This window comes from Bradyrhizobium sp. RDI18, assembly GCF_043203335.1.
Classification (GTDB): Bacteria; Pseudomonadota; Alphaproteobacteria; order Rhizobiales; family Xanthobacteraceae; genus Bradyrhizobium; species Bradyrhizobium retamae.
Map to the genome: position 1 here is coordinate 5,345,203 of NZ_JBICRN010000008.1, position 56,045 is coordinate 5,401,247.

The 56,045-nt window shown below is 63.7% G+C and carries 55 protein-coding genes and 5 pseudogenes (2 of these 60 only partly in view); 20 read left to right on the plus strand and 40 right to left on the minus strand.

Going from position 1 to position 56,045, the window contains the following annotated elements:
• A protein-coding gene (locus ACFXS9_RS34930; RefSeq protein ID WP_392697216.1) for a hypothetical protein crosses the window boundary here: on the plus strand, positions 1-411 show its 3' portion. It extends 63 nt beyond the left edge of the window; the window shows 411 of its 474 coding nt (coding positions 64-474); its start codon lies beyond the left edge, outside the window; it ends in the stop codon at positions 409-411.
• A 268-nt stretch (positions 412-679) separates the two neighbouring features.
• Here the strand turns inward: ACFXS9_RS34930 and ACFXS9_RS34935 are convergent, their stop codons facing one another.
• The 12 genes and pseudogenes from ACFXS9_RS34935 to ACFXS9_RS34990 all read right to left on the minus strand — a co-directional run bounded on the left by ACFXS9_RS34935 (position 680) and on the right by ACFXS9_RS34990 (position 12,996).
• Positions 680-910: a hypothetical protein gene (locus ACFXS9_RS34935; RefSeq protein WP_082637337.1), complete on the minus strand. Its 231-nt coding sequence runs from the start codon at positions 908-910 to the stop codon at positions 680-682.
• Positions 911-993: 83 nt separating this feature from the next.
• Positions 994-1,380, minus strand: coding sequence for a VOC family protein (locus tag ACFXS9_RS34940; protein WP_392697219.1), 387 nt, complete (start codon positions 1,378-1,380; stop codon positions 994-996).
• A gap of 42 nt (positions 1,381-1,422) precedes the next feature.
• Positions 1,423-2,250, minus strand: coding sequence for an FkbM family methyltransferase (locus ACFXS9_RS34945; protein ID WP_392700174.1), 828 nt, complete (start codon positions 2,248-2,250; stop codon positions 1,423-1,425).
• A 202-nt stretch (positions 2,251-2,452) separates the two neighbouring features.
• Positions 2,453-4,447: an ABC transporter ATP-binding protein/permease gene (locus ACFXS9_RS34950; protein WP_392697222.1), complete on the minus strand. Its 1,995-nt coding sequence runs from the start codon at positions 4,445-4,447 to the stop codon at positions 2,453-2,455.
• Positions 4,448-4,565: 118 nt separating this feature from the next.
• Complete coding sequence (locus ACFXS9_RS34955; RefSeq protein WP_392697224.1) at positions 4,566-6,731, minus strand: ATP-binding protein; 2,166 nt, start codon at positions 6,729-6,731, stop codon at positions 4,566-4,568.
• 152 nt (positions 6,732-6,883) lie between these two features.
• Positions 6,884-7,669, minus strand: coding sequence for a succinate dehydrogenase iron-sulfur subunit (locus tag ACFXS9_RS34960; protein WP_028348437.1), 786 nt, complete (start codon positions 7,667-7,669; stop codon positions 6,884-6,886).
• A 24-nt stretch (positions 7,670-7,693) separates the two neighbouring features.
• Positions 7,694-9,550, minus strand: coding sequence for a succinate dehydrogenase flavoprotein subunit (gene sdhA / locus ACFXS9_RS34965; protein WP_392697227.1), 1,857 nt, complete (start codon positions 9,548-9,550; stop codon positions 7,694-7,696).
• 3 nt (positions 9,551-9,553) lie between these two features.
• Entirely contained in the window at positions 9,554-9,928 is a 375-nt protein-coding gene (sdhD, locus tag ACFXS9_RS34970) for a succinate dehydrogenase, hydrophobic membrane anchor protein (RefSeq protein ID WP_065744792.1), read from the minus strand.
• A gap of 14 nt (positions 9,929-9,942) precedes the next feature.
• Positions 9,943-10,341, minus strand: coding sequence for a succinate dehydrogenase, cytochrome b556 subunit (gene sdhC / locus ACFXS9_RS34975; RefSeq protein ID WP_334379755.1), 399 nt, complete (start codon positions 10,339-10,341; stop codon positions 9,943-9,945).
• 398 nt (positions 10,342-10,739) lie between these two features.
• Entirely contained in the window at positions 10,740-10,895 is a 156-nt protein-coding gene (locus ACFXS9_RS34980) for a hypothetical protein (protein WP_392697230.1), read from the minus strand.
• A 40-nt stretch (positions 10,896-10,935) separates the two neighbouring features.
• Positions 10,936-11,442: a DUF3658 domain-containing protein gene (locus tag ACFXS9_RS34985; RefSeq protein WP_392697233.1), complete on the minus strand. Its 507-nt coding sequence runs from the start codon at positions 11,440-11,442 to the stop codon at positions 10,936-10,938.
• A 24-nt stretch (positions 11,443-11,466) separates the two neighbouring features.
• Positions 11,467-12,996, minus strand: a pseudogene (locus ACFXS9_RS34990) (malonyl-CoA synthase).
• Between the two features lie 89 nt (positions 12,997-13,085).
• Here ACFXS9_RS34990 and ACFXS9_RS34995 point away from each other — a divergent pair.
• The 4 genes and pseudogenes from ACFXS9_RS34995 (at position 13,086) to ACFXS9_RS35010 (ending at position 16,413) form a co-directional block, all read left to right on the plus strand.
• Positions 13,086-13,847, plus strand: a pseudogene (locus ACFXS9_RS34995) (SDR family oxidoreductase).
• 343 nt (positions 13,848-14,190) lie between these two features.
• A complete protein-coding gene (locus tag ACFXS9_RS35000) occupies positions 14,191-14,745 on the plus strand; it encodes a fasciclin domain-containing protein (RefSeq protein WP_392697235.1) in 555 nt (184 codons plus the stop codon).
• 180 nt (positions 14,746-14,925) lie between these two features.
• The gene (locus ACFXS9_RS35005) at positions 14,926-15,555 is read left to right on the plus strand and encodes a cytochrome b/b6 domain-containing protein (protein ID WP_392697238.1); all 630 of its coding nucleotides are present in this window, start codon (positions 14,926-14,928) and stop codon (positions 15,553-15,555) included.
• 72 nt (positions 15,556-15,627) lie between these two features.
• Positions 15,628-16,413: a molybdopterin-dependent oxidoreductase gene (locus ACFXS9_RS35010; protein ID WP_213289848.1), complete on the plus strand. Its 786-nt coding sequence runs from the start codon at positions 15,628-15,630 to the stop codon at positions 16,411-16,413.
• Between the two features lie 159 nt (positions 16,414-16,572).
• Here the strand turns inward: ACFXS9_RS35010 and ACFXS9_RS35015 are convergent, their stop codons facing one another.
• The 3 genes from ACFXS9_RS35015 to ACFXS9_RS35025 form a co-directional block, all read right to left on the minus strand.
• Entirely contained in the window at positions 16,573-18,354 is a 1,782-nt protein-coding gene (locus tag ACFXS9_RS35015; protein ID WP_392697241.1) for a Rieske (2Fe-2S) protein, read from the minus strand.
• A gap of 148 nt (positions 18,355-18,502) precedes the next feature.
• Complete coding sequence (locus ACFXS9_RS35020) at positions 18,503-19,672, minus strand: saccharopine dehydrogenase family protein (RefSeq protein ID WP_392697244.1); 1,170 nt, start codon at positions 19,670-19,672, stop codon at positions 18,503-18,505.
• A 107-nt stretch (positions 19,673-19,779) separates the two neighbouring features.
• The gene (locus ACFXS9_RS35025) at positions 19,780-20,967 is read right to left on the minus strand and encodes a YbfB/YjiJ family MFS transporter (protein WP_392697247.1); all 1,188 of its coding nucleotides are present in this window, start codon (positions 20,965-20,967) and stop codon (positions 19,780-19,782) included.
• Positions 20,968-21,199: 232 nt separating this feature from the next.
• On the opposite strand from ACFXS9_RS35025, the gene leuB reads away from it, so the two are divergent.
• Positions 21,200-22,312: a 3-isopropylmalate dehydrogenase gene (leuB, locus tag ACFXS9_RS35030; protein WP_392697249.1), complete on the plus strand. Its 1,113-nt coding sequence runs from the start codon at positions 21,200-21,202 to the stop codon at positions 22,310-22,312.
• A 120-nt stretch (positions 22,313-22,432) separates the two neighbouring features.
• Here the strand turns inward: leuB and ACFXS9_RS35035 are convergent, their stop codons facing one another.
• A complete protein-coding gene (locus tag ACFXS9_RS35035) occupies positions 22,433-22,813 on the minus strand; it encodes a hypothetical protein (RefSeq protein ID WP_392697252.1) in 381 nt (126 codons plus the stop codon).
• Between the two features lie 219 nt (positions 22,814-23,032).
• Positions 23,033-23,521, minus strand: a complete 489-nt coding sequence (locus tag ACFXS9_RS35040) for a hypothetical protein (protein WP_392697254.1) — start codon at positions 23,519-23,521, stop codon at positions 23,033-23,035.
• 430 nt (positions 23,522-23,951) lie between these two features.
• On the opposite strand from ACFXS9_RS35040, the gene ACFXS9_RS35045 reads away from it, so the two are divergent.
• The gene (locus ACFXS9_RS35045) at positions 23,952-24,986 is read left to right on the plus strand and encodes an aspartate-semialdehyde dehydrogenase (protein ID WP_213289854.1); all 1,035 of its coding nucleotides are present in this window, start codon (positions 23,952-23,954) and stop codon (positions 24,984-24,986) included.
• Positions 24,987-25,120: 134 nt separating this feature from the next.
• Here ACFXS9_RS35045 and ACFXS9_RS35050 read toward each other — a convergent pair whose 3' ends face one another.
• Entirely contained in the window at positions 25,121-25,765 is a 645-nt protein-coding gene (locus ACFXS9_RS35050) for a carbonic anhydrase (protein ID WP_392697258.1), read from the minus strand.
• 102 nt (positions 25,766-25,867) lie between these two features.
• On the opposite strand from ACFXS9_RS35050, the gene ACFXS9_RS35055 reads away from it, so the two are divergent.
• Positions 25,868-26,746: an HpcH/HpaI aldolase/citrate lyase family protein gene (locus ACFXS9_RS35055; protein WP_392697260.1), complete on the plus strand. Its 879-nt coding sequence runs from the start codon at positions 25,868-25,870 to the stop codon at positions 26,744-26,746.
• 219 nt (positions 26,747-26,965) lie between these two features.
• Here the strand turns inward: ACFXS9_RS35055 and ACFXS9_RS35060 are convergent, their stop codons facing one another.
• From ACFXS9_RS35060 to ACFXS9_RS35070, 3 genes are all read right to left on the minus strand, one after another.
• A complete protein-coding gene (locus ACFXS9_RS35060) occupies positions 26,966-27,754 on the minus strand; it encodes a hypothetical protein (RefSeq protein ID WP_392697263.1) in 789 nt (262 codons plus the stop codon).
• Between the two features lie 57 nt (positions 27,755-27,811).
• A complete protein-coding gene (gene leuD / locus ACFXS9_RS35065) occupies positions 27,812-28,417 on the minus strand; it encodes a 3-isopropylmalate dehydratase small subunit (protein WP_065744777.1) in 606 nt (201 codons plus the stop codon).
• 110 nt (positions 28,418-28,527) lie between these two features.
• Positions 28,528-28,926, minus strand: a complete 399-nt coding sequence (locus tag ACFXS9_RS35070) for a metallopeptidase family protein (protein ID WP_392700176.1) — start codon at positions 28,924-28,926, stop codon at positions 28,528-28,530.
• 108 nt (positions 28,927-29,034) lie between these two features.
• Between ACFXS9_RS35070 and ACFXS9_RS35075 the strand changes: the two genes are divergently transcribed.
• The 4 genes from ACFXS9_RS35075 (at position 29,035) to ACFXS9_RS35090 (ending at position 31,213) form a co-directional block, all read left to right on the plus strand.
• Positions 29,035-29,364: a hypothetical protein gene (locus tag ACFXS9_RS35075; RefSeq protein ID WP_392697267.1), complete on the plus strand. Its 330-nt coding sequence runs from the start codon at positions 29,035-29,037 to the stop codon at positions 29,362-29,364.
• 291 nt (positions 29,365-29,655) lie between these two features.
• On the plus strand, positions 29,656-29,925 hold the full coding sequence (locus ACFXS9_RS35080; protein WP_392697270.1) for a hypothetical protein: 270 nt from the start codon (positions 29,656-29,658) through the stop codon (positions 29,923-29,925).
• 132 nt (positions 29,926-30,057) lie between these two features.
• A complete protein-coding gene (locus ACFXS9_RS35085) occupies positions 30,058-30,363 on the plus strand; it encodes a hypothetical protein (RefSeq protein ID WP_392697272.1) in 306 nt (101 codons plus the stop codon).
• A gap of 190 nt (positions 30,364-30,553) precedes the next feature.
• On the plus strand, positions 30,554-31,213 hold the full coding sequence (locus ACFXS9_RS35090; protein WP_392697275.1) for a hypothetical protein: 660 nt from the start codon (positions 30,554-30,556) through the stop codon (positions 31,211-31,213).
• A gap of 77 nt (positions 31,214-31,290) precedes the next feature.
• Here the strand turns inward: ACFXS9_RS35090 and ACFXS9_RS35095 are convergent, their stop codons facing one another.
• The 7 genes from ACFXS9_RS35095 to ffh form a co-directional block, all read right to left on the minus strand.
• Positions 31,291-31,491, minus strand: a complete 201-nt coding sequence (locus ACFXS9_RS35095) for a hypothetical protein (protein ID WP_392697278.1) — start codon at positions 31,489-31,491, stop codon at positions 31,291-31,293.
• 101 nt (positions 31,492-31,592) lie between these two features.
• A complete protein-coding gene (gene leuC, locus ACFXS9_RS35100) occupies positions 31,593-32,999 on the minus strand; it encodes a 3-isopropylmalate dehydratase large subunit (protein WP_392697281.1) in 1,407 nt (468 codons plus the stop codon).
• A 340-nt stretch (positions 33,000-33,339) separates the two neighbouring features.
• A complete protein-coding gene (rplS, locus tag ACFXS9_RS35105) occupies positions 33,340-33,720 on the minus strand; it encodes a 50S ribosomal protein L19 (RefSeq protein WP_028348467.1) in 381 nt (126 codons plus the stop codon).
• Between the two features lie 108 nt (positions 33,721-33,828).
• On the minus strand, positions 33,829-34,548 hold the full coding sequence (trmD, locus tag ACFXS9_RS35110; protein ID WP_392697285.1) for a tRNA (guanosine(37)-N1)-methyltransferase TrmD: 720 nt from the start codon (positions 34,546-34,548) through the stop codon (positions 33,829-33,831).
• A gap of 10 nt (positions 34,549-34,558) precedes the next feature.
• Positions 34,559-35,083, minus strand: coding sequence for a ribosome maturation factor RimM (gene rimM, locus ACFXS9_RS35115; protein WP_392697288.1), 525 nt, complete (start codon positions 35,081-35,083; stop codon positions 34,559-34,561).
• A gap of 19 nt (positions 35,084-35,102) precedes the next feature.
• Positions 35,103-35,435, minus strand: coding sequence for a 30S ribosomal protein S16 (rpsP, locus tag ACFXS9_RS35120; RefSeq protein WP_392697291.1), 333 nt, complete (start codon positions 35,433-35,435; stop codon positions 35,103-35,105).
• 138 nt (positions 35,436-35,573) lie between these two features.
• Positions 35,574-37,124 (minus strand): signal recognition particle protein, encoded by a 1,551-nt coding sequence (gene ffh, locus ACFXS9_RS35125; RefSeq protein WP_392697294.1) that lies wholly within the window; start codon positions 37,122-37,124, stop codon positions 35,574-35,576.
• A gap of 489 nt (positions 37,125-37,613) precedes the next feature.
• Between ffh and ACFXS9_RS35130 the strand changes: the two genes are divergently transcribed.
• Entirely contained in the window at positions 37,614-38,678 is a 1,065-nt protein-coding gene (locus tag ACFXS9_RS35130) for an MBL fold metallo-hydrolase (RefSeq protein WP_392697297.1), read from the plus strand.
• Positions 38,679-38,715: 37 nt separating this feature from the next.
• Here the strand turns inward: ACFXS9_RS35130 and ACFXS9_RS35135 are convergent, their stop codons facing one another.
• Both ACFXS9_RS35135 and ACFXS9_RS35140 read right to left on the minus strand, forming a co-directional pair.
• Entirely contained in the window at positions 38,716-39,414 is a 699-nt protein-coding gene (locus ACFXS9_RS35135) for an SIMPL domain-containing protein (RefSeq protein ID WP_392697300.1), read from the minus strand.
• A 5-nt stretch (positions 39,415-39,419) separates the two neighbouring features.
• Complete coding sequence (locus ACFXS9_RS35140) at positions 39,420-40,130, minus strand: GyrI-like domain-containing protein (RefSeq protein WP_392697303.1); 711 nt, start codon at positions 40,128-40,130, stop codon at positions 39,420-39,422.
• A gap of 182 nt (positions 40,131-40,312) precedes the next feature.
• Between ACFXS9_RS35140 and dapF the strand changes: the two genes are divergently transcribed.
• Positions 40,313-41,185, plus strand: a complete 873-nt coding sequence (dapF, locus tag ACFXS9_RS35145) for a diaminopimelate epimerase (RefSeq protein WP_392697306.1) — start codon at positions 40,313-40,315, stop codon at positions 41,183-41,185.
• Positions 41,186-41,190: 5 nt separating this feature from the next.
• Entirely contained in the window at positions 41,191-42,456 is a 1,266-nt protein-coding gene (mtaB, locus tag ACFXS9_RS35150; protein ID WP_392697309.1) for a tRNA (N(6)-L-threonylcarbamoyladenosine(37)-C(2))-methylthiotransferase MtaB, read from the plus strand.
• 300 nt (positions 42,457-42,756) lie between these two features.
• Here the strand turns inward: mtaB and ACFXS9_RS35155 are convergent, their stop codons facing one another.
• Complete coding sequence (locus ACFXS9_RS35155) at positions 42,757-43,392, minus strand: RluA family pseudouridine synthase (protein WP_392700178.1); 636 nt, start codon at positions 43,390-43,392, stop codon at positions 42,757-42,759.
• A gap of 198 nt (positions 43,393-43,590) precedes the next feature.
• Between ACFXS9_RS35155 and ftsY the strand changes: the two genes are divergently transcribed.
• Positions 43,591-44,535 (plus strand): signal recognition particle-docking protein FtsY, encoded by a 945-nt coding sequence (gene ftsY, locus ACFXS9_RS35160; RefSeq protein WP_392697312.1) that lies wholly within the window; start codon positions 43,591-43,593, stop codon positions 44,533-44,535.
• Positions 44,535-45,137 carry a septation protein A gene (locus ACFXS9_RS35165; RefSeq protein WP_057842570.1) on the plus strand — a complete coding sequence of 201 codons (603 nt, stop codon included), beginning with the start codon at positions 44,535-44,537 and terminating at the stop codon, positions 45,135-45,137. The genes ftsY and ACFXS9_RS35165 overlap by 1 nt, the downstream gene beginning before the upstream one ends.
• A 135-nt stretch (positions 45,138-45,272) precedes the next feature.
• On the opposite strand, the gene ACFXS9_RS35170 is transcribed toward ACFXS9_RS35165, so the two are convergent.
• The 6 genes and pseudogenes from ACFXS9_RS35170 to ccmA form a co-directional block, all read right to left on the minus strand.
• Positions 45,273-45,632: a ComEA family DNA-binding protein gene (locus tag ACFXS9_RS35170; RefSeq protein WP_392697314.1), complete on the minus strand. Its 360-nt coding sequence runs from the start codon at positions 45,630-45,632 to the stop codon at positions 45,273-45,275.
• A gap of 178 nt (positions 45,633-45,810) precedes the next feature.
• Entirely contained in the window at positions 45,811-46,404 is a 594-nt protein-coding gene (locus ACFXS9_RS35175; protein ID WP_392697317.1) for a DsbE family thiol:disulfide interchange protein, read from the minus strand.
• Positions 46,404-46,583 (minus strand): heme exporter protein CcmD, encoded by a 180-nt coding sequence (gene ccmD / locus ACFXS9_RS35180; RefSeq protein WP_392697319.1) that lies wholly within the window; start codon positions 46,581-46,583, stop codon positions 46,404-46,406. Before ccmD ends, ACFXS9_RS35175 begins: the two co-directional genes overlap by 1 nt.
• Before the next feature lies 1 nt (position 46,584).
• On the minus strand, positions 46,585-47,316 hold the full coding sequence (locus tag ACFXS9_RS35185) for a heme ABC transporter permease (RefSeq protein ID WP_392697322.1): 732 nt from the start codon (positions 47,314-47,316) through the stop codon (positions 46,585-46,587).
• Positions 47,317-47,406: 90 nt separating this feature from the next.
• Positions 47,407-48,074 (minus strand): annotated as a pseudogene (gene ccmB, locus ACFXS9_RS35190) (heme exporter protein CcmB).
• Entirely contained in the window at positions 48,071-48,673 is a 603-nt protein-coding gene (gene ccmA / locus ACFXS9_RS35195) for a heme ABC exporter ATP-binding protein CcmA (protein WP_392697324.1), read from the minus strand. Before ccmA ends, ccmB begins: the two are co-directional and overlap by 4 nt.
• A gap of 225 nt (positions 48,674-48,898) precedes the next feature.
• Here ccmA and acnA point away from each other — a divergent pair.
• The 3 genes and pseudogenes from acnA to ACFXS9_RS35210 all read left to right on the plus strand — a co-directional run bounded on the left by acnA (position 48,899) and on the right by ACFXS9_RS35210 (position 53,335).
• Positions 48,899-51,620 (plus strand): annotated as a pseudogene (gene acnA / locus ACFXS9_RS35200) (aconitate hydratase AcnA).
• Positions 51,621-51,778: 158 nt separating this feature from the next.
• Positions 51,779-52,540, plus strand: coding sequence for a DUF1223 domain-containing protein (locus tag ACFXS9_RS35205; protein ID WP_392697327.1), 762 nt, complete (start codon positions 51,779-51,781; stop codon positions 52,538-52,540).
• A gap of 423 nt (positions 52,541-52,963) precedes the next feature.
• The gene (locus tag ACFXS9_RS35210; protein ID WP_334379785.1) at positions 52,964-53,335 is read left to right on the plus strand and encodes a DUF2794 domain-containing protein; all 372 of its coding nucleotides are present in this window, start codon (positions 52,964-52,966) and stop codon (positions 53,333-53,335) included.
• A 106-nt stretch (positions 53,336-53,441) separates the two neighbouring features.
• Here ACFXS9_RS35210 and ACFXS9_RS35215 read toward each other — a convergent pair whose 3' ends face one another.
• From ACFXS9_RS35215 to ACFXS9_RS35225, 3 genes and pseudogenes are all read right to left on the minus strand, one after another.
• Positions 53,442-53,981: a GNAT family N-acetyltransferase gene (locus ACFXS9_RS35215; protein WP_392697330.1), complete on the minus strand. Its 540-nt coding sequence runs from the start codon at positions 53,979-53,981 to the stop codon at positions 53,442-53,444.
• Between the two features lie 84 nt (positions 53,982-54,065).
• Complete coding sequence (locus ACFXS9_RS35220) at positions 54,066-54,857, minus strand: Bax inhibitor-1/YccA family protein (RefSeq protein WP_392697333.1); 792 nt, start codon at positions 54,855-54,857, stop codon at positions 54,066-54,068.
• Between the two features lie 251 nt (positions 54,858-55,108).
• Positions 55,109-56,045 (minus strand): annotated as a pseudogene (locus ACFXS9_RS35225) (ABC transporter permease) (it continues 1,590 nt past the right edge of the window).

The following is a 56,045-nucleotide window of genomic DNA, read 5'->3' on the forward strand; positions in this document are numbered from 1 at the left end:
GCGGTGGGGTCGGACGCGCAGGCGCCGCCGCGGGAGGTGGCGGTGTCGGAGTCGGACGCGCGGGCGCGGCCGCAGGAGGCGGCGGCGGAGGCGGTGTTGGACGCGGCGGCGCGGCTGCCGGAGGGGGTGGCGCCGGCGTTGGACGTGGCGGCGGTGCAGCCGCCGGTGGCGGGGGCGGCGGTGCCTGGCGCGGCGGTGGGGCAGCCGCCGGCGGCGGTGGGGCAGGCGTCGGACGTGGAGGCGGCGCCGCGGCGGGAGGCGGCGGGGGGTAGGCGCCGGTCGAGTGGGAGCGGCCGCCGGTGGCGGCGCACCCTTCGGCGGCGGCTGCTGTCCCTTGCCTTTGCCTTCCTCTTCCTTGGCTTGCGCCAGGACAAGCGGAGCGGTCTGCGCATGCGATGCGAAGCTCGCTAGCTGCGTTACCGACAGGGCAGTTGTGGCAAGCAGCACGATGCGAAGGTTTGTCATGATGTCCTTTGGTCCCCGGAAAAGGCCCGGCAGTAGAAAAGGCCTGGCAGTAACGGAAGTGCCGTATTGAGGTATCAGTTGGTCGATCAGCAGCTAATCATTAGGCCGGATTGTGGCGGCTTACAAATCGCCCGTAGCTTTTTATTTCATGAAAGCAAAGGGTTGCATTGCCCCTCGTTCATTGCGCGTTCAGACGGTGCCTTCAAAGTTTGTTTCATTCGGTCTCCGGATCGGTGGCTGGGTTAGGTGTTCGCGGGCCATTCGGCCCACGCACCGGTAGCTCGTCTGGCATCTCGCCCGGCAATTCCCGCGGCTGCGGTGGCCGGCCCGGTTCATGAACCGGTGGCGGCACCTCCGGACGAGGACGACCCGGCGGCTCCTCGCGCGGCGGCTCCGTCGGCTGTCCCGGTGTCGCCGGCGGTACTTCCGGCGGTTCAATCGGCATCAGATCTCCCGGACTACAAGTTCCGGGAACGACAACGACGACGGCGGCGTCAAGTTCCCGCGTGATCCAATAGTGGAACCGGATTACTCGGGTGCGTGGCAGACGGCCTCGATGTTGTGGCCGTCCGGATCGAGCACGAACGCGCCGTAATAGTTCGGATGATAGATCGCGCGGATCCCGGGCGGACCGTTGTCGCGCCCGCCCGCGGCCATCGCCGCCTTGTAGAAGGCATCAACCGTGGCGCGGTCCTTCGCCACGATCGCGACATGCAGCGGCTTGTCCAATCCGCCCTCGCCGCCGATCCAGAAATCGGGCTTTCCGTTGGCGCCGAAACCTGCGGCGGGTTCGTGGCTGTGCTGCTCCTGCGTGACTTCCATCACGAGGGTGTAGTCGAGCGGCGCCAGGGCTTTCAGATAGAAGGCCTTGGAACGTTCATAATCCGAAACCGGAAATCCGATGTGGTCGATCATCAAGCTCTCCTGCGGTTTGAGAGATGGGTTCGCAACGGAAATTCAGCCTCGTGCCAACAGCGTGTTGCTGCGGGTCTTGCCGGTCTCGGCGTAACCTCGCGAGCGCATGTCGGCGATGCAGTCTTGCTGCCATTCGTCCTTCGACAGATGCTCGATCACGATGGCGCGGGGCCACAAGGCCTGCGGTGCGTCGGCGAAGAAGCCGGTCAGCACGCGATCCTCAAATCCTTCGACGTCGATCTTGAGCGCGTCGACATGCGAGACACCAGCCTCCTGCAGGATGCGCTGCAGCCGCAGCGACGGCACCTCGATCGCCTTGCCGGAGGCCCCGCTTGATACGATGTGGCTGGCGCCGAGATTGTCGCCATCGGTTTCGATCATCAACTCGCCATCGGCGGGACCGGCGGCGGCCGCGACGAGCCGCACCTGCGTGTAGCCGGAGGCGGCGTTGTTGAAGGCAAGCCGCGCATGGGTGACCGGGTGCGGCTCGATTGCGATCACCTTGCCGCCGGCGCCGACATGGCGCGCCAGCGCAAGCGCATAGGTGCCGACATTGGCGCCGACATCGACGAATACGCCGCCCGCGGGCACATGCGCGCGGAGAAAACTCAGTTCTTCGAGATTGTAGTCGGGATTGAACAGCGCGCCGCGCTCGGTGGCGCTGGCCTGATGATAGAAGCGGAACGAAGCGCCCTGGTACTGCACGTCGACAGGCCCTGTCCGCAACAGGTTCACCAGCCGCGACAGCATCGGCCGGAACGCACCGCGTTTCAGCCGCGAGCGGTGGGCCAGCAAGATAATGGCGGCCTGTGCGGCATTCGGGGCGAACGCGCCGAACGGCGCGGGCGACGGATCGTTGTCGGGCGTCAAACCTAAGTCCCTCAATTGAAGCGGCGCATGCATAGCCGGTTTTGCACGCGACTCCAATGACATCCGTCGCTCCTGCGAAAGCAGGGGCCCATACGCCGCGGCTTCGCGATTTGGGGCGGTCGGAGTTGATACTCTCCGCATAATCAAGGCTGGCGGTTATGGGTCCCTGCTTTCGCAGGGACGACGGGGATCTTTTGTCGTCTCACGCCGCATTCTTTGTCCCCTTGCGATGACGCAGGAAGCGACCGAGCAGGCGGCGTTTGTCCTTGCGCGGAATCAGGTCGACGTCACTGACTAACTTGGCGCCGCCCTTGCGTCGCTCCAGCACGATCTTGCGGCTGTGGAACGCCTCCAACTCGGCGCGATGCGCGACGCTGACGATGGTGGCGTTCGGCAATTCCTTGATGACGATCTCCATCATCCTGTCCTGGCTCTTCTCGTCGAGCGCCGACGTCGCCTCGTCCAGCACCACGATGTCGGGGTTGTGCAGCAACAGCCGCGCGAAGGCGAGCCGCTGCTTCTCGCCGCCGGACAGCGTCTGGTCCCATGGTCCCTCTTCCTCGATCTTCTCTTTGAGATGGTCGAGGCCGACCTTGTGCAGGGCGTCGCAGATCTGTTCGGTGAGCCAGTCCTCGGCGGCGCCGGGATAGGTAATCGCGCGGCGCAGCGTGCCGGTGGGTATGTAGGGTTTTTGCGGCAGCATGAATAGCCGGCGGTCAGGATGGAAATTGACGCTGCCGCCGCCCCAGGGCCACAGCCCGGCGAGCGCGCGGACCAGCGTGCTCTTGCCGGTGCCGGACTCGCCGGCCACCAGCAATCGCTCGCCGGGTTCGATCACGACTTCGGTCTCGCCGACGACGGCGGTGCCGTCGTCCAGCGTCACCGAGAGATCGTTGAGGCTCAGCACGGCGCCGCCTTCCGTCTCCCCACGCTGGATGCGGCCGATACCGTCGCCCTGCTCGGCGCGCTCCAGGCCGTCGAGCGACATCATCAGCGAAGCGATGCGGCGCGCGCAGGCGTTCCAGTCGGCCAGCCGGGGATAATTGTCGACCAGCCAGCCGAACGCGGTCTGCACGATGGTGAAGGCGGATGCCGCCTGCATCACCTGGCCCAGCGTCATGCTGCCCTCGAGAAATTTTGGCGCGCACAATAATATCGGAACCACCGGCGCGATGAGACCCGATCCATGCGACACCAGCGTGGTGCGCATATGCTGGCCAGCGAGCCGCGCCCATTGCTGCAGCACTTTTGAAAAGGTCTTGTTGATGCCGTCGCGCTCTTCCTCTTCGCCGCCGAGCAGCGCGATGCTCTCGCCGTTCTCGCGCACGCGGGTCAGGACGTAGCGGTATTCGGCCTCGGCCTGGTTCTTGTTTTCGGATACCTGCACGAAGCTTCGCCCGATCGTCGTGATCGAGCCCGAAGCAATCGCAGCGTAGACGATCGCGGCGATCACGAGGAAGCCGGGGATGGTGATGGTCGATCCCGCGAGCGTGATCGTGAGCGCGCCGCCGATGGTCCAGAGCACCACGATGAAGGTGGCGACTGACAGAAATGCCGATGTGACGCCGGCAACGAAATCCACCGGCGAATCGGTCGCGATCCGTAAATCCTCCGCGATGCGGTATTCGGGATTCTGATGATCGCCGCCGACGAGGTTGAGTTGATAGTAGCGGCCGTTGGCCAGCCAGCGCGAGATCACCGCATTCGTCAGCCAGGCGCGCCAGCGCCGTTGAATGCCCATGCGGGCGAACACCTGGGCCACGCCGAGCAACGTGCTGCCGATGGCCAGCGGAAAGAACACCGCGGTGAGAAAATAGACAGTCGCGGCGTCGCGCCTTTCGATGGCGTCGAAGATTGCGCGATTCCAGACATTGATGCCGTACTGAAATCCGACATTGGTGACGATCAGGAGCAGCAGGCCGATCGATAGCAGCCACGCCAGCCGGTCGCCGCCGCTGCCCCAATAGCCGCGCGCGCTGATCCAGAACCGCGTCAGCAGATAATTTTTGCGGGCCTGCTCGGCCTCTTCCGGAGACATTTCCGGATCGGGCTCGACGACCTCCGGCGGCGGCGGTTCGACACGTTCGCCGCCTTCCGCCGTGACGTCCACGAACTCCGAATCTTCTTGCTTCTCAGGGGATTTCTTGGCTGAGGATTTCCTGACAGATGGCTTGGGCTTCACATCGGATCTGGCCATGCCGCGATAACGTAAGGGAAATCAGATGGTTCCTGCCGGTTGTCTGAGTATCCCTCGGCCGTCATTGCAATGACGTGGAAAACGCCGAAGCCAATCATTGGCACTTGCGGCACCTGGATCACGCCCGCGTTTCCGGGCTCGGCTCTACCTTCCGCCGGCCAACCCGGTGCAACACAAGGGAGAGCTGCTCGATCGAGTAGGGCTTTTGCAGCAGCTCGAAACCGTAGCTGCCGTGTTCCGACAGCACGTGGCTGTAACCGCTGGTCAGCACCACCGGCAGGTCGGGATGGCGGCGGCGGACTTCCTGGGCGAGTTCAATGCCGGTCATGCCGGGCATCACGACGTCGGTGAACACGGCATCGAAATGCTCGGCGCCGGCCGCCAGTTCTTCGAGTGCATGCACGGCGTTGCCGACGAGTCTGGTGGCGTAGCCGAGTTCGGCCAGCGCATCGGTGGCGAAGCGCCCGACCTCGGCATTGTCCTCGACCACGAGCACCGACATTCCACTTCCGTCGATCGCCGCGGCATCTGGTGCCGGCGTCTGTCGCGATTTGCCGCTGCCGGCGGTGCGCGGCAGATACAGCGTGAAAATGCTGCCCTTGCCGACTTCGCTGGACACAGCCACTTCGCCGTCGGATTGCTTGGCGAAGCCGAATACCTGCGACAGGCCGAGCCCGGTGCCATGGCCGGCCTGCTTGGTCGTGAAGAAGGGTTCGAAAATGCGTTCGAACTGGTCCGGCGGAATGCCGCTGCCGGTATCGGCGACGGATACGGCCACATAGCCATATGGATGTTGCGGCTGCGGGGCGGCGTTGGGCAGGCTGGCCGCCATTCCGACCGCAATCGTCAGCCGCCCGCGGCCTTCCATAGCGTCCCGCGCGTTCACGGCCATATTGATGATGGCGGTTTCGAACTGTCCGGCGTCGGCGTTGACGAAGCACGGTTCTTCCGGCCCAAGGATGACAATTTCGATGCGCGAACCGATCAGGGTGCCGATCATTTCACTCAGCATCTGCACGGTCCGCCCGACGTCGAACACCTCCGGCTTCAACGTCTGCCGCCGCGCGAAGGCCAGCAATTGCCCGGTCAGCTTGGCGGCGCGGGTCACCGTATCCGAGATCGCATCGATATAGCGCAGCCGCCGCTGTTCCGGCAGGTCGGGCCGCCGCAACAGGTCCACCGAAGCGCCGATCACCGTCAGCAGATTATTGAAGTCGTGCGCCACGCCGCCGGTCAACTGGCCCAGCGCCTCCAGCCGCTGACCGTGCTTCAGCGCTTCCTCGGCCACCCGGCGCTTCTCGGCCTCGAAATAAAGATGGCGCGTCCGGCGCAAGGCCAGCCCCAGCAGGGCAAACAGCAGCGCGGTGGCCGGCGCGCCGAAAATCAGGTGCTGGCTCATGGTGGACAGCCAGCGCGCCCGGATCACCGACGTCTCGAGACCGGCGCTGACATAGATCGGGTATTCGGCCAGCCGCTGATATCCGAGGCGCCGTTCGATGCCGTCGGTCGATGAGGTCACGGTGATGAGGCCGGCCTTGGGATCGGACTTGGGATCAGCCTTGGGATCGGCCGCGATCAGTTTTCCGAGCGCGCCGTTGCGGTCGAGGCGGATGTCTCGGCTTGCGGTGGGAAAACGAGCGAGCACGGTGCCGTCCGTGCGACCGACCGCGAAGAAACTGCCCGGCTCGCGGCCGATCCGGGCGTAGTAATTTTCGAAATATTCCGGCAGCACGGAGGTCTGGATCACGCCTGCGAAGCTGCCGTCCTCGCTCGGGCGCCGTCTGCCGACGCCGAAGAATGCGGCGCCCTGGTAGGGCGGCCGCGGCGTGAGCGCCTCGCCAATATAGGTTCCGATATCGCCGGCGACGTGAGCCTTGAAATAGTCCCGGTCGGAAAAATCGATCTCGGGTGCCGGGACGACGAGGCTGTTGACGAGTGCGTGGCCCTTGGCGTCGAAAATCCAGGCCGACTTCACCTGCGGCAGGGAGGCGACCAACTGCTTCAGCCGTAAATGCAGCGCTTGTTCGCGGGCAACGATGTCAGCGTCGGGAAGGTCGCGGATGATCTCGGCGATCTCCGACAGGCTGCGGTCGATGGTCTCGAATACTTTGAGCGCATGCTCGTGCGCGACATCCAGCGTGCGCTCGATTTCACGGTCGGCCGTTTCGCGGATCGAGACCCAGGAGACCGCCGATGCAAATACAAACAGCGCCAACGGAAGCGCCAATGAGGCGACCATCATCCATTGCAGCAGTCTCAGCGAATTAGGTTGCGCGGTCTGCACGCTCGCTCCGGCTTCGTGGCGAGCTTAACGCAAAGTCGTGCGAGGAATAAAGCGGAGCGGCGAAGGGAACTTGCGCTTCCGGCGGTCCAGCCGGATTGATCATAATAGATTCAAATCCGACCGTTCGCGGTATCCGGGCCGCGGCATCACGCCTAGATCTGGCGCTCGACCATCTTCAGCTTGAGCTCGGCGATGGCTTCCGAGGGGTTCAGGCCCTTCGGGCAGGCCTTGGCGCAGTTCATGATGGTGTGGCAGCGGTACAGCCGGAACGGGTCCTCGAGGTTGTCGAGCCGTTCGCCGGTGGCTTCGTCGCGGGAATCCTTCACCCAGCGCGTCGCCTGCAGCAGCGCGGCGGGCCCGAGGAAGCGCTCGCTGTTCCACCAGTAGCTCGGGCAGGAAGTCGAGCAGCAGGCGCACAGGATGCACTCGTAAAGGCCGTCGAGCTTTTCACGGTCCTCGTGGCTTTGCTTCCATTCCTTCTGCGGCGTCGGCGTCGTGGTCTTCAGCCACGGCTCGATCGAGGCATATTGCGCGTAGAAGTTCGTGAGGTCGGGCACCAGGTCCTTCACGACCGGCTGATGCGGCAGCGGATTGACCTTCACCGCGCCACCTGCGGCCACGTCGTGCATCGACTTGGTGCACGCCAGCGTGTTCTGGCCGTCGATGTTCATGGCACAGGAGCCGCAGACGCCTTCGCGGCACGAGCGGCGGAAGGTCAGCGTCGGGTCGATGTTGTTCTTGATCCAGATCAGGCCGTCCAGCACCATCGGCCCGCAATCGTTGATGTCGACATGATAGGTGTCGACGCTCGGGTTCTTGCCGTCGTCCGGATTCCAGCGATAGACCCGGAACTCGCGCGTCTCGGTCGCGCCTGCCGGCTTCGGCCAGGCCTTGCCGCCGGTGATCTTCGAATTTTTCGGAAGCGTGAATTCAGCCATGCTTGCAAGCCTTCGCTGTCGTCATCAATACACCCGCGCCTTCGGCGGGATGTACTGGACGTCGTTCGTCATCGTGTAGTCGTGCACCGGGCGGTAATCGATCACGGTCTTGCCGTTCGGATCGATCCAGGCCAGCGTGTGCTTCATCCAGTTCTTGTCGTCGCGCTCGGCAAAGTCCTCGCGCGCGTGGGCGCCGCGGCTTTCGGTGCGGTTCGCCGCCGAATCCATGGTAACCACCGCCTGCACGATCAGATTATCGAATTCGAGCGTCTCGATCAGGTCGGAATTCCACACCAGGGAGCGGTCGGTGGTCGCGATGTCGCCGATGCCGCCATGCACCTTGTGAATCAGGTTCTGGCCTTCGTGAAGGATTTCGCCGGTGCGGAACACCGCGCAATTGTTCTGCATCACGTGCTGCATGCTGTCCCGCAGCTTCGCGGTCGGCGTGCCGCCGGAAGCATGGCGGTAATGGTCGAGCCGTCCGAGCGCCATGTCGGCGGAATCCTTCGGCAGTTCGGGCTGCTTGCCGTTCGGCGTCAGCTTTTCGGCGAGCCGCAGCGCTGCCGCGCGGCCGAACACGACGAGGTCGATCAGCGAGTTGGAGCCGAGCCGGTTGGCGCCATGCACGGACACGCAGGCCGCTTCGCCGATCGCCATCAGGCCCGGCACCACGGCATTGTCGTCGCCGTCCTTCTTGGTCAGGACTTCGGCGTGATAATTGGTGGGAATGCCGCCCATGTTGTAGTGCACCGTCGGCACGATCGGAATCGGCTCGCGGGTGACGTCGACATTGGCGAAGATCTTCGCCGATTCGGAAATGCCGGGCAGCCGTTCCTGCAGCACCTTCGGATCGAGATGATCGAGGTGCAGATAAATGTGGTCTTTCTTCTTGCCGACGCCGCGGCCTTCGCGGATCTCGATGGTCATCGAGCGCGAGACCACGTCGCGCGAAGCGAGGTCCTTGGCGGAGGGCGCATAGCGCTCCATGAAGCGCTCGCCCTCGGAATTGACGAGATAGCCGCCTTCGCCGCGCGCGCCCTCGGTGACGAGACAGCCGGCGCCGTAGATCCCGGTCGGGTGGAACTGGACGAACTCCATGTCCTGCAACGGCAGGCCGGCGCGCAGCACCATGCCGCCGCCGTCGCCGGTGCAGGTATGCGCCGAGGTGCAGGAGGCGTAGGCGCGGCCATAGCCGCCGGTGGCGAGAATCGTGGTCTGGGCACGGAAGCGGTGCAGCGTACCGTCGTCGAGCTTGAGCGCGATGACACCGCGGCAGACGCCCTGGTCGTCCATGATCAGGTCGATGGCGAAGAATTCGATATAGAACTCGGCCGAATGGCGCAGCGCCTGGCCGTACATCGTGTGCAGCATGGCGTGACCGGTGCGGTCGGCGGCGGCGCAGGTGCGCTGCGCCTGGCCCTTGCCGTAGTCCATGGTCATGCCGCCGAACGGACGCTGGTAGATCTTGCCGTCCTCGGTGCGCGAGAACGGCACGCCCCAATGCTCCAGCTCGTAGACGGCTTCCGGCGCGTTGCGCACCATGTATTCGATCGCGTCCTGGTCGCCGAGCCAGTCCGACCCCTTGACGGTGTCGTACATGTGCCAGCGCCAGTCGTCCTGATGCATGTTGCCGAGCGAAGCCGAAATGCCGCCTTGGGCCGCGACCGTATGCGAGCGCGTCGGGAACACTTTCGTAATACAGGCGGTACGCAGGCCAGCCTCGCTGCAGCCGACCACGGCGCGCAGGCCAGCGCCGCCGGCGCCGACGACCACGACGTCGTAGGTGTGGTCCTCGATCGGATAGGCTTTTCCGTTGCTGGCCGGTCCACTGGCCTTAGTGGCCTTGCCGTTACCTTCGGCGGCCGTACCTTGAGAGGCCATGGGTTACACTCCCGATGACAATTTGACGATCGCGTAGATCGACGCCAAGGCGACCGCGATACAGAAGAAATTATTGGCCATCACACTGGCGAGCTTCAGCGTCTCGTTGTGCACATAGTCCTCGATTATGATCTGCATGCCGATCTTCATGTGCCAGGCGCTGGCGATGATGAAGAGGACCAGGATGATGGCGATCGGAAGCGAGCCGAGGATTTGCGCTGCGCCGGCCTGATTGCGGCCGATCAGCATCAGCACGATCACGATGACGGGCACGATCAGCAGCGTCATCGCCACCGCCGTAAGGCGCTGGCGCCAGAAATCGGTGGTGCCGGAATGCGAGGAACCGAGATTGCGGACGCGGCCGAGCGGCGTGCGCATCGAGGAGGGGCGGCTCATCGTCCGCCTCCGACCGTATAGGCGATGATCCAGACCAGGACGGTCAGCGAAATGCCGGCGATCAGCGCGCCCCAGGTGAGGGCCTCGCGCTCGTTGGCCTTGAAGCCGTAGCCGAGGTCCCAGAAGAAGTAGCGGATACCGCTGACCAGATGGTGCAGCAGCGCCCAAGTGTAGCCGAACACGATCAGCTTGCCGATGATGCTGCCGGTGAAGGCCTGGACATTGGCGTACGCCCCGGGGCCGGACGCCGCTGCAATCAGCCACCAGGCGAGCAGTAGCGTGCCGAAATAGAGCGCAATCCCGGTGGCGCGGTGGACGACGGAAAGCGCCATCGTCAGGGTGACGCGGTAGGTCTGCAAATGGGGCGATAGCGGTCGTTCGATCCTGGCGGTCATTCGGCGGCTTTTTACGTTGTGTGGGACCGCGGCCGGCCCACCGGGGAACGCGGTAGATGAATTCTATTTACGTAGTCGAAACAGTCCGCGCAACGGCCAAATCGTTTTGTATCGAACAGCGATTCACTGCTACGGGGCTGCGAAACGAGAACGATTCAGCAGGTTGGTATACCAGAATGAGTTTGAACGGCCAAAGAAATGAACTAGAGATCACATGTTTGGTCGACGCGCGCCCGAATGGATTGGTTCGGCGTTAGGTTCAACGAGATAGTCGAAAAGTGTTCTGATCTTTCAGCGGTGTCAGCGGCGACGGCTGATCCGCGACTTGGCCTCCTCTGCTTGCCCTACAAGACGCCGGTGCGTTCTTGGGAGCCGGCGGTCAGCGCATCGAGGGCTATTCAGCCAGAGCCGACCGGATATGCGGATTTTGCGGCCCCTGTCAGCGCGCTGTCGGGATCCTTGGCCGGCGTGTTCGGCATCGGCGCCGAGCCTTGCCGGCGCGGGAAAGCTGGAAGCTCAGTGATGATTTTGCCGAAGGGATTTTTGATCCGCATCTACGGCTTTTTCGTCGGGTTGTTGTCGACCTTGATGGGCCTAGTTGAGACGCGTCGCGGATCCCTCAGCCTTCAGCCGCACCTCGCTATGACGCCATTTGCGGATATCGCCTTGACGTTCGAGGCGACCAGCTTCAACCAAGACCTGAATGCGGGCAGCGAACATTTCGTCGGTAACGCCGAGGCCGCGTTCATGGCCTTGTTTTACGGCATACCAGATGATGGCTGCCATCTTCCGCCAGCGAGGTACGATAATCGAGAGGATGATTTGGTCGACCTGCTCCTCGGATGCGGTGGGCGGAAGCTGAACCTGGTCCCAACGCAACGAGCTGTTGATTTCGGGAAACTCGTCAAACGGAAGCAAATCGGGAAAGCGCTGAAGAATCTCTTGCAGTAGCTCCGAGTTGAGCTTGATGACAAGATCCCTGACGGAGGCGGCGTCCTTGTCGTGGCCGGCGAGAATGTTTGCAGCCGCCCTCGCTTCATCAAGTTCGCGGGCCGCAGTGAGCAAATAATCGAGGATCTCGGCCGCCTGGTCTTCATCCATCTCTGCCCCGGAGCGGCCGCGCGCCTAACTCTTCGTGTAGATACTCTTATACATATCCCGCAAAATATTCTTCTGCACCTTGCCCATGGCGTTGCGCGGCAATTCGTCGACGACGAAGACGCGCTTCGGCATCTTGAATTTGGCAAGTCGTCCGTCGAGCGCTTTCAGCACGCCGGCCTCGGTGACGTCTGCGCCCTTGTTGCAGACCAGCACCGCGGTGACGCCTTCGCCGAAATCGGCATGCGGCACGCCGATGACAGCGGATTCGATCACGCCCGGCATGGCGTCGATCTCGCTTTCGATTTCCTTGGGATAGACGTTGAAGCCGCCTGATATCACCAGATCCTTGCCGCGGCCGAGGATGTGCACATAGCCCTTGGCGTCGATCTTGCCGAGATCGCCGGTGATGAAGAAGCCGTCGTCGCGAAACTCGGCTTTTGTCTTCTCCGGCATGCGCCAGTAGCCCTTGAACACGTTGGGCCCTTTCACCTCGATCATGCCGATCTCGTCGCGCGCGAGCTCCTTGCCGGTCTCGGGATCAGTGACGCGGACGGAAACGCCGGGCAGGGGATGGCCGACGGCACCGGGGACGCGTTCGCCATCATAGGGGTTGGAGGTGTTCATGTTGGTCTCGGTCATGCCGTAGCGTTCCAGCACGGCGTGGCCGGTGCGCGCGGCCCATTCGCGATGGGTGTCGGCGAGCAGCGGCGCCGAGCCCGAGATGAACAGCCGCATGTGGCTGGTCGATTCCTTCGACAGCGCCGGGCTCTGCAACAGCCGCGTGTAGAAGGTCGGCACGCCCATCAGCACGGTGGCGCGCGCCATCAGCTTGATGATCATTTCAGGATCGAATTTCGGCAGGAAGATCATCGAGGCGCGGGCGAACAGCGTAACGTTGCTCGCCACGAACAGGCCGTGGGTGTGATAGATCGGCAGCGCGTGGATCAGCACGTCCTTATCGGTGAAGCGCCAATAGTCGACCAGGCTGTAGGAGTTCGACGCCAGATTGTCGTGCGTCAGCATCGCTCCCTTGGAGCGGCCGGTGGTGCCTGAGGTGTAGAGAATGGCAGCCAGATCGCTCATTGCCGCGGGCGACCGTTGCGAAGGCGGCATCGGCCTTGGCGGCGGCGTCCGTCAGTGATCCCTTGCCGTCGGGCCCGAGCGTTTCGACCTTTGCCTTCACCTTGCCGCGATGGCGCCGATGCCCTCGGCCTTGGACGGATCGCAGACGACCAGCGCGGGCTCGGCGTCGGAGATGAAGTAGTCGAGCTCGTTCAGCGTATAGGCGGTGTTGAGCGGCAAATAGACCGCGCCCGCGCGTACGGTTGCGAGATAGAGCACCAGCGCCGGGACCGATTTCTCGGTCTGGGCTGCGACGCGGTCGCCGGGCTTGACGCCGCGCGAGACCAGCACATTCGCCGTCTGGCCGGCGCGAGCGATCAGCTCGCCATAGCTGATGCACGTGCCATCGAGCATCTCGATCGCGAGCCGGTTCGGATCGTCGAGCGTGTCGAACAGGCGGGAAAACAGGTTGGCGTTGGCGGTCGTGTTCATGCAAAACTTCCCCAAGAGGGCGCTGGCCTGCGAATTTCGCAGGTTGGAATAGCAAGAACGCCCTTCAAAAAGCAACGGAGACAGTTTGCATGACAAATGGCGGGAAACGCGTGGCCTGGGTGACGGGCGGTGGCAGCGGGATTGGCGAGGCCGGCGCCGAGGCGCTGGCAGCCGATGGCTGGACGGTGGTGGTCTAGGGGCGGCGGAAAGATGCCCTCGACAAGGTCGTGGCCAATATCACCCAAAAGGGCGGCAAGGCCGAGGCGATCGCGCTCGATGTCAGCAACAAGGCGGATGTCGACAAGGCGGCGGAGCGGATCCTCAGCCGACACGGCCGGATCGACCTCCTGGTCAACAGTGCCGGCATCAACGTGCCGAAGCGAAGCTGGGCCGACATGGAACTGGAGGGCTGGGACAAGGTCGTCGATATCAACCTCAACGGCGTGCTCTACTGCATGCGCGCGGTGCTGCCGGCGATGCGAAAACAGCAGGAGGGCTGCATCATCAACGTCGCGTCCTGGGCCGGCCGTCACGTGTCAAAGATGCCGGGCCCGGCCTACACCACGACAAAACATGCGGTGCTGGCGCTGACCCATTCCTTCAACATGGACGAGTGCGTCAATGGCCTGCGCGCCTGCTGCCTGTCGCCGGGCGAGGTCGCGACCCCGATCCTGAAATCGCGGCCGGTGGTGCCCTCGGACGAAGAGCAGGCCAAAATGCTGCAGCCGGAAGATTGCGGCCGCACCATCGCCTTCGTCGCCAGCCTGCCGCCGCGGGTCTGCGTCAACGAGATCCTGATCAGCCCGACGCATAATCGCGGCTTCATCCAGACGCCGGCGAACAGGGATTAAGGCGAGTTCTCTCCCACGGTCGTCCCTGCGAACGCAGGGACCCGTAACCACAGGCGATCGTGGTTGCGCACCAGCGGTGGGCCATAGCGCTCGCCATAACTCACACCTGTGGTTATGGGCCCCTGCTTTTCGCAGGGGCGACGGGAGAGTTGGTGGCGTGTCACCGCACGGACGACGCCCCCAAAAGTTTCAAGCATCACGATAATTTATTCGCCGAAACCGGCCCAAAAACCTCCCGTAGCTCGGGCCAACGACGACGAAATCAACCGGTCCATCGACCAGCGTCGTTGTTTTCATCACCGGCGATACCCGCCGGCCACAGCAATCCTCGGGAGAAGATTCCATGTCGAAACGTATTGCACTTCTGTCCGCCGCCGTGTTCAGCGCGCTGGCTTTCACCGCCACCATCACCGCGCCAGTTAACGCAGAAGAAAAGACCGTGATGGTCGGCGGTGCGGCGATGTTCCCGTCCAAGAACATCATCCAGAACGCCGTCAATTCGAAGGACCACACCACGCTGGTCGCCGCCGTGAAGGCTGCCGGCCTGGTCTCGACCCTCGAAGGCAAGGGCCCGTTCACCGTGTTCGCGCCGACCAACACCGCCTTCGGCAAGCTGCCGGCCGGCACCGTCGAGACGCTGGTGAAGCCTGAGAACAAGGCGACCCTGACCAAGATCCTCACCTACCATGTCGTGCCCGGCAAGCTCGCCGCGTCCGACCTGACCGACGGCAAGAAGCTCAAGACCGCCGAAGGCGAGGAGCTGACCGTCAAGAAGTCCGACGGCAAGACCTGGATCGTCGACGCCAAGGGCGGAACCTCGACGGTCACGATCACCAACGTCAATCAGTCGAACGGCGTGATCCATGTGGTCGACACCGTGCTGATGCCGGCGTCCTAAGACTCCCGCGCGCCCCTGAGTGGTCCCAACAGGGGCGTGTGGGTTGGCGGGCCGGGGCAACCCGGCTCGCTTTTTCGTGAAAGTCGATACGCGCCATGCATCGTTCTGATAGAATCATGGCAGTAACGAAACCCGGGTTCCAGGCGTATATTCGATACGAATTGCAAGCGGGGATGAGCCATGTCGGCCGTAACAGTCAGCGACGAGCACGCCGCGTCAACCAAGGCAAAGGTCATTCAGCCGGCCTGGGTGCGGGCGATGCATTGGACCAACGCGTTTGCGATGGTCCTGATGATCATGTCGGGATGGCAGATCTATAACGCCTCGCCGCTATTCGGCTTTACGTTCCCCCGTTCGGTCACGCTGGGCGGTTGGCTCGCCGGAGGGCTGCTCTGGCATTTCGCCGCGATGTGGCTGTTGATGGTCAACGGCCTGATCTACCTGGTGATGGGCTTTGTTACCGGCCGCTTCCGCAAGAAGCTGCTGCCGATCACGCCGGAGGGCGTGATTTCAGATACGAAAGCTGCGCTGACCGGCAAGCTGTCGCATGACGATCTCAGCAGATACAATTATGTGCAGAAGCTGCTTTACGCCGGCATCATCGTCGTCGGCATCTTGATTGTGCTGTCAGGACTGGCGCTCTGGAAGCCGGTGCAACTGCAATACCTGGCAGCGTTGTTCGGCGGCTACGAGGGCGCCCGTTACGTCCATTTCTTCTGCATGGCGGCGATCGTCGCCTTCATGGTGGTTCATGTTGCGCTCGCCCTTCTGGTACCGAAGAGCCTGCGCGCCATGATCATCGGCCGCTAACGCATGATCCGGAAAAGGGGGCACCGGTTTTCCGATAAGATCATGCGCAAGAGATAAACAGGGAGAACGATCATGGGCCGCATGCGCAAGCTTCTGATCCCCGGCGTCGACAAGACGCTTCTCGTCAGAGACGCCGTCAAGTCCATGCCGGATCTCACCCGCCGGCGCTTCATCTCGGGCGGCGCCAGCCTCGGCGCGCTGACGCTGCTGACCGGCTGCGACGTGACGGACAGTTTCTCGGCCGAGGAGATGCTGAAGCAGGTCTCGAAATTCAATGACGGCGTACAGGCATTGATGTTCAATCCCAATGCGATGGCGCCGACATTCCCGGAAAGCGCAATCACAAAGCCGTTCCCGTTCAACGCCTATTACGACCTCGACGAGGCGCCCGAAGTCGACGGCAAGACGTGGAAGCTTGAGGTGCGTGGCTTGGTCGAGAACAAGAAGTCCTGGACGCTGGACGAGCTCTATCAACTGCCGCAAGTCAAGCAGGTGACGCGCCATATCTGCGTCGAAGGCTGGAGCGCGATCGGAAGCTGGACCGGCACGCCGCTGCGCGATTTCCTCAAACTGGTCGGTGCGGATACGCGGGCGAAATATGTCTGGTTCCAGTGCGCCGACAAGGACGGCTACAATTCGCCGCTCGACATGCCGAGCGCGCTGCATGCGCAGACCCAGATGACGTTCAAATTCGGCGACGAAATCCTGCCGCGCGCTTACGGTTTCCCGATGAAGATCAGGGTGCCGACCAAGCTCGGCTTCAAGAACCCGAAATATGTGCTCTCGATGGAAGTCACCAACGACTACAAGGGCGGCTTCTGGGAAGACCAGGGGTATAATTCGTTTAGCGGAAGCTAGTCGCCCGGGCGTCATTGCGAGACACCGGGTCGCGCGAATGCGCGCCCAGCGACGAGCGCAACTGCGCTCGCACAGTGATGGCAGGTTCCGCGAAGCAATCCACTTCTCCGCTTGCTTGGGCACGGACTGCTTGGTCGCTTCGCCCTCAGCGCGTGAACCTCAGGACGATCCAGCCTCTTGATGCAGCTCGCCGCCCCGCATCAAGCGGCGGGCGATGTCGGCTGTTTGCAGTGAGGCGCGTTCTGTCGGTGAATGGGCCGCCAGATAGCGGGCGACCGCGATCAGGATGTGTCGGCCCTCGTCCGTGTCGCCCCACGCGGCGAACTGCCGGACTCCCGCCTCCAGCATCTGATACGCATGGAAGCCTGCATCCTCTCGCAGCACCGCATGCGCGAGCGTAGCGATCAGCGCCTGCGGCGAATGGCCGAGCGTGAGATGCCGTGCCACCAGGCTTGCGGCGAGATCGACCTGTCTCTGCCGGTCGAAGGCATCGAGCAAGGCGGCGCTGATCGTCTCTGGATCCGCGGGCAGATCATCGAGCTGCTCGCCGCCGTCGCCCGGGATGCGCGCCGGCGGCACATTGAGAAAGCGAGCAAGGTAGAGCGCCATCGCCCCATGCAACAGGCCGCGAACGGCTGTGACGTGAGTGTCGATGTTGGCAGTCCCGATCCGCGTCAGCATCTGGTGGACTGCGTTGGCGTAGGTGAAGACGTGATGCGCCGTCTCCCAGTCGGCGTGCTCATTGGCCTTGCCGAAGCGCGCCACCCGGAGCGCTGCCGCGTAGGCGAGGGATTGGCCTAGGTCGGCAGGAGCGGCACCGGCGCGGATCGCCCCCTTGAGCGCGTCAACGATCCTGGCCGGATCGTCACCGAGCAGCTCGTGAGCCAGTGCGGCGTAGCCCGACCAGTTACGCGAGCCGCGTCCGGCAGCCAACAGATCCGCGAGTTCGCTGGTTGATTCTTCACATAACGCAACAAGGTCGACAGGCTGGCGCCAGGCGGTCGATTCCTCGGCGCCACGGGCCGCTACCATCTGACCGACGATAGTCGGCAGCAGTGCCGCCGCGTGTTGCCAGCCGATCAGGTCGAGGCACTCGAACGCCTTGTTGATGAAGTCGAGCGAGTGTCCGGTGTCGGCGAAAGCCCGCTCGGTCTCGGCGGTGAACAGGGCATCAGCGAGTTCAGCCGGGGAGGTGCCGGCCGCAATCGCCGTGAGCAGGGTGCGCTCGGCCGCCTCGCGATGGCGCACGTTTGTCCAGCGCCGCAGCCAACGTTTGAGCGCCGCCGGATTCGGCCGGCTTCCGAGCGGCGCGCGTTCCCGCCGCGGCGCCTCGCCGTCGCAGTCCGCCGCCACGCGGCGCGCGCCGTGGAATAGAGCGAGATAGGCTTCCTCCTCCGGCAGCAAAGGCAGGATATTGGCGAGTGCCGTGAGGATCGTAAGACCGACGCCCCAGCCGTCGCGATTTTGCGCCCCGAACAGCGCCACCTCCCGCACGATTTCGGTCTGCGGTACGCCGGCCGCGAGCTGACCATGTATGGCTTTGGCAATGACGAGGCCAAGATTGTGGGCGAGGCCGTTCGCAAGCCGCTGATGCCAATGCGCGGCGAGATCGGCATGCGTGAACGTGGTCTTTACCCAGACGTCACCATTGCGCACCTCGACCGGGCAGATCGGTACGTCGTCCGCCCACAGGTCGAAGGTGCAGCCGCTTTCGAGATCGAAGCGCGCGTGGTGCCAGTGGCAGGTCAAGATGCCGTCCTCGACGCTGCCGCGCTCGAGCGGGAAGCCCATGTGCGGGCACCGATTGTCGAGGGCGAAGACGCGCCCGCGATCGTAGATGACGAGGATCGGACGATGGTCACCGTGCACAACGAGCCGCCCCTTGAGCTTCAGCTCCTCAAGGCTGCCCGCCAGCGCAAATTCCTTGCTCGGCGCGTCCATGCGCATACCTCCCATTGTCGCTTCGGGGGCGCTGCAGGTACTGCGCAACATAGGCATCCTCTCGCGCAAAGGCGAGAGGATGCGGTGGGTTTGGGGCTGCCCGAAAGGAACTGCGTTGGATCACGCCGCTGCAGCTCTGAGCGTTATCTCAACGCGCACTGAAGGTGAGGCCGGCGCGCTCCGCCAGACGCTTGCGCAACGCCGGACCCATCAGCGCGCCCGGCGTCCAGATGCCGCCCTCGCCCTGCACGTCGCGCACGAGGCAGAGAGCGCTCTCGGCGATCATCTTGCTGGTCGAGCCGTAGCCCGGATCGCGGTCGCCCCTGACGACCGTCTCGACCCGTCCGCCATCCGGCAGCTCGCCCAGGAAGAGGATGTCGTAGAAGCCCTTCTCGCGCTCTTCCCGGGTCGGGCCTGCGCCAGGTTTGAGACCGCCGGTCCTGAACAAGGAAAACACCGTGGCGAACGTCTCCGTCGTCACGCCGGCGATTTCCCCCAATCCCGGCGCGACCATCATCTCGTCGTAGACGAAATCCCTGCCGTAGAGATGACCCAACAGGAAATTCGTGCGGTGCACGTTCTTGGTGTTGACCGGCGCCATGCGGAACGGCACGAGCCATGCGTTCATGTGCGGGTCGTATTCGGGGATGAGCCCCGACGGCTGAGACGGCCCGGTGAACCCCGGCGTCAACGCGAAGGGGTCGGTCAGCAGCCCGATCAGGGCCGGGTCGCGCGCGGCGGCGGCCAATGTCGCCTGGGCGCTCGCCGCGGTGCCGCCAGACATGCCGCCTTTCACCTTGCGCAGGCGCGCTTTGACCCGCCGCGCCGGGCGTCCGAATTTCTCGCGCGCCTTCTCCTGCACCGTGAGCACGCCGAGGTCGAACGGGATGGAATCGAAGCCGCAGGAGAAGACGATGCGCGCGCCGGTCCGTTTCGCCTCTTCGTGATAGGCCTCGATCATGCGCCGCATCCAAACCGGCTCGCCGCAGAGATCAACATAGGCCGTTCCCGTAGCCGCGCAGGCCGCCACCAGCCCGGGACCGTGGAGCTGATAGGGCCCGACAGTCGTGATGATCACGGCCGCACGCTCGCACATCGAACGCAGGCCGGCCGGCTCGTCGGCATCCGCCTTGACCAACGGCAAATCGTCCGGTGCGCCGATGTCGACACGCACCTTCCGGAGCTTGTCGGTCGAGCGTCCCGCGATCGCCCAGGACGGAGCATCGTCGCTGCGATAGGACGTCGCCAGATATTCGGCGATGAGACGGCCGGTGTAACCCGTCGCGCCATAGACGATGAGGTCGAAGTCCCGCTTCACGACGTTGGTCCTCCTCGAGACCCGGGAGAGCTACCGCTCCCATCGCGTTTGATGGAGAATACCACAGTTCCCGCTGCCGAGCGGACACCTTACCATCAGGCGTCCAATCAAAAACTTCGCACCTTCCTCTGAAACGCCGAGAGCACCGCACCCAGCGCCAGCATCGCCGCGGAAACATTCAGCGCAAACGACAGGCTGCCCAGCGCATCCGTGATCGCGCCGACCACGATCGGGCCCAGCGTCTGACCGATGCCGAATGAAATCGTCATCGCCGCGATCGCGGCGGGCCAGGCTTGCGGTGGGTAGTTGAAGCGGACGAAGGCGGTGGTGGATCCGACCACGGCGAAGAAGGCCACGCCGAACACCAGCGCGGATATCGCCAATAGCCACACCGAATGCCCGAAGATCGGCATCGCCGCGCCGATGGCATTGACACCGAGAATGATCGTGGTGGCGAGGCCGCCGCGGTCAAGCGCCAGTACGCGGCGCCATACCCAGGGCGTGATGAAAGCGCTGACACCGATCAGGCTCCAGAACGCGCTCTGCGCCGCGGCACCGCCACCGGCGTCGCGGATATAGGCGATCATGAAGGTCATGTAGGCGATGTAGCCGGCGCCAAACAGAAAGTAGCCGGCGAGATAGATCACGACCGGCGCGACGGCGAATTTGGCCGCCGTCGTTTCGGTTAGGCCTGCACCGGCATGAAACGGTGCGAGCAGGACCGGGATCGTCATGACGACCGCCAGCGCGGTCATCGCCCACCAGATCATCCACCACGAGCCCGGCCCAAAGCCCTGCAGCACGAACGGCGCCACCAGTCCCGACGCCAGGATGCCGATCCCGGGGCCGGCATAGAACAGGCTGAGCAGAAAATTCGCCCGTTCGGGGCGCGACTGCGCAATCGTTGCCGCCAGCGCGCCGCCGCCGACGAATCCGGCCGCGGCGCCGACCCCCGCCAGAAGCCGCGCAAAACTCAGGACGTAGAAATCGCCTGTGGTGGCGCAGAGCGCCAGCGATAGCACGCAGGCCAGCGTGCCCCATTGAACCGAAGCGGCCAGTCCAAAACGCCGGATCATGCGCGAGGCGAGCAGGGCGCCCGCGAGATAGCCGGCGGCGTTGATGGTGTTCATGAAACCGGCCGCGGAATAGCTCCAGGCCAGGGTGTCGCGCATGTCAGGCAGCACCAGCGCATAGGCAAAGCGGCCGATGCCGAGACCGACGGTCGGCGCCAGCGACAGAATGAGGATCAGCCGTGCGGGATGCGCGTAACTCGCGGGACGGTCGGGGGCGTGCAAGGAATTTGCTCCGGCGGAACGGCATTGTGGCAGGCCGGCAGGGGGATGCACAGGCTCTGCGGCCGCAATGGTGTCTTGCCAATCGCGCAATGCCGCTCTAGCACTCCCGCCCGGATTTCTCATTTTCCGTCATGCCCGGCCTTGTGCCGGGCATCCACGTCTTACTGTCAACGCACACAAGACGTGGATGGCCGGGACAAGCCCGGCCATGACGAAACTGGAGGTAAACGACATGGCGACCCACAAACTGCTGCTTCTCCCCGGCGACGGTATCGGCCCCGAAGTGATGGGGGAGGTGCAGCGCCTGATCGACTGGCTGAACGCGGCAGGCATCGCGTCATTCGAGACCGAGCAGGGGTTGGTCGGCGGCTCGGCCTATGACGCGCACAAGGTGTCGATCTCGGAAGGCGACATGGACAAAGCCAAGGCGGCCGATGCCATCATCTTCGGCGCGGTCGGTGGTCCCAAGTGGGACAGCGTGCCCTACGATGCGCGCCCCGAGGCAGGTCTCCTGCGCCTGCGCAAGGATCTCGGCCTGTTCGCCAATCTGCGCCCCGCCGTGTGCTACCCGGCGCTCGCCGACGCTTCCAGCCTGAAGCGCGAGGCGGTCGAAGGCCTCGACATCATGATCGTGCGCGAACTGACCGGCGGCGTCTATTTCGGCGAGCCGAAAACCATCACCGATCTCGGCAACGGCCAGAAGCGCGCCATCGATACCCAGGTCTACGACACCTATGAGATCGAGCGCATCGGCCGCGTCGCCTTCGATTTGGCGCGCAAGCGCCGCAACAAGGTGACGTCGATGGAAAAGCGCAACGTCATGAAGTCGGGCGTGCTCTGGAACGAGGTCATGACGGCCGTCCATGCGCGCGAATACAACGACGTGACGCTGGAGCATCAGCTCGCCGATTCCGGCGGCATGATGTTGGTGAAGGCGCCAAAACAGTTCGACGTCATCGTGACCGACAATCTGTTCGGCGACATGCTGTCCGATATCGCGGCGATGCTCACGGGGTCGCTCGGCATGCTGCCCTCGGCTTCGCTCGGCGAGGTCGACGCCAAGACCAAAAAGCGCCGCTCGCTGTTCGAGCCGGTGCACGGCTCGGCGCCCGACATCGCAGGCAAGGGCCTCGCCAATCCGATCGCGATGATTTCGTCGTTCGGGATGGCGCTGCGCTATTCCTTCGATATGGGCACGCTGGCCGACAAGGTCGACGCGGCGATCGCGGCGGTGCTGGCGAGTGGATTGCGTACGGCGGACATCAAGTCCGAGGGCACGACGGCAGCCTCAACCAGTGAGATGGGCGAAGCGATTTTGAAGGAATTGCAGAAGCTGCACGCGTAAGCGCTGTTCGTCATGCCCGGGCTTGTCCCGGGCATCCACGTCTTTCTATGGTGCGGCCCCAAAAACGTGGATGGCCGGGACAAGCCCGGCCATGACGGCGTCAGTCGTTCGATGCCGCTATCAATACAGCGGGAAGCGCTGCGGATAGCCGCCCATGTCCGACGGCGGGTTGAGCGGCTGGCGGTCGATCGGCCGGTTGAGGTTTTCGCGCCCGAACGACGGATATCCCAGATCCGGCGGGAAGGCGTAGTCCTGGAACTTGCGGTCGCCCGGCAGTACTTCGGTGCCGGCATCGAGCCAGGAGCGCGTGGTGACGTAGACGCGGGTGCGCGGGCCCTGCTGGTAGGAACGGTTGGGGCCGCTCGGGCCGTAATAGGGGCGGCCGTCGCGGTCGTATTGCTGCCTGGACTGGGCGTCGGCCGAGGTCGTGCCAATCGCGACGAGGGCGGCCGCGGCAAGCAGCATCGCGAGCTTGCTCGCAGCAGGGAATTTTCGGGTCATTGCATCCTCGTCATTGTCCGCCCGTGATGGGCCGGCGGATCGTCAAATCTGGTTGCGTGCATTGTAGCCGTGGCAAGACCGTCGTCGCTAGGTCAATTGCGCCACACCGCGCCGGAATAATGCGGTGCGAAGCGAAAAAGTTTCATGAAAACAAGCGTCTTGGCCGCTTGTTGCCACAATCGTGAGGGGCGGCGGAATTTGACGCCACCAATGCGGGTTCTAAAGGGTGCCGCGCAGCCGCGGGTTATCGGCGTCCATCACCCAATCGGCAGACAGCGCCGGGGCGCCTGTCGCCGCGCAATCGCTGCGCCTGACTTCGTGGCGGGCGAACAATTCCGTGAGTTTCGTGTCGTTGCCGGCCGAAAGCAGGATCAGCCGGTTCAGCATGCAGCCGATCGCGGCGCGGCGGGCCGGCACATCCTCGCCCAGGCATGACCAGCCCGAGAGACGGAATTTCGGCTCATCGATGTGTTTGAAAAATCGGAGACATGCGCTGGCGGCCTCCGTGCCGCCGATCCGGCGAAACAGGGTCACGGCGCCGAACTTGCTGTCGATGATCCCGGCGGCCTCCAGTTCGCGCGCGCCTGCCGGGTCCATCCTTGCGGCAAGGTAGCCGGCCGCCGAGCCGACCTGATCGATCTCTTCGCCCGGACGATAGATTTCGAGTTCGGCGGCCGGCGCGCCGCCGAGCCCGCTCCAGCGGAACACGTCCTTGCGGCCCCCTCGGGATGCCGAAAACCTCGTAAGTCTCTATCTTGCCTGGAAAAATGAACTCGCTTACGGCGAACGCCGGAGCCATGCCCCCGGCCTGGCTCCAGCCCTTCGGCGCCGCCTCCATCGCCGTGATATCGGGCAAATGCTGCCATAGCGCGATACCGCCAATGGCCATCAGCGCCAGCGTCATCAGATAGGCGCAGAGCCGTGCCAGCGTGCCGTAGACCTCGTCCACGAAGCTTACCAGCGCCGGGTGAATTGCCGTCCTATAATGGGAATCGGCCGAACCGGCCGGAAACGAATGCATCAAACGCCCAAACGCAACCGCCAAACGTTGTCATATCGGCGTTTCTCGCATAGAAGCGCTGCCTTCTCCCTTTCCGCTTGACGCGGCAGGGCGGCATTTTTCCTCGGAGAGTGAACGATGGGTTACAAAGTCGCTGTCGTCGGTGCGACCGGCAATGTCGGGCGCGAAATGCTCAATATTCTCGACGAGCGCAAATTCCCCGCCGACGAGGTCGTGGTGCTGGCCTCGCGCCGCAGCGTCGGCGTCGAAGTGTCCTATGGCGACCGCACCCTGAAGGTCAAAGCGCTCGAGCACTACGATTTCTCCGACGTCGACATCTGCCTGATGTCGGCAGGCGGTTCGGTGTCGAAGGAATGGTCGCCCAGGATCGGCGCGGCGGGCGCGGTCGTGATCGACAATTCGTCGGCCTGGCGGATGGACCCGGACGTGCCGCTGATTGTGCCGGAAGTGAACGCCGATGCGGCCGCGGGCTTTGCCAAGAAGAACATCATCGCGAACCCGAACTGCTCCACCGCGCAGCTCGTGGTGGCGCTGAAACCGCTGCATGACAAGGCCACCATCAAGCGGGTCGTGGTCGCGACCTATCAATCGGTCTCCGGCGCCGGCAAGGATGCGATGGACGAACTGTTCTCGCAGACCAAGGCCGTCTACACCAATGACGAGCTGATCAACAAGAAATTCCCCAAGCGTATCGCCTTCAACGTCATCCCCGAGATCGACGTGTTCATGGAGGACGGCTACACCAAGGAAGAATGGAAGATGATGGCGGAGACCAAGAAGATTCTTGATCCCAAGATCAAGCTTTCCGCCACCTGCGTGCGGGTGCCGGTGTTCGTCGGCCATTCGGAGGCCGTCAACATCGAATTCGAGAATCCGATCACGGCAGATGAAGCGCGCAACATCCTGCGCAACGCGCCGGGCTGCCTCGTGATCGACAAGCACGAGCCCGGCGGCTACGTCACGCCCTATGAGGCGGCCGGCGAGGACGCCACCTATATCAGCCGCATCCGCGAGGACGCGACGGTGGAGAACGGCCTCGTACTGTGGTGCGTCTCCGACAATCTGCGCAAGGGCGCCGCCCTGAACGCGGTGCAGATCGCCGAATCCCTGATCAACCGCAAGCTGATCACCGCGAAGAAGAAGGCGGCGTAGGATTTGTAGGGTGGGCAAAGCCAACGGGTCGCGCGAATGCGCGCCCGATGACAGGCTCCGCGTGCCCACCATTACAGTCCGACGGATTGGATAGATGGTGGGCACGGCGCGTTGCGCCTTTGCCCACCCTACGACTACGCCGCGTCCGTCACGCTGCGAAACTCCTTCGCCTTCTGATCGAGCACGAACAGCGAACCCTCGGCGACGCCGAAATAGGCGCCGTGCAACTCCATCTCGCCGCGCTCGACGCGGGCGCGCACGAACGGGAACGTCATCAGATTTTCCAGTGAGCGGAAGATCGCAGCTTTCTCGATCCTGATCGTGAACTCCTGCATCGTCTCGCGCTCGCGCTGTTCGACGACCTCGCCCGGCTTGATGAACATCGCCATCCAGCGGCCGATGAAGTCGCCCGGCGACAGCGGGTCGATCTTGTCGATGAAAGCACGAATGCCGCCGCACTGGGCATGGCCGAGCACGACGATGTGTTTGACGCGCAGCACGTTGACCGCATATTCCAGCGCCGCGGAGACGCCATGGGCGCCGCCGTCGGGCTGATAGACCGGCACCAGGTTGGCGACGTTGCGCACCACGAACAGTTCGCCAGGCCCGGCGTCGAAAATCACTTCCGGCGAGACGCGGGAATCGCAGCAGCCGATCACCATCACGGCGGGCGACTGGCCGCGCTCGGAGAGTTCCCGGTAGCGCGTCTGTTCGGTCGGCAGCCGTTGCGAGGTGAAGGACCTATAACCGTCGAGCAGATGTTGTGGGAAAGAGGTCATGGTGCCATGCCTAACCATAAGCCGATGACGGGAACAAGGCTTTCAGGCCGCCGCACGAGATGATATCGCGGAGATCTCAAGGTCATCCAAGGAAACCAGCCCATGATCCGTCCGCGCCGCAGCCTGTTGTTCATGCCGGGATCTAACGCGCGGGCGCTGGAAAAGGCGCGCAACCTGCCGGTCGACGGAATCATCCTCGACCTCGAGGATTCGGTGGCGCCGGACGCCAAGGCAATGGCCCGCGACCAGATCGCCAAAGCGATTGCAGCGGGCGGGTTCGGCAAGCGCGAGGTGCTGATCCGGGTCAACAGCCTCGATACGCCGTGGTGGGTCGAGGACGTCACCATGGCCGGCAAGGCGCGCCCCGACGGCATTCTGGTTCCCAAGATCTCCACCGTCGACGATCTCAACGCGATCGCCAATCGGCTCAGCGACATCAACGCGCCCACCTCGATCCGGGTCTGGGCCATGATCGAAACCGCGCGCGCGGTGCTGGACGCCGACAAGCTCGCCGCGGCATCAAGGGATTCCGAAACCAGGCTTGCGGGATTTGTGTTCGGGCCGAACGACATTTCGCGGGAAACACGGATCCGCATGCAGCCGGGCCGCGCCACGATGATTCCGATGATCACGCACTGCATCCTGGCGACGCGTGCGCACGGGCTGGAAATTCTCGACGGTCCCTACAGCGACATCAGCAATATCGACGGCTTTGCGACCGAATGCGCGCAAGGCCGCGATCTCGGTTTCGACGGCAAGACGCTGATCCATCCCAGCCACATCGAGGCCTGCAACGCGATCTTCACGCCGCCGGCCGAGGAGGTCGAGCAGGCGCGCAAGATCATTGCGGCATTCGAAAAGCCGGAAAACGCCTCGCGCGGGGCAATCCAGCTCGACGGGCGGATGGTGGAACGGCTGCACGCCGACATGGCGCGGCGCACGATCGCGATTGCGGATGCGATCGCGGCGATGGGGCATTGAAATCCTTGCTTGGCGTTTCTTCCTTCTCCCCTTGTGGGAGAAGGTGGCGCGAAGCGCCGGATGAGGGTTCCCTCCGCGGAGACAGACCCCTCATCCGTCTCGCTGCCGCTTCGCGTCCATAGCCGATGCAAAGCATCGGCGTCCTTCCAAGTACGGCGGCCGACGGCCGCCTATGCCACCTTCTCCCACAAGGGGAGAAGGGAAGAGCGCGCCTGGCGCTTATCTGCCGAACTTTTCCGCCGCCCAGGCATAGAGGCTGCCTGCAATGGGCTTTTCACCGCCGCGGCCCTTTGGCGAGATGTGCAGGCCGATGATTTGCGGATCGGCAAGCAGGCCTGAAAAATCCGTCGGCTCGAAGAACAGCTTTGGCTCGGCGTGCACCGCGTAGAACGACTGCTTCGGCAGCGCGTGCTGCAACTCGTCCGTGCGGCGCGCCAGCGCGGTGAGCGCGGCGGGGCCGTAGATCGCGACGCGGATGTCGGAGAGACGGCTCGATCGGCGACGTAGCTGGCGCAGCATGAAGGTGAGGCGATGACGCAGCGCCAGCCAGTCCGGCGTCAGGTCCTCCTGCTCCATCAGTTCCTCGAACGCCCGCACGATCGGATCGTTTGCAGGCAGGTACAACACCGAGTTGCCGAGCTGGCGCCGGCGCTCCCACGCGAAGTAAGGCTTTGCGGGATCGATCTCGATCGGTTTGAGCAGCAGCACGTCTGCGTCGAGCCACAATCCGGCGTTTTCTGCCATCAGCCGCATGCGGAAGAAATCGCTGAACTGCAGGATCGTCCAGTCGCGCCAGCTTCCATCAGCCTCGGGCGGGCGCAGCCGCTCGGAAAAGGAGTGCGGCAGGATCGCTTCCGCTTCGGCGTTACCGACGCCGTCGGGCAGGCCGGGCAGTGGATCGAAACTATAGACGGTGACCTTGTGGCCGGCGGCAACCTGCGATCTGAGGCAGGTCAGTCGCAGCCCGTCGAGGCGGCCGTGCCAGAAGGTGACGACGTCAGGCCGCATCCGCGCCGCCTCCTTAACAAAAGAGCCCCGATTTTCGCCGGGGCTCTCGTAGCACAATCAGGCCCAGGCGCGCTCTTTCTTGAGCTTGGCCTCGTAATCGTCGATCGACGATTTCTTTTCCATGGTCAGGCCGATGTCGTCGAGGCCGTTCATCAGGCAGTGCTTGCGGAACGGATCGATCTCGAACTTCACCTTGCCGCCGTCGGGGCCGCGGATCTCCTGGTTGGCGAGATCGATGGTCAGCGTTGCATTCGCCCCGCGCTCGGCGTCGTCGAACAGTTTGTCGAGGTCTTCCTGCGAGACGCGGATCGGCAAAATGCCATTCTTGAAGCAGTTGTTGTAAAAGATGTCGCCGAATGAGGTCGAGATCACGCAGCGGATGCCGAAGTCGAGCAGCGCCCACGGCGCGTGCTCGCGGCTCGAGCCGCAGCCGAAATTGTCGCCGGCGACCAGCACCTTGGCGTTGCGATAGGCCGGCTGGTTGAGGACGAAGTCCGGGTTCTCGCTGCCGTCGTCCTTGTAGCGCTGTTCCGAGAAAAGGCCCTTGCCGAGGCCGGTGCGCTTGATGGTCTTCAGGTACTGCTTCGGAATGATCATGTCGGTGTCGACATTGATGATCTTCAAGGGCGCCGCGACGCCTTCCAGTGTGGTGAACTTTTCCATCGATCGCACTTCCCGGTTGAAAGGGTGGGACGGACCGGTGATTTATCGCGAATATGGCCCCGGCAAAAGGCCAATTTGCGCATGGGCCGCCTGTTTTGGCGCGAACCGGCCTAGTCTGCGGCGGCCTCGATCGCCTCCATATCGGCGTCCGACAGCCCGAAATGGTGCCCGATTTCGTGGATCAGGACGTGGCGGACGATATGGCCCAGCGTTTCCTCATGCTCGGCCCAGTAGTCGAGGATCGGGCGGCGGTAGAGCCAAATCATGTTGGGAAGGCGGGCGATGTCCTGGTTGCTCTGCTGCGGCAGGCCGACGCCCTGGAACAGGCCGAGCAGGTCGAACTCGCTCTGCGCCTGCATCTCGTCCAGGACCTCGTCGGTCGGAAAATCGTCCACGCGGACGATCACGCCCTCGCACAGGGTACGAAATCCCTTGGGCAGGCGCTCGAACACCTCATGCGCCATGGCTTCCATTTCGGCGAGCGAGGGGGCTTTTGCTTCGGTCCACATCACGTCGTATTTAGCGTGTGTTATGCCCAGGCGCATACTAGTTTTGCGAGTTGATTTTGACGCGCCAATCGGTGACCGTACCGGGGGATCAGTTTTGGGTGGACTTCAATGAAGCGGATTGTGACGGTCGCCATATCGGCTGCCTTGGCCGGGCTTTTGCTCCCTGACGTGGCGGCTGCGCAGGCGCAGACGGCGTCATCAGCGCTGCGGATCGCGCAGGCGCCGCAGCCGATCGTCACGGATGTTTCCGCCCAGCGCCGGCGCCCGCTGCGGCGCGTGCCGATCTATCGCAGCGAGCCGTGGGCTCCCAGTGTCTATCCGCGCTACAACCCAGGGCCGAACGCCGTGCGCGATTGCACCGCACATTACGTGCAGGAGTACCGGCCGAGCGGTACGGTGATCACCCCGCGCATGAACTGCTGGTGGCAGCCGGGCTAGATTGGTCCCCTCCCTATTTTTCTGTCGAGCATTTTCCGACAGGCGCCGAGTAGGGCTCTGTGGACAAACGCTGTTGATGTTGCTGACGGCGGTCTTTCGCAAACTGTGCGCGCGAGATCGCGGCAAGCAGCATCCGTTCATGTTCGTGGCGCATTCTTCATGTTCATGGCGCACTCATTCACACCGCATTCAAGTCGCTTGCTTCAGTCTGCGCACGTGTCGCGGCGATGCCGTTAGTTGATGCAAGCCATTCGGCGCAGACGTGCATCCGACGACCCGAGGAGACTGGATATGCAGGTAGTGAAGGTTTTTGGGCTTGCCGCCGTTGGCGCCTTGCTGGCGTTTGCTGCTCCGGCCGAGCGTGCCAATGCGCTGTCGCTCAGCAATCCCGGCGCCGCCGCGGCGGTTCACGAGGATGCCAGGTTGGCGACGACGGAAGTGCATTGGCGACATCACGGCTACCATCGCGGCTACCATCACCATCATCATCGGTGGCATCGCTGGCACCACCACCATCATCGCCATCACCACCATCATCATCGTCACTGGCACCGCTGGTGATTGCGGCAGCTTGGTGCAGATGCCAACAGGCCCGCTTCATCGCGGGCCTGTTTCGATTTCAGCGGTCGCCTTGAAACTGGCGAGATTATCGCCCGTTATCTTTGACATCAGCTTCAGCTAGAGGAGTCCATCATGAGGAGCTTGATCTCTGCAGCCCTTGTCGTCGGCGCGCTCGCGGTGGCCGGGCCGATGGCGATTGATAGGGCCGCCGCGGCGCCGCAGGCGAAGGCGCAAAGCGCCGGCACATCCGACGCCACCGATTTGAGCGCGCAACGGCGCTACTATCGTCACTACGGCTATTATCGTCCGTACTACCGTCCGTATTATCGCCCTTATTACTACCGGCCCTATTACGCGCGGCCGGTCTACTATCGGCCGTATCCTTACTACGCGCCCGCGCCGTTCACCTTCGGCATCGGGTTTGGGCCGTTCTGGTAGTAAGCGTGCACAACTTCTGTGAGCCGCAGAAATCTCTTCAACGCTCTTTCCCGCGCATTCATCGCTGAGGTCGGCGCATTCATGGCGCGTTCACGTGTCTGTCTCTAACGTCATGTTGGGAGCGATCGCAGAGGACGCGACGCGAGCCAGCCGCAGAGCGGCGCGCGTCGCCGGTTAGGGAGGATAATCCATGACAACATCCGAACCCGGACGCGGCCTTGTCCGCCGTCTGGGCGTTACGGCTGCGGCAGTATTCGCGCTCGCAGCGGCATCACAACAGCGCGCCGAGGCGCTCTCGCTAGCGACCCCCGGCACGGCGCCGTCAGCGAAATATGCAACCGACGGACTGACGACCGAGGTTCAACAGCGCAGCCCGATGATCGGCGGTGGCTTCCGCGGCGGCGGCGGTGGCGGTGGCGGTTTCGCCGGCGGCGGCTTTCGCGGTGGTGGCGGCGGCGGTTTCCATGGCGGTGGCTTCCGCGGCGGCGGAGCGGCCTTCCATGGCGGCGGCTTCCGCGGTGGCGGCGCGGCCTTTCACGGCGGCGGGTTCAGAGGTGGTGGGTTGGCGATCCACCGTGGCGGCTTTCGTCCGGCACCCGTCTTCCATGGCGGCGGACACCGCTTCGTACATCGTCACGCCTTTCATCGCGCACACTTCCACCATCGGCCGCACTTCCACCACCGGCGTCACTTCCACAGCCGCTTCTACCTCGCGCCGGCCTATTACCCGGCCTACTACCCGGCCTACTATTATCCGCGCCGCTGCCGGATCATCTTGACCTACTACGGACCGCGCAAGATCTGCCGTCCGTGGTGGCGGCACCGCTATTATGCATACCGGTATTGGTAAGATCAGGCTGAAACGAAACAGGCGCCCGGTTCGGCGCCTGTTTTTTCGAGCGGGCCTGGATCAGCGCAATGCCAATCCTAGCCTTCCCAAGGCTTTATCTTCCACGGAGTGAGCTTCTCCATCCGCCACTGCTGCCAGTGCTCCGGCGGCCAGTGACTGAGGCGCGAGGCCTCCTTGGTGGCGATAGGCTGCAGGTCGACGATGCGCGGCGTCGTGCGCCGCCGCGCCTGCTGCGTCGCCTCGCTGATCATATCGACAAATTCAGACTTGTCGGTCACGGCAAAAGTCCCTCGCGAAAGCGCTCCGCAAGGGACCAGTGTGCGCTTTTGCCTGTTAACGGGCCGTTTCCGGAACGTCTCGCTATCTAGACAAAGAAGCGTTAACGCCATTCCCGGACGTCAACGAAATGCCCAGCGATCGCCGCAGCCGCAGCCATCGCCGGCGACACCAGGTGGGTGCGGCCCTTGAAGCCCTGGCGGCCCTCGAAATTGCGGTTCGAGGTCGAGGCGCAGCGCTCTTCCGGCCTCAGCTTGTCCGGGTTCATCGCAAGGCACATCGAGCAGCCCGGCTCGCGCCACTCGAAACCGGCCTTGATGAAGATCTTGTCGAGGCCTTCGGCTTCCGCCTGCTCCTTCACGATGCCGGAGCCGGGCACGATCATCGCATTAACGCTGGCGTTGACGGTCTTGCCCTCGGCGATCTTTGCGGCTGCGCGCAGATCCTCGATGCGGCCGTTGGTGCAGGAGCCGATGAAGACGCGATCGAGCTTGATGTCGGTGATCTTCGTTCCCGCCGTCAGCCCCATATACTTCAGCGCACGGTGCTTTGAGAGCCGCTTGGCCTCGTCCTCGATCTTGTCGGGGTCGGGCACGAAGCCCGAGATCGACACGACGTCCTCGGGAGAGGTGCCCCAGGTCACGATCGGCGGCAGCTTTGCTGCATCCAGCCGGATCTCGTGGTCGAAATGCGCGCCGTCATCCGAGCGCAGCTTTTCCCAGTAGCGCATCGCGGCGTCCCAATCGGCGCCCTTCGGCGATTTCGGGCGGCCTTTCAGGAACTCGAACGCCTTTTCATCTGGCGCGACCAGGCCGGCGCGGGCGCCGCCTTCGATCGACATGTTGCAGACCGTCATGCGGCCTTCCATCGTCAGCGCGCGGATCGCATCGCCGGCATACTCCAGCACGTAGCCGGTGCCACCAGCGGTGCCGATCTCGCCGATGATCGCGAGAATGATGTCCTTGCCGGTGACGCCGTCGGGCAACTTGCCGTCGACCACCGCGCGCATGTTCTTCGCCTTCTTCTGGATCAGCGTCTGCGTCGCCAGCACGTGCTCGACTTCGGAAGTGCCGATCCCATGCGCCAGCGCGCCGAACGCGCCGTGGGTGGAGGTGTGGCTGTCACCGCAGACGATGGTGGTGCCGGGCAGGGTGAAGCCCTGCTCGGGGCCGATCACGTGCACGATGCCCTGGCGCTTGTCGAACTCGTTGTAATATTCGATGCCGAATTCCTTCGCGTTCTCCGCCAGCGCCTTGATCTGCTCAGCACTCTCAGGGTCTGGATTGGGCTTTGTGCGATCGGTCGTCGGCACGTTGTGGTCGACAACGGCCAGCGTCTTCTCCGGCGCGCGAACCTTGCGCCCCGTCGCGCGCAGGCCTTCGAACGCCTGCGGCGAAGTCACTTCATGCACCAGATGGCGGTCGATATAGAGCAGACAGGTGCCGTCTTCGGCTTCGTGCACCAGATGGTCGTTCCAGATCTTGTCGTACAGCGTGGTCGGTTTGGACATGAGCGTAAGCTCCAAAGGAAATTCTGTGTGAGCGGTTAAGCGCGAAAGGCGCAAGCAACAGACGTCGCAGCGTCAAGCTGCGCGCGTAAGCTCGGATGTTGCCGACGTCGTGAACCGCCCGAAGAAGCGGCCAGGCAGCCGCGAGCGGTCGTCGATGACGACGAGCTGAGCGGTGCCGAAGGCGGCGCTGGTGCGATCTAGAACCATTCTGAATTTCTAACACAGGGCCCGCGGCCGCCACAATCGATCGATTGGCAGGGCTGATGCTTAGATAGGTACTGGGCAACAAAAAAGCGCGGGGCAAAACCCCGCGCTTTTGTCCCATCCCTTGCGGGAAAAGTTACTCGCCGACGGCGGCGGCGCGGTCCTGCTTCTCGACGATGCGGGCCGACTTGCCGCGCAGGCTGCGCAGGTAATACAGCTTGGCGCGGCGCACCTTGCCGCGGCGCACCACCTTGATCGAGTCGATCATCGGCGACATCACCGGGAACACGCGCTCCACGCCTTCGCCGTAGGAAATCTTGCGGACGGTGAAGCTCTCGTTGAGCCCGCCGCCGGAACGGCCGATGCAGACGCCTTCATAGGCCTGCACGCGGGTACGCTCGCCTTCGACCACCTTGACGTTGACGATCACGGTATCGCCGGGGCCGAATTCGGGGATCGACTTGGTCGCCGACAGTTTTTCGAATTGCTCTTTTTCGAGCTGTTGAATGAGGTTCATTGAAATCTCCATCGGCGGCGCGCCCAGCCTTTCGGGGGCTGCGCAAACGTCCATCTATCCTGCGCGTGTGCGGATTTGGCGCCCGTATAAGGCATCGGGCCGCGCTTGTCACCCTTTTGTCGTGCGTTTTGTGCCTTTTTGGCTGCCCCTCGCGGCCCATAAATCCGGCCGCCGCGCCCGGGTCAGGGCCTCGGCTTCGGCTTTTCGCCACGCCGCCACTTTGGCGTGGTCGCCGGAGATCAGGATTTCGGGGATGCCGCGGCCCTCGAACTCCTGCGGGCGGGTAAATTGAGGGTATTCCAGTAATCCCTCGGAGAAGCTTTCGTCTACGCCCGAGGTCTGCTTGCCCATCACCCCCGGCAACAGCCGTACGCAGGCGTCGATCAGGGCCATCGCGGCGATTTCGCCTCCCGACAGCACGTAGTCACCGACCGAGACCTCTTCGAGGTTCCGTGCCTCGATGACCCGCTGATCGACCCCCTCGAACCGGCCGCAGACGATCAGGGGCCCGGGTCCTGCGGCAAATTCGGCAACCATGGACTGGGTCAATGGCCGACCCCGCGGGCTCATCAGGAGGCGCGGTCGGTCGGGAGAGATATCCGCGGCGTCGATCGCCGCGGCCAGCACGTCGGCCCGCAGCACCATGCCGGGGCCGCCGCCGGCCGGCGTGTCATCGACGCTGCGGTGACGGTCCGTGGCGGAATCCCTGATGTCGCGCGCCTCCAACTCCCACAGCCCGGAGGCCAGCGCCTTGCCCGCCAGGCTGACGCCGAGCGGCCCGGGAAACATCTCGGGGAAGAGGGTGAGAACCGTAGCGCGCCAGGTCATACAAAACCCATCACGTAAGCGTCGGGGCGTCGTCGCCTTCGATTTCCTGCGGCAGTTCGATCACCACGCGGCCACTGGCCAGATCGACCGTCGGCACGACTGCATTGGTGAACGGCAGCAGCATAGTGGCGCCTTGCGGAGGCGCGATCTCGATAATGTCGCCGGCCCCGAAATTGTGAATCGCGATGACGCGGCCGAGCGGCTCGCCCGCGGCGTTGACGGCGGCAAGTCCGATCAGGTCGGTATGGTAATACTCGCCCTCGTCGGTCTCAGGCAATTTGTCGCGGGCGACATAGAGCTCGAGGCCGTTAAGGCGCTCGGCGTCCTCGCGGGTGGCGATGCCCTTCAGCGTCGCCACCAGATGGTCTTTGGCCTCGCGGACATGCGTCACCTCGAACTGGCGCGCGCCGTCTTTGGTCATCAGCGGGCCGTATTGTTTTACGGCCAGCGGATCCTCGGTGAACGTCCACAGTTTCACCGCGCCGCGCACGCCATGCGCGGCGCCGATACGGGCGACGCAAATCGGTGTTTTCACCGTCGCGCGCCGCTAAACCTTACGCCTTCGCGGCGGCTTCGGCGCGAGCCTTGCGCTCCTTGCGCGGCACGGCCTTTTCCGGGTTGCTGCGGGCGGCACGCTTGACGACACCGGCCGCATCCAGGAAGCGCGTCACGCGATCCGACGGCTGCGCGCCCTTGGCGAGCCAGGACTTCACCTTGTCCATGTCGAGCTTCAGCCGCGATTCATTGTCCTTCGGCAGCAGCGGATTGAAGTGGCCGAGACGCTCGATGAAGCGGCCGTCGCGGGGAAAGCGCGAGTCGGCGACGACGACGTGATAGACCGGACGCTTCTTGGTGCCTGCGCGGGCGAGGCGGATAACGACTGACATTTAGTTCTCCTGAGTGTGGGTTAATTGAAAGTCTGTTGGTTGTTTAGTTCGTCATTGCGAGGAGTGATGGATTGCTTCGCGGAGCCTGTCATCGGGCCGGCCAGATGCCGGACCCGTTGGCTCGCAATGACGGCGTCCTCATTTCTTCTTCCCCGGAAAGCCGCCGAGGCCCGGCAAGTTCGGCTTGCCGCTGAGGCCGGTGAGACCCGGCAGATTCGGCAATCCCTGGCGCAGGCCGGTGGGAAGATCCTTCGGCAAATTCGGCAGGCCGCCTGGACCGGCGCCGCCCTGCATCTTGTCCGCCAGCGCCTTCATCTCTTCCGGCGAGGGCGGTTTCATGCCGCCGCCAAAACCCATCGCTTGCGCGATGCCGGCGAGCGGGCCGCGCTTGCCTGAACCCATCGCCTTCATCATGTCGGCCATGTTCCGGTGCATCTTCAGGAGCTTGTTGACCTGCTCGACATTCTGGCCGGCGCCGGCGGCGATGCGCTTCTTGCGGCTGGCTTTCAAAATGTCCGGGTTCTTGCGCTCAGCCCGCGTCATCGAATCGATGATCGCGACCTGCCGCTTCAAAATCTTGTCGTCGATGCCGGCTGCCGCAATCTGGTTCTTCATCTTGGCAATGCCCGGCATCATGCCCATCAAGCCGCTGATGCCGCCCATATTCGCCATCTGCAGCAACTGCTCGCGCATGTCGTTGAGGTCGAACTGGCCCTTGCGCATGCGCTCGGCGGTGCGCGCGGCCTTTTCGGCGTCGATATTCGCCGCCGCCCGTTCGACCAGCGACACCACGTCGCCCATGCCGAGGATGCGGCCGGCAATGCGGCTGGGGTGAAAGTCTTCCAGCGCATCGGTCTTTTCGCCGGTGCCGATCAGCTTGATCGGTTTTCCCGTGACTGCACGCATCGACAGCGCGGCGCCGCCGCGGCCGTCGCCGTCAACGCGCGTCAGCACGATACCGGTGAGGCCAACGCGCTGATCGAAGGCGCGTGCGAGGTTGACCGCGTCCTGGCCGGTCAGGGAGTCCGCGACCAGCAGCACTTCGTGCGGACTGGCCGTGGCTTTGATCTCGGCCGCCTCGCTCATCATCTCTTCGTCGAGCGTGGTGCGGCCGGCGGTGTCGAGCAGCACCACGTCGTAGCCGCCGAGCTTGCCGGCTTCGAGCGCGCGTTTTGCAATTTGCGCCGGCTTTTGCCCCGTCACGATCGGTAGCGTCGGAATGTCGAGGTCGCGCCCCAGCACGGCCAGTTGCTCCATCGCCGCCGGGCGGTAGATGTCGAGCGAGGCCATCAGCACCTTGCGCTTGTCGCGCTGCGTCATGCGGCGGGCGAGTTTTGCGGTGGTGGTGGTCTTGCCGGAGCCCTGCAGGCCGACCATCATGATGGCGACCGGGGGCACCGCGTTGAGATCGATGGTCTGGCCGTCCGCGCCGAGGGTGGCGACCAGCTCGTCATGAACGATCTTGACCACCATCTGGCCTGGAGTGACCGACTTGACGACGGTGGCGCCGACCGCCTGCTCGCGGACGCGCTCCGTGAAGCTTCGGACCACCTCAAGCGCAACGTCGGCTTCCAGCAGCGCGCGACGCACCTCGCGCATCGCGGCGTCAACGTCGGCCTCCGACAGCGAGCCGCGGCCCGTCAGCCGATCGAGTATCCCACCAAGCTTTTCCGACAGATTGTCGAACAATGCCGTTGTCCTTTGTCCTGCGGTTGCAGGCGCTGCCTAACCGACCGCCGTCATACTCCGCGAAAGCGGGTATCCAGTACGCCGCAGCCTCTCGGTTTAAACGAGCTGCTCTGGGATACTGGATCACCCGCGTGCGCGGGTGATGACGACGTATGCGCTCTGGCGCAAACGCCAAAACGATATTCCAAACACTTTCGCGCCCGAGGGCGCATCGCGCTGTCGGGCGTTGGCCTCCGGTCTCATGGGCCGGGCGGCGGGTCGAAAAGAACGTCTTTCCGAGAAAGTGGGCGGGTTAAACCCTTGGATGGGGTGAAAGTCAAGGAGAAACTAGGGCATAATGCGCTGCGATTGAGGCGTAAGGCTTTGACATGGTTGTATTTTCTAAGATGAAGGGGGCGACGATCAGGCTTCCTTTCGTCGCATGTTCCAAGTTGAACCCGCACGCGCCATATAAAGCCCCATGTCTCTTGTTCTGTCCCGCCTGTCGTGATGTCCATTACCCGCCGCCGCGTCTTTGCAGTGCTCGCCGGAGCCGCCACGGCCATCGGCGTGCCGTCTGTCTGGATCAGCAATATGAAAACCCATGAGGGTCCTGTCTCCGATCATTTCGACGGCATGCGCTTCTTCGATCCCGATGGCGTGCCGCCCAAATCGTTGGCGGAGGTGTTGCGCTGGCAGTTCGGCACCGACCGCAAGCGCGCGAACTGGCCGGATTGGGTGCCGAACGCGCAGAGCGATACGCCGCCGGCGCGGGTGTCCGGCGACAAGGTGCGGCTGTCCTTTGTCGGCCATGTCTCCTGGCTGATCCAGACGCGGGATCACAATATTCTCGTCGATCCCGTGTGGTCGCCGCGGGCTTCGCCGGTTTCATGGGCCGGGCCGCACCGGCACAACGATCCCGGCATTGCATTCGACGCGCTGCCCAAGATCGACGTGGTGCTGGTCTCACACGGCCATTACGACCATCTCGATATCGCGACGCTGTCAAAACTCGCCGAAAGGTTTTCGCCGCGCGTGATCACGCCGCTCGGCAACGACGTCACCATGCGCGATGCGGACGCCTCGATCAAAGCCGAGGCGTTCGACTGGCAGGATCGCGTCGAGCTCGGCAATGGCATCGCGGTGACGCTGGTGCCGACGCGGCACTGGTCGGCGCGCGGCCTGTTTGACCGCAACAAGGCGCTGTGGGCGAGTTTTGTGCTGGAGACGCCGGCCGGCAAACTCTACATCGTCTGCGATTCCGGTTACGGCGAAGGGACGCATTTCCGCCGCGTGGCCGAGCAGCATGGCCCGCTGCGGCTGGCAATATTACCGATCGGTGCCTATGAACCGCGTTGGTTCATGAAGGATCAGCACATGAATCCGGCTGATGCGGTGAAGGCGCTGGCCGACTGCGGCGCGCAAGAAGCGCTGGCGCATCATCACGGCACGTTCCAGCTCACCGATGAGGCGATCGACGCGCCGGTCAACGCATTGGCCGACGCGCTGAAGGAAGCGAAGATCCCGCCGGAGCGGTTCGCGGCACTGAAGCCGGGTCAGGTTTACGAGATTTAACCCGCCGTCCCTGCGTTCGCAGGCACGACGGGAATTACTATTCTTTTCCCTTGATCGCCCAGGACACGAGCACCGTCACCGAGAGCGTCTCCTCGCCTTGCGCCACCGGTGCGCCGGCGGCGGCCATGGGGGCTGCCATCTTCCCGCGATGTAGCGGCACGGGTGCACCTTCCTCGGTGATGCTGATGGGTTCGCCGAGCGTCACGCCGGCAGCCTTGGCGTAAATCTCGGCCTTGCGGCGGGCGTCCGCGACCGCCTTCTCGCGGGCCTCGTCGAGATATTTGGATGCCTGCGTCACGCTGAAGTGGATGCCGCCGACGTCATTGGCGCCGGCGGCGACCAGCACGTCGATCACGTTCGCAACTTTGGTCACGTCCCGGATCCTTACCGTGACGCGGTTGCTGGCGCGATAGCCGACGATGGGCGAAGGGCCGGCGCGATTTGGCGCAAATTGCGGCTGCAGCGACAGCCGCGAGGTCTGGTAGTCCTTCTCTTCGATGCCGGCGCCCTTCAGCGCCAGCAGTACCTTGCCCATCGCCGCGTTGTTGGCGTCCGACGCCTCGCGCGCGGTCTTGGCGTCCGACGTCACGCCGCCGTCGATCTGGGCCTGGTCGGGCGCCACCGATACGTTCGCCTCGCCGGTCACGGAGATCGCGGGCGGCGGCGCCGTCTGCGCCAATGCCGGCGCGGCGAGCCACGTAGCGGCAACGACGGCAAGGGCAAGCGGGTGTTTCATCCCGATCACCTCAGCGGCACATAGACGTTGATGACCAGCTTGTCCTCCGCCGTCTTCAGGGGATCGGTGATGTATTCCTCGATGAAGGTGTCTTTGGCTTCCAGTTTCTTGTCGTCGAGGTGGTTGGTGATCGCCTCATAGGTGTTGTCCATGTTGTCGTAGGAGCCGCGATGGACGAACTTCAGCGCCTTGCCCTCGGGCGACTTGCCCATGCTGATGTCCTTGGTCAGGTTCTTGACGTCCTGGTCGACCGGAATCTGCGCCAGATACGTAAAACCGGTATCGTCGGTCGAGGTGTAGACGATCATCGAATTGCCCGTGGCCTTGATGCCCTGCTTGTCAAGCAACGCGGTCAGCGCCTTGAACGAATCGATCAGGGTGTCGAACGCCGCATCCCAGTTGGCGGTGCCCTTCATCACCAAGACTTTCTTGGGCTCCAGCGTGAACTCCTCGCCGAAGGGGTCGGCGTTCTGGACGCTTGCGGCGGGCGGCGGGGGTACGGGCGTCGGGGCTTTCTCGGCGGTCGGGACATCCGCCGGGGACTTGGTTTCGGCCGGCGGCGGGACCGGCACCACTGATGGTGCGGGGCTGGGCGTCGCCGCCGGACTTGTGGCCGGAGGGGCCGAGGGCGCCGGCGATTGCGCCAGTGCGGCCCCGCCAAGCGCAACCATGGCGAGCGCGGCGACGGCCGCACGGAAAGTGCTGATACGGTTCATTTCTGGTATTCTCCATCCACCCCACCTGGCGGCGGCATGTCCCGGGTCCGCGCCCGCCAGGATGGGTGCTATTCCTAACACGCAAGGTCCGATTTCGTCCCATGACAGATGCGTCATAGGCCCTTGCACTGGTCAACGCGCCACCATTCGCCATATAAGGCAGGCATAAATTGGGAAATTCCATGAGCGCGCTGGCCAACCACGCATTTGCCAAGATGAACGGTATCGGCAACGAAATCGTCGTGGTGGACCTGCGCGATTCCAAGGCAGCCGTGACGGCCGAAGAGGCGCGTGCGGTCGCTTCGCCCGCGGGCGTGCCCTATGACCAGTTGATGGTATTGCAGCCGCCGCGGCTACCGGGCACCGAGGCATTCATCCGCATCTACAACAGTGACGGCTCGGAGGCCGGCGCCTGCGGCAACGGCATGCGTTGCGTGGTGCGCCGCCTGTTCGAGAAGACCGGCCAAACCGCCGTGACGTTCGAGACCCGTGCCGGGCTTTTGAATTGCTGGCAGGGCCCGGCGCCCGATCTCTACACCGTCGACATGGGGGCGCCGAAGTTCGGCTGGCAGGACATTCCGCTGGCGGAAGAATTTCGCGACACCCGCTATATCGAATTGCAGGTCGGGCCGATCGATGCGCCGGTGCTGCATTCGCCGTCGGTGGTCTCGATGGGCAATCCGCATGCGATCTTCTGGGTCGACGACGTCAACGCCTACGATCTCGCGCGCTTCGGGCCGCTATTGGAAAATCACCCGATCTTTCCGGAGCGCGCCAACATCACTCTCGCCCATATCGTCGATCGCGATCACATCACGATCCGCACCTGGGAGCGTGGCGTCGGCTTGACCAAGGCCTGCGGCTCGGCCGCTTGCGCGACCGCGGTCGCCGCCGCCCGGCTGAAGCGCGCCAATCGCTCAGTCGAGATCACGCTGCCCGGCGGCAAGCTTGCAATCGAATGGCGCGAGCGCGACGACCACGTGCTGATGACGGGGACGGCCGATTTCGAATATGAAGGCCGCTTCGATCCCGCACTGTTCGCCAACGTCGCCTGAGCGCCATGAGCGTCGACGTCCTTACGTTCGGCTGCCGCCTCAACGCCTTCGAATCCGAGGTGATCGCCCGCGAGGCGGAGCGTGCGGGCTTGTCCGATACCGTCGTCATCAATAGCTGCGCGGTCACCAATGAGGCCGTGGCGCAGGCGCGGCAATCGATCCGCCGGCTGAAGCGCGAACGGCCGGATGTGCGCATCGTCGTCACCGGCTGCGCGGCGCAGACGCAAGCAGAAATGTTTGCCGAAATGGCCGAGGTCGATCGCGTGGTCGGCAATGACGACAAGATGCGGGGCGAAGCCTGGCGCGATGCGCGCACGGCGTTCGACTTGGGCTTTGGCGTCGGGACAAGCGAAAAGATCGCGGTCGCCGACATCATGGCGGTCAAGGAGATGGCGCCGCATCTGCTTGACGGGTTCAAGGCCGGCCTGCCGCGCGTGTTCGTGCAGGTACAGAACGGCTGCGACCATCGCTGCACCTTCTGCATCATCCCCTACGGCCGCGGCAATTCGCGCTCGGTGCCAATGGGGGCGGTGGTGGATCAGGTGCGGGCGCTCGCCGAGCGCGGCCATGCCGAGATCGTTCTGACCGGTGTCGATCTGACGAGCTACGGCGCCGATCTGCCGGGTGATCCGAAGCTTGGGCAACTGACAAAACAGATTTTGCGCCACGTGCCGGAGTTGAAGCGCCTGCGGATTTCGTCGATCGACTCCATCGAGGCCGACCGCGATCTGCTCGACGTCATTGCCGAGAATGAGCGGCTGATGCCGCATCTGCACCTGTCGCTGCAATCCGGCGACGATCTCATTTTGAAGCGGATGAAGCGGCGGCATTCGCGACAGGATGCGATCGAATTCTGCGCGCAGGTGCGGCGATTGCGCCCGGACATTACGCTCGGCGCCGATATCATCGCGGGTTTTCCGACCGAGACGGAAGAAATGTTCGCGCGTTCGCAGGACCTGGTGGAGGAATGCGATCTCACCTTCCTGCACGTGTTTCCCTATTCGAAGCGGCCCGGCACGCCGGCCGCACGGATGCCGCAGGTAGCGGGTGAGGTGATCAAGGCGCGGGCGAAGCGGTTGCGCGCGACGGGCGAGGCCGCATTGCAGCGGCGGCTGGCGACAGAGGTCGGCGCCACGCGTCAGGTCTTGATCGAAAGCGACAAACAGGGGCGCACCGAGCATTTTCTGCCGGTTGCGATATCGGGCGAAACGCCGGGCGCGGTGATGCCGTTCGCGATCAAGGGGCATGATGGCGCGCGGTTGACGGTGTGAGCTGCCTCTTCCTTCTCCCCTTGTGGGAGAAGGTGGCCGGCCCAGCTCTTTTGCTTGCCGTCCTTGCCGCCGGCTGGACGTTTTTGCTTACCCTCCCCTGGAGGGGGAGGGTCGGCTCACATAGAGCGGAGCGAAATGTGAGACGGGGTGGGGTGATCTCTCCGCTCGGGCACTGTTGGACGTGGAGAGACCGTCACCCCACCCCGCCGCTCATTTCATGAGCGTCGACCCTCCCCCTCCAGGGAGGGTCGACAGTGTGCCCGCTCCCACAAGAGGAGAAGGCAGGTAGGCACCGTCCCGCTACTCCCCGTTCCACCCACACTTACGCAGCCGCTCGCGCATATGCGCCGGCGCCGGCGCCACCACGCGCACCGGTTCCTTGTTCTTCGAAATCGGAACCACGATCTCACGGGAATGCAGATGCAGGATCGGTTCGCCGAAGCGCGGACCATTGCCGTAAATGTTGTCGCCGACAATCGGCCAGCCCATCGCTGAGGTGTGCACTCGCAATTGATGCGTTCGGCCAGTCACCGGTTCCAGCGCCAGCCAGGCGAGGCCGTCGCCGCGGCCCAGCACTTTCCAGGTGGTGATGGCTTTCTGGCCCTCCGGATCCGGCTTCTGCCACCAGCCGCGCTCGGCGTTCAGCCGTCCGAGCGGCATGTCGATGGTGCCTTCATCTTCGGCAGGTCCGCCTTCGACTACGGCCCAATAGGTCTTTCCGACCTTGCCGTGCTTGAACAAGAGGCCGAGCGAGGCGGTGGCCTTGCGGTGGCGTCCCAATACGAGACAGCCTGAGGTGTCCTTGTCGAGTCGGTGGGCCAGCACCGGCGGGCGCGGCAGGCCGAATCGCAAGGCATCGAACGATGCCTCCAGATTGGCGCCGCCTTTGGGGCCGCGATGCACCGGCAGGCCGACCGGTTTGTCGATGACCAGCATCAGCCCGTCGCGATGGAGCACGCGGGCCAGGATTTCGTCTGCCGTTAATCCCTGGACATCAATTGATGTTCTGGAGACATCAAGGGATGCTCCGGGAACATCAAGGATGGCCCGGGCACATCAAGGGATGGCCCGGGAACAGCAAGGAATTTGTTGTGACTTCCGCTCATGGCGCGAAACCGCTAACACGTCCCCGACATGAGCGATACCACTCCTGGAACCCCCAAACTGAGCTGGTGGCGGCGGCTTTCGAGCGGCCTGAAGCGGACCTCAAGTTCGCTTGGGTCCGCCGTCGCCGACCTCGTCACCAAGCGCAAGCTCGACCGCGCCATGCTCGACGATATCGAGGATGTGCTGCTGCGCGCCGATCTCGGCACCGCGGTCGCGGTGCGGATCGCGGATGCGGTCGGCGCCGGCCGCTATGACAAGGCGATTTCCGCCGACGAAGTGAAGACGGTCGTCGCGACCGAGGTCGAGAAGGTGCTGGCGCCGGTGGCGAAGCCGCTGGAGATCGACGTGGCGCAAAAGCCGTTCGTCATCCTCGTGGTCGGCGTCAACGGCTCCGGCAAGACCACGACGATCGGCAAGCTTGCCGCGAAACTGAGCGCCGAGGGCCGCAAGGTGATGCTGGCGGCGGGCGATACGTTTCGTGCCGCCGCGATCGAACAGCTCAAGGTGTGGGGCGAGCGCACCAAATCGCCGGTCGTTGCGGGCGCGCAGGGCTCTGATTCAGCAAGCCTCGCCTTCAACGCGCTGAGCGCGGCGAAGGAACAGAAGCTCGATGTGCTGCTGGTCGATACGGCGGGGCGGCTGCAGAACAAGGCCGAATTGATGAACGAGCTGGAAAAGGTCGTTCGCGTCCTCAAGAAGGTCGACGCGTCGGCGCCGCATGCGGTGCTGCTCGTGCTTGATGCGACGGTGGGACAAAATGCGCTGTCGCAGGTCGAAGCGTTTCACCGTACCGCTGGCGTCACCGGGCTTGTGATGACGAAACTCGACGGCACGGCGCGCGGCGGCATTCTGGTGGCGCTGGCGGAGAAATTCAAACTGCCGGTGCACTTCATCGGCGTCGGTGAAGGGGTCGATGATCTCGCGCCGTTCACCGCGCGCGACTTTGCGAACGCGATTGCAGGAATCGAGTAATGGACAAGAAAGTACCGCATCCGCTGTTCAAGCTTGCGACCGAACTCGGTCCCTTGCTCATCTTCTTCGTCGCCAATGCCAAGTCCAACCTGTTCGTCGCCACCGGCGTCTTCATGGTGGCGGTGGTGGCTGCGATGATCGCGTCTTACATGGTGACACGGCATGTGCCCATGATGGCGATCGTCACTGCGGTCGTCGTCGTCGTGTTCGGCGCGCTGACGCTGATCCTGCATGACGAGACCTTCATCAAGATGAAGCCGACCATCGTCTACACACTGTTCGCCGCCATTCTCGCGGGCGGCTTGCTGTTCAACCGCTCCTTCATCGCGATCATGTTCGACCAGATGTTCAATCTCACCCCGCACGGCTGGCGCATCCTGACCGCGCGCTGGGCGTTGTGGTTCTTCGCGATGGCGGTGCTGAACGAGATCATCTGGCGCACGCAAAGCACGGACTTCTGGGTTGCCTTCAAGGTCTTCGGCATGGTGCCGCTGACGATGCTGTTTGCCGTAACGCAGATGCCGCTGATCAAGCGCTATCATCTGGAACCGGCTTCGCTGGAGGTCAGCGAGGCGGAAGCCGGGGATGTGAGCAAGGGCTAGGTCGCGTGTCCCGGACGCGGTGCAGCGTTCTTACGATGCACCGCAGAGCCGGGACCCATTATCTTCTCCGCTCGAGCGTGGGCCCCGGCTCTGCAGCGCACCGCTACCGCGCTGCGCCGCGTCCGGGGCACGAGGTCAGCTCTTCTGCTTGGCGATGATCTTGTCCTTGATCTTGTCGTAGGTCGCCTGCGGGACGATGCTCTTCTGCACCAGCTCGTCCTTGCCCTTGTACGGGCGGCCCTTGATGATCTTCTCCGAATAGGCCTTCCCAACGCCCGGCAGCGCATCGAGCTGCTCGGCGGTCGCCGAATTGATGTCCAGCAGCTCGGCCTTCGGCGCCGGCGCCATCTTCGACTCCGAGGCCTTTGGCGCGGGAGCCATCTTGCTGTCGGATTTGGGCGCGGGCTGCGCGGTCTGGGCCATCGTCGGGGTGGCCGTCAGCATGCCGAGCGTGAGGGCGGTGGCGAGAAGAGAAGCGAGCGTGAAATGACGCATATGGGTGTCCCTCCCAAGGACGGTTCAAGTAACGCATCAAAGCTAGCTGCGAATTCATGGCGGCGCCATGGCCGCGAAATGAACGATAGATAAAAGCGGAAGTTTATTTGGAGCCGATTTCTCGTTCGTCATTCCGGGTGCATCTGCGATGCGCCCCGAAATGAAATGACAAGAGTGACTACGATCCCGCCTTGAGCGCCTTCTCGATTTCGACTTTCAGCACGCTATCGAGATTGGCCGGCGTTACCGGCCCGACCAGCTTGTAGCGGATAGTGCCGTCGCGCCCGACCACGAAGGTTTCGGGCACGCCATAGACGCCCCATTCGATCGCGCCGCGGCCGTTGCTGTCGGCGCCGACGGCGGTGAACGGATTGCCGTAGCGGCCGAGGAAGCGGCGGGCGTTATCAGGAGAATCCTTGTAGTTGATGCCGACGATCTGCAGCCGTGTGTCCTTCGCCAGCGCGGTCAACAGCGGCGCCTCGTCGTGGCAGGGCACGCACCAGGAGGCCCAGACATTGACGACGGAGACCTTGCCCTTGAACACGGCCGGGTCGAGGCCGGGCACGGGCGTCCCGTTATGGACAAGGCCCTCCAGCGCCGGCAGCGTGGTTTGCGGCGCCGGCCGGCCGATCAGGGCGGAAGGGATTTTTGAGGGATCGCCGCCGTAAAGCCGCAGCAGGAACAGTCCGGCGACCGCCAGAAAGCCGATCAGCGGCAGCGCCACCAGCCAGCGCCGGCTGCGTGGTTGATCGGATGTTGCAGGCGCGCTCATCAAATGTCCGTCGCTTGGCGGCCGGAGCGCCGGGTCACGCCAGAGGCCTCGAGTTCACGCAGGCGCTCCTTCTGATGGCGATAGTCGAGTGCGATCCAGCCGATCAGGATCAACACAATCGCCGCGACCAGCGCGTAGGAGGTCACGATAAACGAGGCATAGGGTCCGAGCGAGGTCACGTCATGCTGCCTGCTGGCTGGCTTGCATCATCTGCAAGCTGCGCACGCGGCGGCGCAAGATCTCGTTGCGCATCGCCGCCAGGTGCAGCGTCATGAACAGCAGCGAGAAACCGACCGCCATTACGAGCAATGGAATCAGAAACGCCTTGTCGAGCGAAGGTCCGCCCATCCGCATCACCGATGCCGGTTGATGCAGCGTGTTCCACCAGTCGACCGAGAACTTGATGATTGGCAGGTTGATCGCGCCGACCAGCGTCAGCACGGCGGCGGCCCGTGCCGCGCGCGACGGGTCCTCAACCGCGCGCCATAGCGCCATCAGGCCGAGATACATCAGGAACAGGATCAGCACCGATGTAAGTCGCGCGTCCCATTCCCAATAGGTGCCCCACATCGGCCGCCCCCACAGTGAACCGGTGACCAGCGCCAGAAACGTGAACGCCGCTCCGATCGGCGCGGCGGCCTTGGCCGCGACGTCGGCGAGCGGATGCCGCCATACCAGTGTGCCCAGCGCGGCAATGCTCATGACGCCCCAGACGAACATCGAAAGCCACGCGTTCGGCACGTGGATGAACATGATCTTCACGGTGGCGCCCTGCTGGTAATCGTCGGGGGCCACCGCCGCCTGATAGAGGCCCACCAACAGCAGGATCGCGGTCGCACCTGCCAGCCACGGCAGCACGCGCGCCGTCAGCGCGAGAAATTTCGAGGGATTGGCGAGGTCGATCAGCGTCATGGCATCCTGATAGTCGTCAGCGGCGGGGCAGGCAATGCGGCATGGTTTGTTTCACATCCCCTCCGCCAGAGTTGATCGGTGTCAGCATATTCAGTCCAGACCGTGCCGCAGGCTGGCCGCAGCGGCAAACGGTCCGACCACGAAACTGACCAGCGAGAGCGCGCAAAGGATCGAAAACGGAGTTCCAAACGACAGCGGGCCGGTAATGGCCGCCTGTGACGCCGCAACGCCGAAGATCAGCACCGGGATCGACAGCGGCAGCACCAGCACAGCGAGCAGGAGGCCCCCCGGTGCAATGTCACGGCGAGCGCCGCGCCGATCATGCCCGTGAACGTCAGCGCCGGCGTCCCCACCAGCAGGGTCAGCGCCACCGCCGAGGTCGCCGCGGCGTCGAGGTTGAGCAACAGCCCGAGCACGGGCGTCGCCACGATCAGCGGCACACCGGCCGCGAGCCAATGCGCCAGCGCTTTCGCGGCACATGCGAGTTCCAACGGTGTCCGGCCCATCACGATCAGGTCGAGCGAGCCGTCCTCATGATCGGCCGTGAACAGCCGGTCGAGCGTGAGCAGGCTGGCCAACAGCGCGCCGAGCCAGAGGATGGCGGGGCCGAGCCGGGCCAACAGTGGCAGATCGGGCCCGATGGCAAACGGCATCAGCACTGTGACGGTGAGGAAGAACAGCACGCCGATAAGCGCCCCGCCGCCGACGCGGAGTGCGATTTTGATGTCCCGGCGAATCAGTGCGGCGAGGGCGGTCACTTGCCGCCCCCCATTCGCAGTTCGCTCGCTTCGATCCCGAGCGGGGTGTGGGTGGCCGCAACAATGATCCCGCCGGTGGCCAGGTGCTCGCGCATGACGCCCACGAATAGTTCCTGTCCGGCGGTATCGAGCGCCGAGGTCGGCTCGTCCAATAGCCAGACCGGCCGCCGAACCACCAGCAGCCGCGCGATCGACAGCCGGCGCCGCTGACCGGCCGAGAGAAAGGCCGCCGGCAGATAAGTGGCGTGGCCGAGCCCCACGGCGATGAGGCATTCTTTGACGTCGCCGGTCGCCCCACCGAGAAAATCCCGCCAGAACGACAGGTTTTCCGCAACGCTTAGCGCAGGCTTCAGCGCATCGCGGTGGCCCAGGTAATGGGATTGCTCCGGCAAGGTCAGCTCGGCCTCGCCAGCTTCCAGGCCGATCGATCCGGCCCCCGGCACCAGGAGACCCGCGATGAGGCGCAACAGCGAGGTCTTGCCCGAGCCGTTCGGGCCGACCACGGCCAGCACTTCGCCGGAAGCGGCCGCGAAATCGAGGCCCGAGAACACCTCTCGACCGCCTCTGACACAACTGATTTGGCGCCCCGAGAGCCGCATTTTGCTTCGTCACAGCCCTCTGAAATTGATGGGTACCGCGTCAGAATTTGTGGGTACCGCATTGCTGCAGCACGTTTGTCGCTGTGGCGGCGCTTCTAGAAAGATTCTATAAGCCCGGAACTTGATGCAGCACACAATCGGCGGCTGCAAGCCAAGAAGCCAGCCTTCCGCTGACGGTGTTAAAATACCCTTGCCGGGTATAACTAGAATTTGGGATTTCCTGACATGACCTCGCTCGACAGCTTCAAATGCCGCAAGACCCTCAAGGTCGGCAGCAAGACCTATGTTTATTACAGCCTGCCCGCCGCCGAGAAGAACGGTCTGAAGGGAATTTCCAAGCTGCCTTATTCGATGAAGGTGCTGCTTGAAAACCTGCTGCGCAACGAGGACGACCGCACGGTCAAGAAGGCTGACATCGTCGCGGTTTCGAAATGGCTGCGGAAGCGCAAGCTCGAGCACGAAGTCGCGTTCCGCCCGGCGCGCGTGTTGATGCAGGATTTCACCGGCGTGCCGGCGGTGGTCGATCTCGCCGCGATGCGTAACGCGATGCAGGCGCTCGGCGGCGATGCCGAGAAGATCAACCCGCTGGTGCCGGTCGATCTCGTCATCGACCACTCGGTCATCGTCAACTTCTTCGGTGACAACAAGGCGTTCGGCAAGAACGTCGTCGAGGAATACAAGCAGAACCAGGAACGCTACGAATTCCTGAAATGGGGCCAGAAGGCGTTCTCGAATTTCTCCGTCGTGCCGCCCGGCACCGGCATCTGCCACCAGGTCAATCTCGAATATCTCGCGCAGACGGTGTGGACCAAGAAGGAGAAGATGACGGTCGGCAAGAAGACCGGCACCTTCGAGGTCGCCTACCCGGATTCGCTTGTTGGTACCGATCTCGCACACCACCATGGTCAACGGCCTTGCCGTGCTCGGCTGGGGCGTCGGCGGCATCGAGGCGGAAGCCTGCATGCTCGGCCAGCCGCTGTCGATGCTGTTGCCGGAAGTTGTCGGCTTCAAGCTCAAGGGCCAGCTCAAGGAAGGCGTCACCGCAACCGACCTCGTGCTGACAGTGACGCAGATGCTGCGCAAGCAGGGCGTGGTCGGCAAATTCGTCGAGTTCTTCGGCCCCGGCCTCGACTATCTCTCGGTGGCGGACAAGGCGACGATCGGCAATATGGCGCCGGAATATGGCGCCACCTGCGGCTTCTTCCCGGTCGACGCTGCGACCATCGATTATCTCAAGACCTCGGGTCGCAAGGCCGACCGCGTCGCGCTGGTGGCGGCCTACGCCAAGGCGCAGGGCCTGTTCCGCACGGCGAAATCGGCCGACCCGGTGTTCACGGAAACCCTGACGCTCGACCTCAAGGATGTCGTGCCGTCGATGGCGGGCCCGAAACGCCCCGAAGGCCGGGTCGCGCTGCCGGCGGTTTCCACCGGCTTCGCGACCGCGCTCGCCAGTGAGTACAAGAAGCCCGACGCGGCTGCGAGCCGCTATCCGGTCGAGGGCCGGGATTTCGATCTCGGCCATGGCGACGTGGTGATCGCCGCGATCACTTCCTGCACCAACACTTCGAACCCGAGCGTGCTGATCGGCGCGGGCCTGCTGGCGCGCAACGCCGCCGCCAAGGGGCTGACGGCCAAGCCGTGGGTGAAGACCTCGCTCGCTCCGGGCAGCCAGGTGGTTGCGGAATATCTGGCCAATTCCGGCCTGCAGAAGGATCTCGACAAGGTCGGCTTCAACCTGGTCGGCTTCGGCTGCACCACCTGTATCGGCAATTCCGGACCGCTGCCGGAGGACATTTCGAAGTCGATCAACGACAACGGCATCGTTGCCGCGGCCGTGCTGTCCGGCAACCGCAATTTTGAGGGCCGCGTCAGCCCGGACGTGCAGGCGAACTATCTGGCGTCACCGCCGCTGGTCGTCGCCTATGCGCTGGCGGGCACGGTGACCAAGGATCTCGCGGTCGAGCCGATCGGCACCGGCAAGGACGGCAAGCCGGTGTATCTGAAGGACATCTGGCCGACCACCAAGGAGATCAATGCGTTCATGAAGAAGTTCGTGACAGCCACGATCTTCAAGAAGCGCTACGCCGACGTGTTCAAGGGCGACACCAACTGGCGCAAGATCAAGACGGTCGAGAGCGAGACCTATCGCTGGAACATGAGCTCGACCTATGTGCAGAACCCGCCCTATTTCGAAGGCATGAAGAAGCAGCCCGATCCGATCTCGGACGTGGTCGACGCGCGGATCCTGGCGATGTTCGGCGACAAGATCACCACCGACCACATCTCGCCAGCCGGCTCGATCAAGCTGACTTCGCCGGCTGGAAAATTCCTCAGCGAGCACCAGGTGCGACCCGCCGACTTCAACCAGTACGGCACGCGGCGCGGCAACCACGAGATCATGATGCGCGGCACCTTCGCCAACATCCGCATCAAGAACTTCATGCTGAAGGGCGCTGACGGCAATATTCCGGAGGGCGGACTAACCAAGCACTGGCCCGACGGCGAGCAGATGTCGATCTACGACGCGGCGATGAAGTATCAGCAGGAAAGCGTGCCGCTGGTGGTGTTCGCGGGTGCCGAATACGGCAACGGCTCCTCGCGCGACTGGGCGGCCAAGGGCACCCGTCTGCTCGGCGTCCGCGCCGTGATCTGCCAGAGCTTCGAGCGCATCCATCGCTCCAACCTGGTCGGCATGGGCGTGCTGCCGCTGACCTTCGAGGACGGCACGTCGTGGACATCGCTCGGCCTCAAGGGCGACGAGACGGTGACGATTCGCGGGCTCCAGGGTGATTTGAAGCCGCGCCAGACCCTGACGGCCGAGGTCGTGTCCGGCGACGGTTCGCTGCAGCGCGTGCCGCTGCTCTGCCGCATCGATACCCTCGATGAGCTCGAGTACTACCGAAACGGCGGCATTCTGCATTATGTGCTGCGCAAACTCGCGGCTTGACGCGGATTTGTGATCGGTGCCTCACTTCGAAGTGAGTAGCGAGCAAGGAGAAGGCGGCCTATGACAAGGCCGCTTTCGCGCGTCTGGGGTGCGCCTTTGGGATATCAAATCATGCCCCGTACAATTACGGATGGAAAACGCTACGCCTGGTTCGCACGATGACAGCGATGATGGCCTACAACTGCATATCGCGATGGTCCGGTGCGCTCGGCGTCTGCGCGATCATCGCCATCATCCGTCCGGCTCATGCCGAGCCGCGCACCGTGGTCGAATTGTTCACCTCGCAAGGCTGTTCGTCGTGTCCGCCGGCCGACCAGATCGTCGGCGAGCTCGCCAAGGATCCGTCCATCATCGCGCTGAGCATGCCGATCGACTACTGGGACTATCTTGGCTGGAAGGACACGCTGGCGGACTCGCGTTTCAGCGCGCGTCAGAAGGCCTATTCGCATGTGCGTGGCGATCGTAACCTCTACACGCCGCAGATGATCGTCAACGGCTCGGCGCAGGTGATCGGCAGCGATCGCGCCGCCATCGAAGGCGCCATCAAGAATACCAGCAAGACTGAAGGCGTGATGTCGGTGCCGGTCAAGATGACGTTGTCGGGCAAGCTGCTCAATGTCTCGGTAGAGGCGAGCAAGGTGCCGACGGCTGGCCGGGGCGAAGTCTGGATCTGCTCGGTCTCGAAGGCGGTGCCGATCTCGATCGGGCGCGGCGAGAATCGCGGCCAGCAGCTCACCTACTACAACGTGGTACGCAACCTCGTGAAGGTCGGCGACTGGAACGGCGGTTCGGGAAGCTGGACCATTCCGCTTGAAAATATTTCCCGCGACGGCGTGGACGCCGCGGTCGTCTACGTCCAGGACGGCAGTCGCGACAAGCCGGGCGCGATGCTCGGCGCCGCCATGACGGCGCTGCGCTAATTCTGTTCTCGAAATTTTCTTGGCGAAGTCCTTGGATGGATGCGCCGGCCGCTGGCGAAACGGTGGCGCACAAACGCGCATCCCACGCAGACCGCAACCCCAAACGAAAAAGGACCAACTTTCGTTGGCCCAGTATCGGGATTAACTCCCTCCTGCGAACAGGCCCGATCCCGACGGCCCCGGGGGCTGGGGGCTGAGGAATCCGGAACCGAAAGGACCGGGCCAACGCAGGATTTTCTTTTCGCAATCTAGCGGGGCGGACGGTTGGCGGAAGTAGGGCAGCAATAAGATTCCGCTAACGATCCCGTGAATCGATATTTCGAGGCATATCGGGCCATCCGCCGCAGTTTCCTTCGCATTTACACCCCTTGCGGCGCCCCGCGGTTAGCGCGATCATGTAAATCGGATGACAGGAGGCGCTCCATGACCCTGATATCGGAGGACACCGATCCAAGCGATAGCCGCGCAGTGGCGCGCGTCGCCACTGCGAGCACGCCGCCGAATCGCGTCACGTTCAATCGCCTCGAACTCAACCGTATCCTCAATCTGTATGGGCGCATGGTCGCCGACGGCGAGTGGCGCGACTATGCCATCGACTTTCTGAAAGACCGCGCGGTGTTCTCCGTATTCCGCCGCGCTTCCGAAGTTCCGATCTATCGCATCGAGAAAGATCCGCGGCTCGCGCGCAAGCAGGGCATGTACAGCGTGATCTCGGCGACCGGACTGATCCTGCGCCGCGGCCACGAACTCGAACGCGTGCTGCTGGTGATCGACCGCAAGCTGGCGGTGGTTTAATCGGCTGGGCTACTGCGAGCCGGGGCCCATTCTACTTTGCATGGGGTTGTTTTCGCGATTTTGAGTCTGGGCCGCCCTGCGGTGTACCGCCAAAGAGGCGCCACGCTTAGTCAGACGACGAAGCGGGGACCGTCGACCCGCCTTCGCCGAGCGCGCGCTGCATCATGACCGTGTCCAGCCAGCGGCCGAACTTGAGGCCGACATTGGCGTGCGTCCCAATCATCTGGAACCCGCATTTGGCGTGAACGCCGATCGAGCCGGCATTAGCGGAGTCGCCGATGACCGCGATCATCTGCCGGTAGCCCCGCGCCTCGCATTCGGCGATCAGCCGCTGCATCAGTTGGAGCCCGATGCCGCGCCGGTGCGTGGCCGGCTTCAAATAGACCGAATTCTCCACCGTGAAGCGGTAGGCCGGCCGTGGCCGGTAGGGGCCGGCATAGGCGTATCCGATCACCTGGCCTTCGACGACGGCGACCAAATAGGGAAAGCCGCCATCCGACAGCGTCCTGAATCGCCGGGTCATTTCGGCGAGGTCGGGCGGGACGAGTTCGAACGTGGCGGTGCCGTAGCGCACCGCGTGCTCGTAGATCTCGGTGATGGCGGGGAGGTCGGCCTCAGTGGCAGGCCGGATTTCAGGTGTGGACATGCCGGCAGGATATTTTTGCTGCGCGCAAAAGAAAAGCCCCGGCCGCGAGGCCGGGGCTTCAACTCATACCTGGTCGATAAGCGCCTATTCGCGCTGGCCGAGTAGCTGCAACAGCAGCGTGAACAGGTTGATGAAGTTCAGGTAAAGGGACAGCGCACCGGTAATCGCCGCTTTCTCAGCAATCTCGCCGCCCTCCGAGGCGTAGCCGTAAATGTAGTCGTTCTTCAGCCGCTGGGTATCCCAGGCGGTGAGGCCCGCGAACACCAGCACGCCAACCACCGAGACGATGAACTGCAGCATCGAGCTTGCCAGGAACAGGTTGACCAGGCTCGCGATGATGACACCGATCAGGCCCATGAACAGGAACGACCCCATGCCGCTCATGTCACGCTTGGTGGTGTAGCCGTAGAGGCTCAGTGCGCCGAAGGTCGCCGCGGTGATGAAGAACACCCGCACGATCGAGGTGTGCGTGTACACCAGGAAGATCGACGACAGCGAAATGCCCATCAGCGCCGAGAAGGCCCAGAACAGCAATTGTGCTGTCGCGGGCCGCAGCCGGTTGATGCCGAACGAGATCGCGAACACCATCGCCAGCGGCGCGAGGATGAACAGCCACTTCAGCGGGCTGACATACATCGCGTAGCCGAACTGCGTCAGGTAGGCGTTGCCGAATCTGGCAGCGGCCCCGGCCTGGTCGGTGGTCACCGCGGCCATGTAGACGCCGAGCGCCGCAAGGCCGGTGATCGCCAGGCCGATGCTCATGTAGTTGTAGATGCGCAGCATGTAGGCGCGCAGACCGGCATCGACGGCCGCGGCGTCAACGCGTCCGGCAGCCCGGCCGAAAGGAGATACGTAGTTACGGTCTAGGTCCGACATGGTCGAATTCCCGTTGGTTGCCCGGCGGAGCGCAAGGGGTTTGCGGCGCCGGTTGGATTTCTATCTCAGATGTCCTGATCTGCAGACGTTAATCTTACGAATCTTACGTCATCAACCCGGCCACTGATCTTGGCTGGTATGTGGGAAACTAACACATTCGACGCAAGCTTCCACGCGCGGCTGAATGTCGCTTCTCGCGACGATTTCCGGGTAAAAGCAGTGTTAACCCCGTCTTCCGCCGCTACAAATTGTCACAAATTCCGTAACACGCTGGCCGGCTTTTGGTTCAGGGCCAACAACGTTCCGGCGAGCCCCAGCCCCACCGTGACGATCAGGGCGGCTGCGACCACCCCGGCCGCGCTGCCAGCCTGCCAGATGAAGCTGAGCGTCATCAGCCTGGTCACGATCAGCCACGCCGCGATCGAGCCCGCGATCACGCCGAATATGGCCGTCGCGAGGCCGATCATGAGGTACTCGAGCGCATAGGCCCCGAGCAGACGCACCCGGGTTGCGCCGAGCGTCTTCAGGATGACCGCGTCATAGACCCGGTGGCGATGGCCGGCGGCGAGCGCGCCGCCGAGCACCAGGATCGCCGAGATCAGGGTCACCGCGCTGGCGCCGCGGATGGCTAGCACGAGGTTGGTGACGACGGTGCCGACGGTCTCGAGCGCTTCGCGGACCCGAACGCTGGTCACCATCGGAAAGACGTCCGCCACCTGCTTGATGATCCGGGCGTCGCCTGCCGGGTCGGGGTGGACCTCGGATAGGGTTGCGACATGGCTGTGCGGCGCGCCCTTGAAGGCGTTGGGCGAGAACACCAGCACGAAATTGATGCCGAGCCCCTGCCAGTCGACGTTACGCAGATTGCCGATTTTGGCCGCGATGTCGCGGCCGAGCACGTTGACGACGATCTCGTCGCCGATCTTGAGCTTCAGCCCGTCGGCGATCTTCTTCTCCAGCGAGACCAGGGGCGGCCCCTTATAGTCCGCGCTCCACCATTCGCCTTCGACCACCTTCGAGCCTTTTGGAACTTCGCCGGTATAGGTCAGGCCGCGGTCACTCTGCAGCACCCATTCGGTATCCTGCGACGGCTTGAGTTCGTCCGCCTTGACGCCGCGGGCGGCAACGATGCGCCCGCGCAGCATCGGCACGTCGTCGACGGCAGATTGCGGCGCGATCTGCTTGAGG

Coding starts and splice junctions, on each gene's coding strand:
- ACFXS9_RS35060 (WP_392697263.1), bottom strand. CDS start 27,754: ATGCGGCCTGACGTCGTCACCTTCTGGCACGGCCGCCTCGACGGGCTG.
- ACFXS9_RS35135 (WP_392697300.1), bottom strand. CDS start 39,414: ATGAAACACCCGCTTGCCCTTGCCGTCGTTGCCGCTACGTGGCTCGCC.
- ACFXS9_RS35140 (WP_392697303.1), bottom strand. CDS start 40,130: ATGAACCGTATCAGCACTTTCCGTGCGGCCGTCGCCGCGCTCGCCATG.
- ACFXS9_RS35215 (WP_392697330.1), bottom strand. CDS start 53,981: ATGTCCACACCTGAAATCCGGCCTGCCACTGAGGCCGACCTCCCCGCC.
- ftsY (WP_392697312.1), top strand. CDS start 43,591: ATGAGCGATACCACTCCTGGAACCCCCAAACTGAGCTGGTGGCGGCGG.
- ACFXS9_RS35000 (WP_392697235.1), top strand. CDS start 14,191: ATGTCGAAACGTATTGCACTTCTGTCCGCCGCCGTGTTCAGCGCGCTG.
- ACFXS9_RS35005 (WP_392697238.1), top strand. CDS start 14,926: ATGTCGGCCGTAACAGTCAGCGACGAGCACGCCGCGTCAACCAAGGCA.
- ACFXS9_RS34935 (WP_082637337.1), bottom strand. CDS start 910: ATGCCGATTGAACCGCCGGAAGTACCGCCGGCGACACCGGGACAGCCG.
- ACFXS9_RS35010 (WP_213289848.1), top strand. CDS start 15,628: ATGGGCCGCATGCGCAAGCTTCTGATCCCCGGCGTCGACAAGACGCTT.
- rplS (WP_028348467.1), bottom strand. CDS start 33,720: ATGAACCTCATTCAACAGCTCGAAAAAGAGCAATTCGAAAAACTGTCG.
- ACFXS9_RS35080 (WP_392697270.1), top strand. CDS start 29,656: ATGCAGGTAGTGAAGGTTTTTGGGCTTGCCGCCGTTGGCGCCTTGCTG.
- ACFXS9_RS34985 (WP_392697233.1), bottom strand. CDS start 11,442: ATGGATGAAGACCAGGCGGCCGAGATCCTCGATTATTTGCTCACTGCG.
- leuD (WP_065744777.1), bottom strand. CDS start 28,417: ATGGAAAAGTTCACCACACTGGAAGGCGTCGCGGCGCCCTTGAAGATC.
- ACFXS9_RS35070 (WP_392700176.1), bottom strand. CDS start 28,926: ATGTGGACCGAAGCAAAAGCCCCCTCGCTCGCCGAAATGGAAGCCATG.
- ACFXS9_RS35220 (WP_392697333.1), bottom strand. CDS start 54,857: ATGTCGGACCTAGACCGTAACTACGTATCTCCTTTCGGCCGGGCTGCC.
- ACFXS9_RS34960 (WP_028348437.1), bottom strand. CDS start 7,669: ATGGCTGAATTCACGCTTCCGAAAAATTCGAAGATCACCGGCGGCAAG.
- ACFXS9_RS35175 (WP_392697317.1), bottom strand. CDS start 46,404: ATGAGCGCGCCTGCAACATCCGATCAACCACGCAGCCGGCGCTGGCTG.
- sdhD (WP_065744792.1), bottom strand. CDS start 9,928: ATGCGCACGCCGCTCGGCCGCGTCCGCAATCTCGGTTCCTCGCATTCC.
- trmD (WP_392697285.1), bottom strand. CDS start 34,548: ATGACCTGGCGCGCTACGGTTCTCACCCTCTTCCCCGAGATGTTTCCC.
- ACFXS9_RS35205 (WP_392697327.1), top strand. CDS start 51,779: ATGACAGCGATGATGGCCTACAACTGCATATCGCGATGGTCCGGTGCG.
- ACFXS9_RS35090 (WP_392697275.1), top strand. CDS start 30,554: ATGACAACATCCGAACCCGGACGCGGCCTTGTCCGCCGTCTGGGCGTT.
- dapF (WP_392697306.1), top strand. CDS start 40,313: ATGAGCGCGCTGGCCAACCACGCATTTGCCAAGATGAACGGTATCGGC.
- mtaB (WP_392697309.1), top strand. CDS start 41,191: ATGAGCGTCGACGTCCTTACGTTCGGCTGCCGCCTCAACGCCTTCGAA.
- ACFXS9_RS35130 (WP_392697297.1), top strand. CDS start 37,614: ATGTCCATTACCCGCCGCCGCGTCTTTGCAGTGCTCGCCGGAGCCGCC.
- rpsP (WP_392697291.1), bottom strand. CDS start 35,435: ATGTCAGTCGTTATCCGCCTCGCCCGCGCAGGCACCAAGAAGCGTCCG.
- ACFXS9_RS35185 (WP_392697322.1), bottom strand. CDS start 47,316: ATGACGCTGATCGACCTCGCCAATCCCTCGAAATTTCTCGCGCTGACG.
- ACFXS9_RS34940 (WP_392697219.1), bottom strand. CDS start 1,380: ATGATCGACCACATCGGATTTCCGGTTTCGGATTATGAACGTTCCAAG.
- ACFXS9_RS34980 (WP_392697230.1), bottom strand. CDS start 10,895: ATGCGGATCAAAAATCCCTTCGGCAAAATCATCACTGAGCTTCCAGCT.
- ACFXS9_RS35155 (WP_392700178.1), bottom strand. CDS start 43,392: ATGCTGGTCATCGACAAACCGGTCGGCCTGCCGGTGCATCGCGGCCCC.
- sdhA (WP_392697227.1), bottom strand. CDS start 9,550: ATGGCCTCTCAAGGTACGGCCGCCGAAGGTAACGGCAAGGCCACTAAG.
- ACFXS9_RS35055 (WP_392697260.1), top strand. CDS start 25,868: ATGATCCGTCCGCGCCGCAGCCTGTTGTTCATGCCGGGATCTAACGCG.
- ACFXS9_RS35210 (WP_334379785.1), top strand. CDS start 52,964: ATGACCCTGATATCGGAGGACACCGATCCAAGCGATAGCCGCGCAGTG.
- ACFXS9_RS35075 (WP_392697267.1), top strand. CDS start 29,035: ATGAAGCGGATTGTGACGGTCGCCATATCGGCTGCCTTGGCCGGGCTT.
- ACFXS9_RS35050 (WP_392697258.1), bottom strand. CDS start 25,765: ATGACCTCTTTCCCACAACATCTGCTCGACGGTTATAGGTCCTTCACC.
- leuB (WP_392697249.1), top strand. CDS start 21,200: ATGGCGACCCACAAACTGCTGCTTCTCCCCGGCGACGGTATCGGCCCC.
- ACFXS9_RS35085 (WP_392697272.1), top strand. CDS start 30,058: ATGAGGAGCTTGATCTCTGCAGCCCTTGTCGTCGGCGCGCTCGCGGTG.
- leuC (WP_392697281.1), bottom strand. CDS start 32,999: ATGTCCAAACCGACCACGCTGTACGACAAGATCTGGAACGACCATCTG.
- ACFXS9_RS35165 (WP_057842570.1), top strand. CDS start 44,535: ATGGACAAGAAAGTACCGCATCCGCTGTTCAAGCTTGCGACCGAACTC.
- ACFXS9_RS34950 (WP_392697222.1), bottom strand. CDS start 4,447: ATGGCCAGATCCGATGTGAAGCCCAAGCCATCTGTCAGGAAATCCTCA.
- ACFXS9_RS35035 (WP_392697252.1), bottom strand. CDS start 22,813: ATGACCCGAAAATTCCCTGCTGCGAGCAAGCTCGCGATGCTGCTTGCC.
- ACFXS9_RS35170 (WP_392697314.1), bottom strand. CDS start 45,632: ATGCGTCATTTCACGCTCGCTTCTCTTCTCGCCACCGCCCTCACGCTC.
- sdhC (WP_334379755.1), bottom strand. CDS start 10,341: ATGACCGCCAGGATCGAACGACCGCTATCGCCCCATTTGCAGACCTAC.
- ACFXS9_RS35045 (WP_213289854.1), top strand. CDS start 23,952: ATGGGTTACAAAGTCGCTGTCGTCGGTGCGACCGGCAATGTCGGGCGC.
- ccmA (WP_392697324.1), bottom strand. CDS start 48,673: ATGCGGCTCTCGGGGCGCCAAATCAGTTGTGTCAGAGGCGGTCGAGAG.
- ACFXS9_RS35015 (WP_392697241.1), bottom strand. CDS start 18,354: ATGGACGCGCCGAGCAAGGAATTTGCGCTGGCGGGCAGCCTTGAGGAG.